The organism is Streptomyces odontomachicola (genome assembly GCF_039605595.1).
Classification (GTDB): Bacteria; Actinomycetota; Actinomycetes; order Streptomycetales; family Streptomycetaceae; genus Streptomyces.
Map to the genome: position 1 here is coordinate 1 of NZ_JBCFOK010000009.1, position 57,671 is coordinate 57,671.

Here is a 57,671-nt window from a genome sequence, read left to right on the forward strand (position 1 = left end):
TCCCCCGTATGCGCGGCGGCCCGCTGGGGGCTTCCCCCTCCGCCACCCCACCCCCGTGCTGTGGGCAAGGGTTCCGGGGGGGGGTACGGGTGGCCACCGCGGACCCCACCCCCCCCCCCCCCCCCCCCCCGCACCCGCGCCACCCCGCACCCAACGGGGCCGGCGGCCCGAGCGCACGCTGCGCTCAGACCGCCGACCGCTGCCGCTGTGGTCACCCGCCGCCGCGGCGGGAGAGGGGTTACGGCGAAGGCGTCGACGCGCCGACCATCAGCCCGTCCCACCCCTCGACGGAGTCGACGCGGACCGTGTCGCCGTCCTTGACCTCGCCTGCGAGGATCTCGCGCGCGAGCTGATCGCCGATCGCCGTCTGGACGAGGCGGCGAAGAGGACGCGCCCCGTACGCCGGGTCGTTGCCCTCCCGCGCCAGCCACTCCAGCGCCGCCGGCGTGACCTCCAACGACAGCCGCCGCTCGGCCAGCCGCCGCTGCAGGCTGTCGATCTGCAGCTGCGCGATCCGCTCCAGCTCGGGCCCGGTCAGCGCGGAGAACACCACCAGATCATCGAGCCGGTTCAGGAACTCGGGCCGGAAGGAAGCGCGCACAGCCGCCAGCACGTTCTCCTTCTTCTCCGACTCCTTCTCCAGCGGGTCCATCAGATGCTGGCTGCCCAGGTTGGAGGTGAGGATCAGGATCGTGTTGCGGAAGTCGACCGTCCGCCCCTGCCCGTCGGTGAGCCGCCCGTCGTCCAGCACCTGCAGCAGGATGTCGAAGACGTCGTGGTGCGCCTTCTCCACCTCGTCCAGCAGCACCACGCTGTACGGGCGCCGCCGCACCGCCTCGGTGAGCTGGCCGCCCTCCTCGTACCCGACGTACCCGGGAGGCGCGCCGACCAGCCGTGCCACCGAGTGCTTCTCGCCGTACTCGCTCATGTCGATGCGGACCATCGCCCGCTCGTCGTCGAAGAGGAAGTCGGCGAGGGACTTGGCGAGTTCGGTCTTGCCGACACCGGTCGGGCCGAGGAAGAGGAACGATCCCGTGGGCCGGTCCGGGTCGGCGATCCCGGCCCGCGTGCGCCGCACCGCGTCCGAGACCGCGCGCACGGCCTCCGACTGACCGATCAGCCGCTTGCCCAGCTCGTCCTCCATGCGCAGCAGCTTCTGGGTCTCGCCCTCCAGCAGCCGCCCGGCCGGGATGCCGGTCCAGGAGGCGACCACGTCGGCGATGTCGTCCGCGCCGACCTCCTCCTTGACCATGGTGTCCTTGTCCTCGCCGGACTGGGACGCGGCCTCCTCCTCGGCGGCCGACGCCTCCTCCAGCTCACGCTCCAGCGCCGGGATCTCCCCGTACAGAAGCTGCGAGGCGGCCGCGAAGTCGCCGTCGCGCTGGGAGCGTTCGGCCTGGCCGCGCAGCTCGTCGAGCTTCTCCTTGAGCTCGCCGACCCTGTTGAGCCCCTGCTTCTCCTTCTCCCAGCGCGCGGTGAGCCCGCGCAGCTCCTCCTCGCGGTCGGCCAGCTCGCGGCGCAGCCGCTCCAGGCGCTCGACGGAGCCCGGGTCGGTCTCGTTCTCCAGCGCCAGCTCCTCCATCTTCAAGCGGTCGACGGAGCGCTGGAGTTCGTCGATCTCGACCGGCGAGGAGTCGATCTCCATACGGAGGCGGGAGGCGGCCTCGTCCACCAGGTCGATGGCCTTGTCGGGGAGGAAGCGCGAGGTGATGTACCGATCCGAGAGCGCCGCGGCCGCCACCAGCGCGCCGTCCGCGATCTGCACCTTGTGGTGCGCCTCGTACCGGCTCTTCAGACCGCGAAGGATCGCGATGGAGTCCTCCACCGTGGGCTCGGCGACCAGCACCTGCTGGAAGCGGCGCTCCAGCGCGGCGTCCTTCTCGATCCGCTCGCGGTACTCGTCCAGCGTCGTCGCGCCGACCATCCGCAGCTCGCCGCGGGCCAGCATCGGCTTGAGCATGTTGCCCGCGTCCATCGCGGACTCGCCGCCCGCGCCCGCGCCGACCACCGTGTGCAGCTCGTCGATGAAGGTGATGACCTGCCCGTCGCTCTCCTTGATCTCGGAGAGGACGGTCTTGAGGCGCTCCTCGAACTCGCCGCGGTACTTCGCGCCGGCCACCATCGCGCCCAGGTCCAGCGCCACCAGCGTCTTGTCGCGCAGCGACTCGGGCACGTCGCCCTTCACGATCCGCTGCGCGAGCCCCTCCACGACGGCCGTCTTGCCGACGCCGGGCTCGCCGATCAGCACAGGGTTGTTCTTCGTACGACGCGAGAGGACCTGCACCACGCGGCGGATCTCCTGGTCACGGCCGATCACCGGGTCGAGCCCGCCCTCGCGGGCCGCGGCGGTGAGGTCGGTGCCGAACTTCTCCAGCGCCTTGTACGTGCCCTCGGGGTCGGGGTTGGTCACGCGCTTGCCGCCGCGCGACTCCTGGAAGGACGACAGCAGCTTCTTGTCGTCGGCGCCCTGGTCCGACAGCAGCTTCCCGGCCTGGCCGCCCTTCGCTGCCACGCCGATCAGCAGGTGCTCGGTGGAGACATACGCGTCGCCCAGCTCCTTGGCCCGCTGCGAGGCGTCCGCGATCACGGCCAGCAGCTCGCGGTCGGGCTGCGGCTTGCCCACGGTCGAGCCCTGCACCCGGGGCAGCCCGGCGAGCAGCTTCTCGGTGCCCGAGCGCAGCGCGGCCTGGTCGGCGCCGGCCGCGGCGATCAGATCCTGGATGTTCTCGTTGTCCTCGCCCTCCAGCAGGGCGAGCAGGAGGTGGGCCGGGGTGATGTCGGGGTGACCGTCCCCGACGGCGCGGTCGTTGGCCGCGCTGATCGCGTCCCGGCTCTTGTTGGTCAGCTCGGCGTCCACTGTCGTGCTCTCCTCCTATGTCGTTGTCCTGCTGCCTGCCACGAAAGGCGTTCTCTGCTTACCTCAGCATCCAGCAAGTTGAGTCTATTCCACTCAACCTTCGGGGAACTAGATTCGTTCCCATGACGACCACGCATTCCGCGCCCCAGCACACCGACGCCTTCCTGGAGTTCTGGCGGGAGCGCCACTACGCGACGCTCACCACGCACCGCCCCGACGGCACCCCGCACGTGGTGCCCGTGAGCGTCACGTACGAACCCGGCACCGGCACCGCGCGCGTCGTCGCCAGCCGCACCAGCAAGAAGGCCCGCAACGTCGCCGCCGCCGGAGCTGACGGCATGCGCGTGGCCCTGTGCCAGGTGGACGGCCGCCGCTGGGCCACCCTGGAGGGCACCGCCACGGTCCGCACCGCGCCCGAGGACATCGCCGACGCCGAGCGCCGCTACGAGGAGCGGTACGGCCGCCCGCCGCGGCCCAACCCGGAGCGGGTGCTCCTGCACATCGCGGTCAGCCGCACCATGAGCCGCGGCCTCAAGTGACCGGCCGCACCATGTGACAGCACCCCGGGTGAGCGGCCGCAGAGCACGAAACCCCCTCCGTACGCCGTACGGAGGGGGTCGGGGTCATGGGCACGGAAGCTCTCAGTCGCGGCGCTTCTTGGGGCGCCACACCACGAGCGCGCTGGACTGCTGCACGTCCTCGTACGGCACGAGGTCGCGCCGGTAGGAGGCGTGCACCTGCGCCTCGCGCTGCTGCATGGCGGCCGCCGCGCCCTCCACCGCCTGCTGGAGCTCGGCGACCCGGGACTGCAGGGCGGTCACCTGGTTCTCCAGCTCGATGATGCGCTTGATGCCGGCCAGGTTGATGCCCTCGTCCTGGCTCAGCCGCTGGACCTCCCGCAGGAGTTCGATGTCCCGCGCGGAGTAGCGGCGGCCCCGCCCGGCCGTGCGGTCGGGCGAGACCAGCCCGAGACGGTCGTACTGGCGCAGGGTCTGCGGGTGCAGACCCGAGAGCTGTGCGGCCACCGAGATGACGTAGACCGGCGTCTCCTCGGTCAGCTCGTAGGGATTGCGCCTGCGTCCGCTCCGGCCATCCACCGTCAGTCTCCCTTCGCGGCCTTGAACAGCGCCGCCCTCGGGTCCTCCTCGCCCGCCATCGCGTCGCGGTAGGACTCCAGGGTGTCCTTCGCCTTGTCGGTCAGATCCTTCGGCACCGACACCTCGATGGTGACCAGCAGATCACCCCGGGTGCCGTCCTTGCGGTAGGCCCCCTTGCCGCGCGCCCGCATGGTGCGGCCGCTCGGCGTGCCCGGCGGCAGCTTGAGCTTGACCGGCGGGCCGCCCAGGGTGGGGACCTTTATCTCACCGCCCAGCGCGGCCTCGGGGAAGGTCACGGGGACGGTCACCGTGAGGTTGTCGCCCTTGCGCCCGAACACCGGGTGCTCGTCCACGTGCACCACCACGTACAAGTCGCCGTTGGGACCGCCGCGTTCGCCCGGAGCCCCCTTCGCGCGCAGCCGGATGCGCTGCCCGTCGGACACCCCGGCGGGGATGCGCACCTGCATGGTGCGCGAACTGGTCGCCCTGCCCGAGCCCTTGCAGGTCTCGCAGGGGGTCTCGGCGATGAGGCCGCGGCCCTTGCAGTCGCGGCACGGATCGGTCAGCGAGAAGCCGCCGCCCGTGCCGCGCGAGACCTGTCCGGTGCCGACGCAGGTCGGGCACACGCGGGGCGTGCCGTTCTGGTCGCCGGTGCCCGAACACGCCTTGCACGCGGCCGAGGAGGACATCCGCAGCGGAACGGTCGCGCCGTCCACCGCCTCGGTGAAGCTCAGCGTCACCTCGGACTCGACGTCCTGGCCCCGCCTGGGCTGCGTACGCCCGCCCGCGCCGCCCCTGTTGAAGAGGCCGCCGAAGACGTCGCCGAGCCCGCCGAAGCCGCCCGGCGCTCCCGGGCCGCCCGCGGTGCCGCCGGGCTGGCCGCCGCCGAACAGGTCGCCGAGGTCGAAGTTGAAGCTGCCGCCGCCCGGCTGGCCGCCGGCCCCGCCGGGCCGGAAGCCGCCGTTGCCGAACAGCGAGCGCGCCTCGTCGTACTCCTTGCGCCGCTTGGGGTCGCCGAGGACGTCGTACGCCTCGGAGGCGTCCTTGAAGCGCTCCTCCGCCTTGGGGTCACCGCGGTTGGCGTCCGGGTGGTTCTCCCTGGCGAGCTTGCGGTACGCCTTCTTGATCTCGGCTTCGGTGGCGTCCTTGGGGACGCCGAGGACCTTGTAGTAGTCCTTCTCGATGAAGTCCTTGGTACTCATCCCCGACGTCCCTCCTCCCGCTGGCTGTTATTACCTGTCGTACCCGCCGAACGCCTCTCAGCCCTCGTCCGGGCCACCGTTCTCCTCGTCACCGGCCGGCTCCCCGTCTCCCGCGCCCGCGGAACCCGGCTGCGGCTCGGCCACGCCGACCCGCGCGGGGCGGATCGTACGCTCGCCGATCCGGTACCCGGGCTGAAGGATCTGCACGCACGTGGTCTCCGTGACCTCGGGCGAATACGAGTGCATCAGCGCCTCGTGCACGGTCGGGTCGAAGGGCTCGCCCTCCTTGCCGAACTGCATCAGGCCCATCTTGGCCGCGACCATCTCCAGCGACTCCGCCACCGACTTGAAGCCGCCGACGAGTTCGCCGTGGTCACGGGCCCTGCCGATGTCGTCGAGCACCGGGAGCAGGTCGGTGAGCAGATTGGCGACCGCGGTCTCCTTGACCGAGGCGCGGTCCCGCTCGACCCTGCGCCGGTAGTTCGCGAACTCCGCCTGGAGCCGCTGGACATCCTGTGTGCGCTCGTGCAGCTCGCTGCGGGCCTGGTCCAGCTGGGCCACCAGCGAGGCGTCCTGGGCGTCCTGCATGTCGTGCTCGTTTTCTGCGCTCAGGTCCCCGGCCGGGGCCGCCGGGCCGCCCGCCGCCTCGTCGGCGGGGGCGGACCCGGCGGCCTGCGCCGCAGCGTCCTCGGGCTGTGCGGCGGCGTCGGCGGGGACATCGGACTTCTTGTCGAAGCCCGGGGTCTCCTCCGTCACGCGGCACCGTCCTTCGGCTTCTGCTGGTCGTCGTCCACGATCTCGGCGTCGACGACGTCGTCGTCCTGGCCGGACTTGGCGTCACCGGCACCGGCGGCACCCGCCTGGGAAGCGCCCTCGGCACCCTCGGCGCCCTCGGCACCGCCCTGCGCGGCCTGCGCGTCGGCGTACATGGCCTGGCCCAGCTTCTGGCTGGTGGCCGCGACCTTCTCGCTGGCCTCGCGGATCGCCGCGGTGTCCTCGCCCTTGAGCTTCTCCTTGAGGTCGTTGACGGAGGTCTCGACCTCGGTCTTGACCTCGGCGTCCACCTTGTCGGCGTTGTCCTCGAGGAACTTCTCGGTCGTGTAGACCAGCTGCTCCGCCTGGTTCCGCGTCTCGGCGGCCTCGCGGCGCTTGTGGTCCTCCTCCGCGTACTGCTCGGCCTCGCGCATCATGCGCTCGATGTCTTCCTTCGGCAGGCTGGACCCGCCGGTGACCTGCATCTTCTGCTCCTTGCCCGTGCCCAGGTCCTTGGCGGACACGTGCATGATGCCGTTCGCGTCGATGTCGAAGGTGACCTCGATCTGCGGAACGTTGCGCGGAGCCGGCGGCAGGCCGGTGAGCTCGAACATGCCGAGCTTCTTGTTGTACGCCGCGATCTCGCGCTCGCCCTGGAAGACCTGGATCTGCACCGAGGGCTGGTTGTCCTCGGCCGTGGTGAAGGTCTCCGAACGCTTCGTCGGGATCGTGGTGTTGCGCTCGATGAGCTTGGTCATGATGCCGCCCTTGGTCTCGATGCCGAGGGACAGCGGGGTGACGTCCAGCAGGAGGACGTCCTTGACCTCGCCCTTGAGGACACCGGCCTGGAGCGAGGCGCCGATGGCGACGACCTCGTCCGGGTTGACGCCCTTGTTGGCCTCCTTGCCGCCGGTCAGCTCCTTGACCATGTCGGCGACGGCCGGCATGCGGGTCGAACCGCCGACGAGGACCACGTGGTCGATGCCGGAGAGCTCGATGCCCGCGTCCTTGATGACGTTGTGGAACGGCGTCTTGCACCGCTCCAGCAGGTCCTGGGTGAGCTGCTGGAACTGAGCGCGCGTCAGCTTCTCGTCCATGTGCAGCGGGCCCTCGGCGGACGCCGTGATGTAGGGCAGGTTGATCGAGGTCTCGGAGGACGAGGACAGCTCGATCTTCGCCTTCTCAGCGGCCTCGCGGAGGCGCTGGAGGGCCATCTTGTCCTTGGACAGGTCCACGCCGTTGCTGTTCTGGAACTGCTTGACCAGGTGGTCGACGATGCGCTGGTCCCAGTCGTCACCACCGAGGTGGTTGTCGCCGTTGGTGGCCTTCACCTCGACGACACCGTCGCCGATCTCCAGCAGCGAGACGTCGAAGGTGCCGCCGCCGAGGTCGAAGACCAGGATCGTCTGGTCTTCCTTCTCCAGGCCGTAGGCGAGTGCCGCGGCGGTGGGCTCGTTGACGATGCGCAGGACGTTGAGGCCCGCGATCTCGCCGGCCTCCTTGGTGGCCTGCCGCTCCGCGTCGTTGAAGTACGCCGGGACGGTCACGACGGCGTCGGTGACCTTGTCGCCCAGGTAGGCCTCGGCATCCCGCTTGAGCTTCTGCAGGATGAAGGCGCTCATCTGCTGCGGGTTGAAGTCCTTGCCGTCCAGGTCGATCTTCCAGTCGGTGCCCATGTGGCGCTTGACCGACCGGACGGTCCGGTCCACGTTGGTGACCGCCTGACGCTTGGCGACCTCACCGGTCAGGACCTCGCCGTTCTTCGCGAAGGCGACAACGGACGGCGTGGTCCTGGCACCCTCCGCGTTCGCGATGACGGTGGGCTCACCGCCTTCGAGCACACTGACGACGGAGTTCGTCGTACCCAGGTCGATGCCGACCGCACGTGCCATTTCGTGTTCCTCCAGCCAATGTCTTGAGTGAAGCTGACTCAAGAGTGCACCACGGATCGCGGTGCGTCAAAGGACCTTAGTCACCTGGACTCAACTCTCATGCGGGAGTTTTTCGTTTTCGCAGGTGAGAGGCTTAAGACTGCCGTGATGGCGGCTGCGGTACGGGCGTACGCGGGCGATCACTCAGGGTGCCCTCAGCGACGCAAATCACCGCCGGGGCGGCTACAGCGCGCGGCGAACAATGGGTAATCTCGTACGGACTGGATAAGTTACTGCTTAGTAAGAGCAGGCTCGGGCAGGCGAACGCCCGAGCACGCTGCCCCGCAGGTCCGAGGAGCCCCCATGCAACTCGCCGCGATCGTCGTCACGCTGGTGCTCACCGCGGTCGGCGTTGCGCTCTTGGCACGAGCCGTCGCGCAGATCTACCGCTTCGTGAAGCTCGGCCAGCCGATCCCCGCAGGGACGCGCACCGACAGTCCGAAGCAACGCACCGCGACCCTCATCAAGGAGTTCCTCGGCCACACCCGGATGAACCGGTGGGGCGTGGTGGGCGTCGCGCACTGGTTCGTGGCGATCGGCTTCCTCACCCTGCCGCCCACGATCATCAACGCGTACGGGCAGCTCTTCCAGGCCGACTGGACGCTGCCCATCATCGGCGGCTGGCTGCCGTACGAGCTCTACATCGAGTTCATCGGCTTCGCGACCACCGTCGGCATCGCGGTGCTGATGGTGATCCGGCTGCTGAACCTGCCCTCGCGGGCGGGCCGCAAGTCCCGGTTCGCCGGCTCGAAGGCCTGGCAGGCGTACTTCGTCGAGTACGTCATCTTCATCATCGGCCTGGCGATCCTGATGCTCCGCGGCCTCGAGGGCGCGCTGCACCACGTGGACGGCTACGACCCCGCGTACTTCATCTCGTACCCGCTGGTCGCGGCCTTCCACGGGCTGGACATGAGCACCCTTCAGACGCTCGTGTACTTCTGGGCGATGGTGAAGCTGAGCGTCACCATGATCTGGATGATCACGGTGTCCGTGAACACCAACATGGGCGTCGCGTGGCACCGCTTCCTGGCCTTCCCCAACATCTGGTTCAAGCGCGACCCCAAGGGCGGCACCGCCCTCGGTGAGCTGAAGCCGATGGTCTCGGGCGGCAAGGAGATCGACTTCGAGACCGCGCTGGACGACGACAACGAGGAAGAGGTCAGGTTCGGCGCCTCGCAGGTCGAGGACTTCTCCTGGAAGGGCATCCTCGACTTCTCCACCTGCACCGAGTGCGGCCGCTGCCAGTCGCAGTGCCCCGCCTGGAACACCGGCAAGCCGCTCTCCCCGAAGCTGCTGATCATGTCGCTGCGCGATCACGCGCACGCCAAGGCCCCGTACCTGCTGGCCGGCGGCGGCAAGACCATGGAGGGCGAGGAGAAGGCCACAGAGGAGCAGCTCAAGAACGTCCCGCAGTCCGCGCTGGACGAGGCCGAGCGCCCGCTCATCGGCACCGCCGAGGAGAACGGCGTCATCGACCCGGACGTGCTGTGGTCCTGCACGAGCTGCGGCGCCTGCGTCGAGCAGTGCCCGGTCGACATCGAGCACATCGACCACATCGTCGACATGCGCCGCTACCAGGTGATGATCGAGTCCGCGTTCCCGTCCGAGGCGGGCACGATGCTCAAGAACCTGGAGAAGAAGGGCAACCCCTGGGGCCTCGCCAAGAAGCAGCGCCTGGAGTGGACCAAGGAGGTCGACTTCGAGGTGCCGATCGTCGGCAAGACGGTCGAGGACCTGACCGAGGTCGAGTACCTCTACTGGGTCGGCTGCGCCGGCGCCCTGGAGGACCGCGCGAAGAAGACCACCAAGGCCTTCGCGGAGCTGCTCAACATCGCGGGCGTCAACTTCGCGATCATGGGCGGCGACGAGAAGTGCACCGGCGACTCGGCACGCCGCCTGGGCAACGAGTTCCTCTTCCAGCAGCTCGGCGAGGAGAACGTCTCCACCCTCAACGCCGCGTTCGGCGAGGACGACGAGGACCCGGAGACCAAGAAGCCGGCGGCCACGAAGAAGATCGTGGCGACCTGCCCGCACTGCTTCAACACCCTCGCCAACGAGTACCCGCAGCTCGGCGGCCACTACGAGGTCATCCACCACACCCAGCTGCTCCAGCACCTCATCGACGAGGGCAAGCTGGTGCCGGTCACCCCGGTCGACGGGCTGATCACCTACCACGACCCGTGCTACCTGGGCCGCCACAACAAGGTCTACACGCCCCCGCGCGAGATCATCGGCAAGGTCCCGGGCCTGCGCAACGAGGAGATGCACCGGCACAAGGAGCGCGGCTTCTGCTGCGGCGCCGGCGGCGCCCGGATGTGGATGGAAGAGCGCATCGGCAAGCGCATCAACAACGAGCGCGTGGACGAGGCCCTGTCCATCAACCCGGACATCGTCTCCACCGCCTGCCCGTTCTGCCTGGTGATGCTCACCGACTCGGTCAACGGCAAGAAGAACGACGGGAAGGCCAAGGAAGAGCTCCAGGTCGTCGACGTCGCCCAGCTCCTGCTGGACTCGGTCAAGACGCCGGCCGACCCCTCCGACGAGCCCGCCTCGGAGGAGGAGCCGGAGCCCGAACCGGCCAAGTAACCGCATAGCACGGCGGGTTGTCCGCCGCAGCGTACGAACGGAGTCTGCCGGGGAACGGCAGGCTCCGTTCGTATTCGGTCAGTTGTCGGCCCACTAGGACCAACCCGCCATGGGGGATACCGTTCGGCGCCCAACCGCTCTAGCCTCCTGATCAGCGGCAGAGGAGGCGACACCCGGTGTCGGACGGCGCGGCGGAACACGGGGAGCAGTACGGGGACCGCTCTATCCCCGTACAGCGGATACGGCCTGGCGACCATGCCTTCGCGGCATACGACACCGAGCCGGGGCAGTGGGACGTGATCAGCGCGTTCGTGCGGCAGGGCCTGATCGAGGGCGAGAAGGTCCTGGTGTTCCTGCCGCCCGAGGTGACCGGCCAGCACATGCTCGGCCGCCTGGAGGCCCGCACCCCGGCGCTCGTACGCGCCTGGGAGAACGGCCAGTTGGTGCTCAGCAGCATGCGGGCGCTGATCCACCCGGACCGGGACTTCACCGCCGAGCGGCAGTGGCAGCGGCTCATCGAGGAGGCCGACCTGGCCCTCGGCGAGGGATACCCGGCCACCCGCGCGTACATCGACATGGCCTGGGTCGCCGACCTCGGCACCGATGTGGCGGACGTGATGTGGCGCGAGTGCTCGGCCGACCACCTCTTCGAGGACCGCAGGTACAGCGAGGTGTGCGCGTACGACGAGCGCTGGTTCAGCGACGACGTGCTGGAGCGCATGCTGCGCGCCCACCCGCGCACCCTGCTGGACACGGTCGGCTCGCTGCGCAGCGTGAGCGGTACGCGGCAGGGCGCGCCCGCGCTGCGGCTGATCGGCGAGGCGGACGTCTCGACCGGCGAGGACTTCGGGCACGCGGTGCGCACCGCGCTGAAGGCCGGCGCACGGCAGTCGCTCACCGTGGACCTCACCGCGCTGCACTTCCTGGGCGTGGGCTGCGCTGCCGACCTCTTACGCATCTCCGCCGAGGCGGGGACGGGCGTGACCGTGAACTGCACGCCGTTCCAGGCCAGTACGCTCCGCAGACTGGGCTCCGACTCCATCCGCACGCTCACCCTTACCGTCGAGGAGGTCGGCGGATGCTGAGCAATGAGCGCCTGTGCAGACTTCACTTCACCTCCCGCGACCTGCCGCGGGTCCGCATCCAGGTCGAGGAGTGCGCGGCCTGGGCCGGCCTCGGCGAACCGCGCCGCGGCGAGTTCATCGTGGCCGTCGACGCGGTGGCCACGAACGCCGTGGAGCACGCCGGCGGGCACGGCAGGCTGCTGCTGCGGCAGGTCGGGCCCGAGCTGGAGTGCCGGGTGGAGGACTCGGGGCCCGGCTTCTCCGAGGACGTGATCCCCAAGCTGGCGCCCGGTGTGGACGGGGCGCCGAGCGGCCGGGGCCTGTGGCTGGCCCGGCTGGTCACCGACCGGCTCACCGTGGAGTGCGCCAACGGCCACGGCTCGGTCGTCACCCTGGCGATGTGGCTGCCGGGGTACGACGGGGCACGGCAGGTCTCACCGGTCCCCTAGTTCTCGCCGTTCCCCTAGGGGCCACCGGCCCCCTGAGGGGAGGGAAGGGGCCTGCCATCTGGGGGTTTCTCCGGGATCTCCCCTAGGGGTTGTACCGGATCGGCCACAATGCACCGACCGTTGGCCGCTGTCCCGCTGTGCACCCCCGCGAAAGAGGTACGTTCGGATACGTGGCTGGTTTCAGGATCGGACGCGGCCGGGACAACCGGAACGCGCAGCAGCAGAGGCAGTACCCCCCGCCCCCGCAGCAGGCGCCGGGGACACCGCGCGGGCAGCAGCCCGGCCGGCCCCCGCAGGCTCCGCCGCCCCCGCAGTCCGCACCCAGGGCGCAGTGGCCGCAGGCCGGCGGCGCGGGCGGCGCGCGGCACGGTGAGCCCGAGTACCTGGGCGACCCGCGCGGGCACGGCGCGCCGCAGGGCGGCTCCCACAACACGTATGCCGCCAACACCCCTGGTCACACCCAGGCGTTCAGCGTCCCCGACCCGTACGGGCCGACCCAGGGTCAGGGCCAGGGCTACCCCGACGACGGCTACGGGCAGGGCAGCACCTACGGGCCCGGCGGCCCGGGGAACCCCCCGCCGCCCTCCGGGCCGCGGCTGCACTGGAAGCAGCTGCTCAGCGGGATCGTGCTGCGGCCGCACGCGACCTTCTGGCAGATGCGGGACTACCCGGTGTGGGGCCCGGCGCTGATCGTCACCTTCGTCTACGGGCTGCTGGCCGTCTTCGGCCTCGCCGAGGCCCGCCAGGAGGTCTTCAACGCCACCCTGTCGAGCGCCATCCCGTACGTGCTGACCACCGGGATCGCGGTGGTCGTCGCCGGGTTGATCATGGGCGCGGTGACCCACACGCTGGCCCGCCAGTTCGGCGGCGACGGCGCCTGGCAGCCGACCGTCGGACTGTCCATGCTGATCATGTCGATGACGGACGCGCCGCGGCTGGTCTTCGCGTGGTTCCTGGGCGGCACGGCGCCACTGGTGCAGGTGCTGGGCTGGGTGACCTGGGTGTTCGCCGGCTTCCTCTTCACCTCGATGGTCAGCCGCTCGCACGACCTGCCGTGGCCGAAGGCGCTGGGCGCCTCCGCCGTGCAGCTCGCCGCGCTGCTCGCGCTGATCAAGCTGGGCACGCTCTGATCCCTGCCTCTTGAGGGACTGGCCTTACGTGGGCCCCGCCGGACCATCCCGGCGGGGCCCACTGCCGTCTGTCTCCCGGTCTCCCTACGTGAAGCGCTGCTTGTCGGAGCCGTCGCACTGCTCCAGCCTCAGCGGCTCCTGCGCGCCGGTCAGCGTGAGACACAGGCCGCGCGCCGCCCTGGGCCGCAGGGTGCTGCTCTCCCGCACGAAGTGCTGGTTGTCCGCGCCCGTGCAGTCCCAGAGCACCGGCCGCACACCGGCGCGGTAGTCGGCGCCCGGGACGTCCAGGCAGCGGTCCTGGGTCAGCTCGGTGTAGAGGGCTCCGCCGGACGAACCCCCGGCCTGCCACCAGCCCTGATTGCGCTGGTGGCGGCCCTGCGGCCCGGTGCCGCACGCCCAGCCGCCGACCGCGGTCCCCTTACGGGTCCCGGAGCCCCGTACATCCAGACAGCTCCCGGTCCCGACGTTTCTCAGGGGCGTGAAGGCGTCGTCCCAGGCGCCCACGCGGAACGCGGGCTTCCCTGCCCCTACGGGATCGGCGCAGGACGCCTCCCGCACCCCGTCCTTCCCCGCCAGGTACATGCTCGTGAGGCAGCTCGCGAAGGCGGCGTGCCCGCGCGCGTTGGGGTGGAAGGACTGCCGCACCGAGTTGGCATCCGGCGGGAAGGGGTTGGTCAGGTCCACATGCAGCCCGCGGGCCCAGGGGTTCTCCATGCACACCTCGTGCCCGTGGAAGAGCCGCGAAGTGTCCAGGTAGGAGGCCCCGGCCTCGCTCGCCGCCTTGCGCATCCCGGTCTCGAAGGCGGGTACGGCGGCGTTGCGGCCCCAGGCGGAGTCGCTGGTGTACCCGGTGCAGCCCCCGGGCAGCTTGCCCGGGAAGTTCGGGTTGTCCTCGATGTCCGGGCCGATCGGGCTCGGGTAGCCCATCACCACGAGCTGGTAGTCCCCGTCCGCGTACCCGGCGTTCCGCATCACCGTCCGCAGGTCGGCCACCACCTGCTCGACCTTCGGCACGAGGCCGTCCACCCGCTGCTGCCACCCCGGCTCGTACTTCGGCCGGCAGCGCCCCTGAAGCGTGAACCACCTGGTCACGCAGTCCGTCATCACGGGCCCGAACTGCAGGTCGTCGTTGGCACCGGCCATCAGCGTGATCTGCCGCAGCCTGGTGTTCCGCGCCTTGACCGCCAGATTGTCGCTCTGCACCAGCTCGTCGGCGTACTGCTTGCTGCCGCCGATCCTGATGTTCGCCGAACTCGCCCCGGAGCAGGCCACGTTGTACGTGACGTCCGCGCCGATCCCGGTGCGGTGCACCGCGGCGTCGGGGGAGCGGTGGCACCAGTTGTCAGGGCCATCGGTTCCGGGCTCGTAGGTGCCGACGCCCTCCCCCGAGATCTCGCTGTCCCCTAAGGAGATCAGGGCCGTCTTGCGCTGCTCCATGGGCCGCTCCGCCGGATCCCCGTACAGCTTCCGCGCCTCGGCGGCCCGGATCTTCTCCAGCTCGGGGGGCAGCGGGGTGCTGGGCGCCGCCGCGGGGGCGGAGGTCGTGGTGGGGGCGGACGGTGCGGCGGCCCGGGTCTGAGCTTGGGTCTGGGCCTGGGCTTGGGCCTGGGCCGTGGGCGGGAACGCGAGCGCGCCGCCGCCGAGCGCCGTCAGCAGGGCCGCGGCCGCGGCCAGTACCGGTCTTGCACGTGCCATGAGGGTCTCCCTCCAGCAGGCATTCCGCTACCGGCGGTTATTACTAGCCCGTATCGAGAAAAGGAAGACCTCTCGCGCCACTTGGGTCGACGTGCGTCGACTTCCGGCCTTGGCGGTACGGACCGGGCGGCGCGGCCCCATGGGGCGATCGGGCCGATCAGCACACAATTCACCGCTCCCGGCATCCCCCGGCAACGATTGTGTTGCGGGGCAAATCCGCGCGGGGAACCGGTCGTTGATCCGCGCGGAACGGTGCTCGGTCCCGCGGGTCAGGCGGGGCAGTAACGTTCCGCCGCTGGCCGACCGATACCGGAACTCCGCATCACAGGGGCAGACATGGAGACCTCAACGGGCGCCGGGGAGCTGTCACTTGCGACCGTGCACGCCGTACGCACACGGCCACGGGCGCGTGTCCAGCAACAGCCGCCGTACGACCCAGGCCAGGCCGACCCGGCCTCGGCCCACTGGCACGAGGCGCCGATCTACGCCGAGCTGGTCCAGCAGTGGCACCAGCACGGCCGCCAGACCCCCCGCCCGGCCCCGGCCACTCCCCTGCCGCCGGACCCGGGCGGGGCCTACCCGCAGGGGCTGTAAGGGCAGGGATGTCCCGTACGGGGGCCAGGCGCGGGGGACTTGGCCCCCTACGGGACGTCCCGTAGGCCACATCCCGTAGGGGCACAGGAGGCGCGAAGCGCGGCCAGGAGGCGCGGGATCAGTCCGCGCCGCCCCCGATCACGCGTCGGGGACGCACGCGGCGCGGGCTCGTGCGGCGCGTGCTCATGCTCGTGCGGCGAGCACTCACGCGTCGAGGATCTGGCCCTCGCGCCGCACCACCGGGGGCTCCACGCTCCACGGGAAGTTGATCCACTGGTCGGTGCGCTTCCACACGTACTCGCACTTCACCAGCGAGTGCGACTTCTCGTAGATCACCGCGCTGCGGGTGTCGGCGACGTGCTCGGCGCAGAAGTCCTGCACCAGCTTGAGGGTCTTGCCGGTGTCGGCGACGTCGTCCGCGATCAGGACCTTCTTGCGGCTCAGGTCCACCACGTTCGGCACGGGCGGGAGCATCACCGGCATGTCCAGCGTCTCGCCCACGCCGGTGTAGAACTCCACGTTCATCACGTGCAGGTTCTTCACGTCCAGCGCGTAGCCGAGGCCACCGGCGACGAAGAGGCCGCCGCGCGCGATGGACAGGATGATGTCCGGCTCGTAACCGTCGTCGGCGACGGTCTGCGCCAGCTCGCGGATGGCCTGCCCGAAGAGGGGGTACGTGAGATTCTCGCGCTCTTCCGTCACGTTGTTGCCCTTGTCGCCTTGTCGCCCGTGGTGTGTGTGCGGCCCTCTCGGACCTGCGGCCTTCTCAGACCTGCGTGCGGTGGAAGTTCTGGAACGAGCGCGACGGGGTGGGGCCGCGCTGCCCCTGATACCGGGACCCGCACTCGGCCGCCCCGTAGGGGAACTCGGCGGGAGAGGTCAGCCGGAACATGCACAGCTGGCCGATCTTCATCCCCGGCCACAGCTTCATCGGCAGCGTCGCCACGTTGGAGAGCTCCAGCGTGACGTGCCCGGAGAACCCGGGGTCGATGAAGCCCGCGGTGGAGTGGGTCAGCAGGCCGAGCCGCCCGAGCGAGCTCTTGCCCTCCAGCCGCGATGCCACGTCCTCGGGCAGCGTCACGACCTCGTACGTCGAGGCCAGGACGAACTCCCCGGGGTGCAGGATGAACGGCTCGTCGCCCTCCACCTCGATCATCCGCGTCAGGTCCGCCTGCTCGACGGCCGGATCGATGTGCGGATAGCGGTGGTTCTCGAACACCCGGAACCAGCGGTCCAGCCGGACATCGATGCTGGACGGCTGCACCATCGCCGGGTCGTACGGATCGATCCGCACCCGCCCGGTGTCGATCTCGGCGCGGATGTCCTTGTCTGAGAGAAGCACGGACCGAGACTACGCGTACGACAAGGGGCCGGCCCAATCGGACCGGCCCCGCGTCGCTCCGCGCGCCCCGGCGGCCTGTGCGGCGGGGCGCGCACGCCTCAACGCTGCTGCTCTTCTCCCACCGGCACGGCGTTCCGCAGGCGCGCGCACCGCGGACACCGCAGCAGCCGGCCCGGGCCGATCCGCTCGCGGCCGAGGTTCTGCATAGGGAACGACGAGGTGCTGAACACGTGCCCTTCGGCGCACCGGACGACGGTGGATTCCATCGCTTCCCTCTCCCCTGTTACGTGGACGACGAACGGCCACATTAGGGGATGAACCGGGCGCCGACGCCAGCGGCACTCCGCGGCCAACCGTACGCCTCAACTCCCCACCCGCGAGGCCGCTTCCCACTCCCCGGACCAGCGGCCGCAACAGCGAAAAGACCCCTCGCCCTGTGCGGCGGGGGTCGCGGATGGGGTACAGTGTCCGACGTCGAGCCGGAGCCTCATCCGGCTCCGCGCGGGCGTAGTTTAATGGTAGAACATGAGCTTCCCAAGCTCAGAGCGCGGGTTCGATTCCCGTCGCCCGCTCAGATACGAACTCCCAGGCCAGGGGTCTGGGAGTTCTTTTTGTGCGTGGGGACACCTCGACTTCCGCGCCCTCCGCGTGCCCCATCTATTGGAACGTGCCCACCTAAGGCAGCCGATGACGCACCGGGCGTACCGCTTCACGCGCACCACTCTCGAATGACGAGACACATCTGGGGCTGATGCAGCTTTGGGTGACAGGTTCGGTCACGCGGCTTGAAGTGCCGGTGCGGTCATGACGGTTTCGTATTCGATGGGGGTCAGACGTCCGAGAGCGGCCTGTCGGCGGCGTCGGTGGTAGGTGCGTTCGATCCAGGTGACGATCGCGGTCCGCAGCTCCTGTCGGCCGGTCCATGAACGGCGGTCGAGGACGTTCTTCTGCAGGAGGCTGAAGAAGGACTCCATGGCTGCGTTGTCGCCGGCCGCCCCAACGCGCCCTATCGATCCGGCTATCCGGTGCCGCTCCAGCGCCCGGCGGAATGCCCGCGAGCGGAACTGCGAACTGCGATCGGAGTGCAGAACGCACCCGGCCACATCGCCACGCCGGGCCACAGCGTTGTCCAGCGCGGTCACGGCCAGGCGGGATTTCATCCGTTCATCGATGGAGTACCCGACGATCCTCCTGCTGAAGGCGTCCTTGATCGCGCACAGATACACCTTCCCCTCTGCCGTATGGTGTTCGGTGATATCGGCCAGGAAACGGTAGCCGAACTCCGGATCCTCACCATGCGCGTCGAACAGCGCGTTCGCGCGATGTGCTGCTTCGGCCGCGGCGTCGGTGACCGGGCATGTGAGCCAGCGGCAGTAGGACTGGCGGGCGAGCTTGAGGACCCGGCACGCGACCGCGACGGGCACTCCGTCGGCGGCCAGCTCCTTCACGAGCGGGTAGATCCTTTTCCCGGCAGTTGTGCCTGCGAGAGATAGGCGGCGGCCCGGCGCAGGACCTCATTCTCCTGCTCCAGCAGCTTGATCCTGCGGCGGGCCTCGCGCAGTTCCGCATTCTCCTGGCTGGTCACACCGGGTTTCATCCCGCTGTCGATGTCCGCGCGGCGCATCCACTTCGACAGCGTCATCACATGCACGCCGAAATCGGCGGCCGCCTGCTCCAACGTCACCTCCGAATCGCGGTTTCTCGCGACCCGCACGACGTCCTGGCGGAACTCCTCCGGATACGGCTTCGGCACAACGACATCCTTCCCACCCGCCCCACAGGACAAGCCAGTTCAGATGTCACCCGATCGTGCAGCAGCCCCCCTGAAAGCGTCGCTGACTGATTTTTCTGGCGAGCAGTGGTATTCGCCACGGCGACTGCTGGGTGGCTCCAGGAAGGAGGTCCGGGGCGCCCGCAGCGCTCCCGGTGCGGTTCAGTGGCCCACCCGTCCGTCGCTGTCCGCCTGGCACGGACGGGCGGGGGCTTTCGGGACTACCGGCATGGCCGGCAGGTGAGGCCCCGCCCTCATCGGTGTGCCGTACCAGGGGGAACCGTTGTCGGCTTCGTCCATGAGGGCGGGGCGGTCCAGCAGCAGGTGCGGAACGCCTGGCCGATGACGAACCACATGAACCGGAAATGGAGACGATCATGACGGGCCCGGCGAAGGCCGTGACGGCGAACCAGAGGCGTTTGAGTGCGGACGGCTTCCTCGGACCCGCCGTAGCGGGCTTCTCTCCTCCCACCGCCAAGAACCTCCCTCGGAGTTGAGTAGGGGGCGTTGCGCTGGTGTCTCCGCTTCAGTGAGTGGCGTCATCAGGCGAGCACCCGCCGCGTCCGTGCGGGTGGCCTGCGATGACGCCGTTACAGCTCCGAACGGTCAGCCGGTGCCCCTTGACGCGGGCGCCCTCGCGGTCTGCGGCGAGGACCTGGCATACGTCGCACTCGGGGACGGGTACAGGCTCCAGCTCAGTGGTCCGAGCAACCACGCCCGGGGGGACTTGCTCTCCGATGCTCATGGCACCAACCGCCTCAGCCATGCCCTCACACCGCGCAGGATGGCGCAGTTCAAGGGCGAGTACGGACCGATGCCGCCGACGGCGTACGCGGAGCGAGCTATCGAGGCATCGGGGCGGAGACGGCGCAATTCCCACGCCAGAACCTGTTCATCTCGTGCCGTCAACTCCGGTCCAGGCGAGCGCTTTTGGGCATGGGCACCCAGGTGAAAACAGGTACGTCACGACGCGTGACCAGGCGCGTGGTCAGCTGGAGATATGAGCGCGGAGGCGGGAGACGGCAGCGTCTCTGAGGACGCGGAGGACCCGCGCCGTCGGTTCGCAGAGGAGTGCAAGAGCGCCCGCGAGCTGTACCCGGACAAGCCGCTGACACAGACCGACCTGGGTCGGATGACGCGGACTTCCAAGAGCACGATTTCCCGGGTAGAGCGGTACGAGGGTCCGATCCCTCCGGCGTTGCCCGTCCGGCTGGACCAAGTCTTCGGCACGGACGGCAAGTTCAAGCGGCTGTATGAGGAGGCCGTGGCGTCCTCGTTCCCGTCGCTCCATCGGCGGCGTATGGCGCTGGAGCGCTCGGCGGTGATCATCAGGGAGTGGTCGCCGACGATCGTCCCCGGCCTCTTCCAGACGGCGGAGTACGCCCGCTACCTGGTCGAGGGCGGTTCTCCCCTCGCAGGCGATGACGAGGTGGCCAGGTTCGTCACCAACCGGCTGGCTCGGCAGGCAATCTTCGACAACGAGACCCCACCCGACGTGCGCTTGGTCTTATGCGAGTCGGTGCTACGACGCCGCTTCTGCCCACCCGACGTCATGCGCGATCAACTTCAAGCTCTGTTGTCGCGGGGAGAACTGCCAACCGTCAGGGTCCAGATCCTCCCCCTCGACGCTCCCGCCCATCTGTTCAGCGACTGGCCGGTCACGCTCCTGACCTCACCGGCCCAGGCTGTGGCGGTCTGCGGCGAGAACTACCGCACAGCCCGCATCCTGGTTCCCAATCACTTCGTCATCGAGCTGTCCGCCGACAGCCATCGCCAACCGGCCGAACGTCACGGCACGTTGGCGGTGGAGGCGGCGGCGCAGGTGCGCCAGCACACCGCCGAGAAGCACCACCGCCTTGCCGGTCCGGTCACCGTCGAACTCCTCCAGGGAGGGCGTCGGCGCTGCCGGTGCCGAATGCGCGGAAGCCGCCACCTTGGCAGTCTCCGAACTGGGCACGAACGCCGTCTGCCACGCCCATGACTGCTGCCGACTGCGTCTGACCTTCGGGGAGTACGGAGTGACCGTGGAGATCGATGACACCAGTCGGCATCGTCTCCGCCAACACGCCCCCGACAGCGAACGCGGAGGCGGGCACGGCATGCTCTTGGACCACGCTCTCGCCCGTCGGCCGCACACCGTCTGCCGTCGACACGGCGACAAGACCGTCCGCACCATCCTCGCCATCCCCTCTCGGGCCTTTGCTCGGCGGGAAACTCACGGGGGCGCCGCAGGCCAGGCGGGACGGTGAGCGGGCGGGACCGCGCTGAGCGCGTGGCCGACGGTGGGGTAGCAGGAGAAGATCTCCTGTACCTGGACGAGCATCAGCAGGTGCAGCAGCCGGGAGCCGGGGGAGGCCAGCAGGAGCTGACCGCTGAATTGGCGGCACAGCCACTCCAGGGCCAGCAGGCAGTTCAGGCCGCGCGAGTCGCAGAACCGCAGTGCGGTGACATCCAGCACCAGGTACCGGTGCCCGCGGGTGACCATGTCTCCGGCTTGGGCGAGGAATTGGTGCTCGCTGCGTACATCCAGCTCCCCGGCCAGACGCATCACCGCACACTCGGTGCCATCGATGAGGGTGGTCAGCCGCAACGGCGGAGTGCTGCCCGGCATACCGCTGCCTTCACCTCCGCAACTCTGCTGGAGCCTCTTTATACGGAGGCTGCATACCCGTTATGCACCAGATCGCCCGTGCTGGGCGAGTGGCATGTGGCTGGCATCAACATCGGCTGGGCCGCCATGCGGGCGCCGCACCCTCGGAGCGTACGCGCCGAGGCAGGGCACTGGCCCAGCCGGTGGCGACCGATCGTGGCCGGGAGCCGTTGTGCCGGGGTCTGTTAGCGCCTCTGGCCGTTTATTGCATGGCCCTCTTGCGCGGGAGGAGGATGGAGGGTGAACCCCAGGGGAGGGGGTGCGCGGTGGTCGGTGACACCGTTCGGGGGCTTCTCGACACGCTCCGGCACAGCGACGAGGGGGACCTGGCACCGCAGTGGGCCGCCCAAGTCGCCCATGCCCTCGGACTGGACGGTGTGGCGGTCTCGGTGAGTGTGGACGGGCCGGAGCTGGTGTGCTTCAGCGACGAGGCCAGCGCCCGGCTGGAGAACCTGCAGTTCACCCTGGGGGAAGGGCCCGGAATCGAGGCGGCGCGCAGCGGCGTGATGTTCCTGCTGGCCGACGTGCGCGCGACCGCGGAGGCGCGCTGGAGCGGCTTCCTCTCCGAGGTCGGCAAGCTCCCGGTGCGTGCGGTCTTCGCCTTCCCCCTGCGATGGGGGGCGTTGCGGGTGGGGGTGTTCACCGGCTACCGGAGCGAGGCGGGCCTGCTCGGCCAAGGGCACACCGAGGAGGCGCTGGTGCTCTGCGACGCGCTGACGGAGTTCGTGCTGCGCCTGCGGCTGCCCCACCCGGACGGCTCAGGAAGCCCAGGGGATGGGCCCGGCACCATGGACCTGCACCGGGCGGAGGTGCACCAGGCCACCGGCATGCTCTCCGCCCGGCTGGAGGTTCCGCTGGCCACCGCGATGTCCCGGCTGCGCGCGGAAGCCTTCGCGCTGGGCCTGGACATCACCGAGGTCGCCCGCGCGGTCGTCCGCCGCGAGCTGACCCTGACCGCCGACGCCCCTCCGCGCGGCGGCCCCGATGACGGCTCCTCCCCACGGGGGCAGACATGACCATTCCACGCGAGCAGCGGCTGGCGGACACCTTCGTCCTGCTCTCCGACACCCTGGTCCGCGACTTCGACCTGGTCGACTTCTTCCAGACCCTCACCGACCGGTGCGTCGAACTCCTCGACATTGCCGCCGCTGGCCTCTTCCTCGCCCGCCCCGCCGACGACGGCCTGCGCCCGTGCGCCTGGACCCCGCCCACCGCGCGGACCGGCGCGCTCATGACCGTCGCCGTGGACGGCAGCCCCGCCACGGACTGCTTCCGCACCGCCACGCCCCTGACCCCGCGCGCGCTGGGCGAGGAGGACGTCCTCCACCCGGCCTTCCTTCACCAGGCCCGCGAGGACGGCTACACCTACACCGCGGCCGTCCCGCTGCGCCTGCGCACCCAACTCCTGGGCAGCATGCTGATGTTGAACACCGGCATCGGGGCGCCCGCCCCCTCCGATCTGCCGCTGGCCCAGGCCCTGACCGACCAGGCAGCCATCGGCCTGGTCCACCAGCGCGCCCTGGCCGCCGAGCAGGCCCCCAGGCTCCAGCTCCACGCCGTCCTGCACAGCCGCATCGTCATCGAACAGGCCCAGGGCTTCCTCAGCGAACGCCTGACCCTCTCCCTCGACGACGCCTACGGCGCCATGCGCCACCACGCCCGCACACACGGCCAGCGCCTGACCACCGTCGCCACCCACATCCTCGACCACGGACTACGCCCCGCCCCACCACCCCAGGCCCACATCGCGGAGTAGTGAGACGGCCATGCTCCCAGCGTCCGACCGCCCTCCGTCCCTGCCTTGTTCCGGGGCGGACACACCCGTGTGCGCGGGCCGGTTCTCGGCCGTGAACGTGCGGTACGGGCCGAATCCTTGATGACCAAGGGTGAGCAGAATGGATGAGCGGCGCCTTGCTCCGGCCTTCGTGGAGCTGGCCGACAGTCTGGTCAACGACTTCGACCTGATCGACTTCCTGACGCTGCTCACCGACCGCTGCGTGGGCACCCTCGGGGTTGCCGCCACCGGGGTGCTGCTGGCGGACCGGGAGGGGGTGCTGCGCGTACTGGCCTCCTCCAGCGACGACGTGCGGCTGATCGAGCTGCTGCAACTGCAGAACGACAGCGGCCCGTGCCTGACCTGCTATCGCACCGGGAAGCCGGTCACGGTTCCGGATCTCTCCCAGCAGTCCGAGCGCTGGCCGCGCTTCGCGGAGGACTCCCGCAAGCGGGGCTTCACCGGGGTGCAGGCCCTGCCGATGCGGCTGCGGCATCAGGTCATCGGCGCCCTCAACCTCTTCCACACCACAGCCCGGCCCCACGATCCCGAGGTGAGCGAGCTCGCGCAGGCGCTGGCGGATGTGGCCACGATCAGCGTGCTGCAGCAGCGCGCCGCGCAGGACCGGGACCTGGTCAACAGGCAGTTGGAGACCGCGCTGGGCACCCGGGTGGTGATCGAGCAGGCCAAGGGAAAGCTCGCCGAGCGCTACGGGATCGGCATGGACGAGGCGTTCGTCCTGCTGCGCGGCTACGCCCGCTCCAACAACCGGCGGCTGACCGAACTCGCCGCCGCCTTCGTCAGCGGCGCCGAAACCCTCCCGGACTTGCGGCCCAGCCAGCCCGACCACTGACCGCCACGGCGAGCGGGACATGCGCCCCCGTGCGCGTGCCGAACAATCCGGAACGCCGCCGATACTCCTGCGGGGAACTGTTCCGATCAGCCCCCGGCGCGCTCTAGCCTGACGTAAAGAGGGATGGTCCAACGTGCCCTGAGCCGTTGGTGTTTGTCTCTCTTCGTTGGCTCTCCAGACCCCGGAGTCGGCTCAACCGCAGTGCGCCAGTTCGGCGAGACCGGCTGGAGCCGCACCGCCGACGACGCGGCTCCAGCCCATCCTCCCGGCGCTCCAGCCAGGGGTGCCCTAGCGCCCCGCTGCCGTGGAGGACGTCTGCGTGAGGAGCGGGCCGCTTCTCACCCAGGCGGGACGGCTGCCGTCACCGGACCGTGGGCGGCGGCCGTCCTCACCGCCGCGCACCGGCACGAGGCCGGCGCTGCGCACGTCGCACTGTGCACTGCGGGAAGCTGCTGCCTGAGCGGCAGCCCCACTGGAATAGTGCAGCGCGGCGGGGAGGCGGACAAGTGACCGGGACCGCACAGAAGGTGCCGCCCAGGAATGAAGGCCGGGAACCACGGACCGCGCGCCGCGCGGGGGAACGCTAGGCGGCACGTAGCCGGAACCGGTACGGGCGACGGACCCTCACACAGGCGAGGGAGGCGGCGCCCCGTGGCTGAATTGCCGAGTGCCGTCGGCAATGCGTCTGGAAACCGACCGGCCGCACACCGGCTACTGCTGTACGAGAGCGACGAACAGTTCCTGGCTGCTGCGCTGCCCTTCGTCCAGGACGGGGTGGAGGCGGACCAGCCCGTGTTCGTGGCCACGGCACCGCAGAGCACCGCCCTGCTGCGCCGCCACCTGAGCGGCCCCGCCGCACGCGCCGTCGAGATCGCCCCCGCCCGGTGGCACCACACCCCCACCCAGGCGCTGACCGTCTACCACGACAAGGCCCACGCCACCCAGGGACCTTCTCGCGTGCTCAGTGAGATCCCCTGGCACGGGCTCGACCAGGACCAAGCGCGCGAGTGGACCCGCTTCGAAGCCCTTCTCAACCTCGTCCTCCACTCCACGAGGGCGGAGCACCTCTGCGCCTACGACACCCGCTGCCTGCCGGAAAACCTCATCCACACCGCCTACCTCACCCATCCCCTGATCGCCCGGGAAAGCCGGACCGTTCCCAACCCCGCCCACATCGCCCCGCGCGAATTCAGCGCGGCATGCGACTCCGCACCGCCCGCCCACGCGCTGCGAGGAGTGCCGGATCTGCGACCCGCGGCAACTGGCGCGGCTGCGGCGCTTCGTGGCCGAGCATGCACGTACCGCTCGCCTCGACCGCAACCGCCGCGACGACCTTCTGGTCTGCGTGGACGAAGCCGTGGCCAACGCCATCGAGCACGCGGGAGCCGAGGCCGTCTGCCGCATCTGGACCGCGAGGGACGAACTGCGCTGCGAAGTGACAGCCCCCAAGGGCACCCTGGACACCGCGCTGGCCGGATACCTTCCACCCAGCACCTCCCACCTCAACGGCCGCGGCCTGTGGATCATCCGGCAACTCAGCGACGCCGCCGACATGCGCACCGGCACCCACGGCACCACCATCCTCATCCGCATGCGCCTGCCCGCCGCATGATGCGTGAGCGGAAGGGCCGTCAACCGCCCGAACTATGAGGTAACGACCGCAGACCCTTATGAGGCCCCGCTGCGGCAGGGTTCGTCGGAGGAGAACGGGTGGACGTACCGGCCTTCGTTGAAGGGGCGGAACCACGAGGCGAACCCCAGCGGGGTGATGCCAAAGCGGTCGAGCGCTTCGTCCTCGTCGATGCCGTCCTTCGAGTCGTCGTAGAGCCACTCGAAGTCCATGTCCTCATAGATCTCCTCGGCGAAGCAGTCGAGCGCCTGCGAGGGTCCGGCGCTGAGGAGACCGAAGGTTTCCAGCGTGGAGGTTGTCTGGTCCAGGAGGAGCTTGAGCGCCAGCTCCTCTGCGAGGCAGCCGAGCTGCTGGAAGCTCCCGTCGGTGAAGCGGGTGGTCATCGCGAGGACGGTGGTCAGGAAACGGCGCGCGAACTTCGCGTCGTACTGCAGGGCGTAGCGGCTGGGCAGCTCGTCGAGCACCCACATCGGGTGCTCGGTCTCCGCGACGTTCGTCTCCTCCCGCATGAGGACATGCAGGTCCTGGAACAGCTCGTCCACCATCACGACCGTGCTGTGGACCAACGCCCCGGCCGCGACCTTGGCGTCCTCCGGAGCAACACCGACTTCGTAGTCCTCTTCACCGTCGTCGGCCTCGTCGTCCGCGACACCGAAGGCAGACAGGGGGAAGGCTGCGAGATCAGCCGCCAGCGCAGTGAACCTGACCCGCATGTCCTCACGCTCTGCGGCCAGTTCAGCCTCACTCGGGCCCGTCACCTCGGCAGCGCCGGCAAGCGCAGCACGACGGTCCGCGGGATCCGCAGGCGGTGCGTCCGGTCCCTCAGCAGCGTCGAGGCTCTCCTGCGCCAGCTCCTCGTGGAGCTCGACCTCAGACTTCTCGACCGTCCAGTCCGACAGCAGCTCGGAGCGCTCCAGCAGCTCTTCGATGACCGAGCCGACAGCCTCCTCGGCGATCTCCAGCGTCGGTGCGTCGACGAATAGCTTGAGGAGCGCACCGCCGGGATAGACCGCCACGAGGGAGTCGAAGATGTCGACCTCGACACCGTCCGGCCCCTCGATCGCTTCGATCGACTCGATTCCTTCGTCCAACAGCGCCCTGGCACCAACACAGTGCAGCGCATCCATCTCCGGCGCGCCGTCGGAGATGCGGACATCCGCGGTCACGACATACGTCACGGCGTCAGAGTGTCAGGCAGGCGTTGACGACCGCAGGCAAACCGAACACAAACTGCGACCTTGCACCCGCAACGTCTGCTTCGGTCCACCTCCACGTCGGCGCCGGTAGCAGGCTCCCGAGCCCGCCTCCTCGGGCCCGTGCCCCATCCGTGCCCTTCGGGAGGGCACAACGTGTCCCACAGCGGTGCTTCCAGACCCCTTACGAGCACCGCGAGTGACGGATTTCCGCAGGTCAGTACGGTTAGCGGGCATGGAAGCGTCGTTGATTCCCAAGCTCAGAGCGCGGGTTCGATTCCCGTCGCCCGCTCAGAGATGAAGCCCCAGGTCAGCGGCCTGGGGCTTTTTGATTGTCCACACCCCTCCAGAGCCCTCGTGCCCGTTGCGTGCCCGATCTGCCTTGATGAGCCTGCGCGTTGACCTCTATGCGTACCGACGACGGCTTGGCAGGTCGGCCGGGCCCCTGCACCGGCTGAGCCGAGGCTCCGATCTCGCGACATCGAGACGTTCGAGCGTGCGGCACCGCCCAGGTGAAGATCAGCGCATCCAGGAGCGCAGTGTCCTCACCCTCGTATGACTCCAGCTCGCTGGTCTCCGCAGCGCTCTGCTTCGTACACAGCTCCCGAATGGTGGGCGACGAGACGCACCAGGCGACGAGGAGCGTTCAACGACTCCAAGCGCCGGGCTCCATCGAGAGGTGCTACCCGATCGAGAACACAGAGTCATCTAATACGAATAGCTGCAGGTTGCTCTTGCTGGTTAGGAGCCATTGGCTTCCGTGTAGCAGCAGGTGCATAGGCCACCCTACCGGTGAACACGTTTTGCATACAGATCACTACGTGCAGCTACAACCTGCCGCACTCCCTCCCCACCCACGCGAAAGCTGCTGCGCGTTCAATCGATGCCCGGCAAGATATGCATGTGGCGCACTCAGACTCTCAACTACTGCGAATCCGGACTGACAACGGAGACGACGAACTGCGGTCGCTGCTGGCTTGGTTGCAATGGGACGATGCCCTACGGAGTCAGGTCCAGTTGGAACATGCCCCGGTCAAATCGGACGAGATGGGCGGACTAGTCGATGCACTCGCGGTAGCCCTTGGCTCCGGGGGCGTTGCCGCGGCGCTTGCCGGCTCGCTGACCGCTTGGATCTCGCAACGTCGCTCGGACGTGAAGCTCACCGTAAATGCACCAAACGGGCGAAGCGTTGAAGTCGATGCCAAGCGCGTCGATGCCCAAGCGCTAGCGAAGGACATAGAGCGCATTTTGAGCGAAGAGGGAGCGTCGTGACCCGCTTCCCCGATGGCGAACAGTCGCGAGCAGTACTTATTGGCTCCAGCAGTTTCCCTGAGGCGACCGGACTTCCCTCAATCCCATCCGTTAAAGCCAACCTTGAGGGCCTTCAGGCCGTACTCACCGACTCATCAACCGGGATAATCCCTCCTCAACACTCCACACTTCTCGAAAATCCTGTAGCACCGTCAGACGTGGGCCAGGCTCTGGCACAAAGCTCGGAAGCTACAGACATGTTGTTCGTGTACTACAGTGGACACGGCTTGGTTGATGAACGCGGCAGACTCTACCTGGCGCTGTCTTCTACGAAACCCGAGCAAATGCGATGGACAGCTCTCTCCTTCGACACGCTTCGGGACGAAATTGTCGCCAGCCCTGCTAAAATTCGCATTCTCGTATTGGACTGCTGCTTCTCAGGTCGGGCGATTCAAGCCATGTCCGATGACCACAGCGTAATTAGCGGGCAAATCGACATCGCCGGCACCTACACAATGACGTCGACGCCAGCGAACTCAACATCTTATGCGCCAGCAGGCGAAAAATACACAGCTTTCACCGATGCTCTACTAGTTGCCCTCCAGGACGAAGAATCACTCTCGTTGGATGAGGTATTCCGCAAGGTGGAGCTTAAACTCCTCTCACTCGGATTTCCTCGACCTAAACGCCGCGCAATCAACGCAGCAGGGGATATTCTTCTCACCAAAAGCCGCCGAACTACGCCACTCCGGCCCATGGGCGAAGTTCAGCCTGGTCACCAATTCAAGACTCGTCGTCAAGCGCACGAGGCAGGAGTGCATCGCCCTCTTCAAGCGGGTATCTGCGGGACCAGAAAGACCGGAGCAGAGTCCATCGTTGTCTCGGGTGGCTACAAGGACGACGAGGACTACGGCGACGTCATTATCTACACCGGCCACGGAGGTCAAGACACTTCAAGGAACCAAGTCAGCGATCAATCCTTGGACGACCCCGGTAACGCAGCCCTGGTTACCAGCTACCTGGAAGGACTCCCGGTCAGGGTTCTCCGTGGTTGGCAAAGCGCTTCACCTTACGCCCCCATCGAGGGATACCGATACGACGGCCTATACCGAGTAACTACCTACGGCAGCAAGTCCAGCATCGATGGCTTCAAAATCTGGCAGTTTCGACTCGAAGCATGCGAGGGAACTCCCATGCCAAATGAGCGACAACTCACTCTAGGCGATCTCACAGGGTCCGAAATCCAACGAACGGAATCATCGGAGCCGAAGGGAAGCGCCAAGCCCGAACAAGTGGCTACTACCGTACAGCGAATCGTGTGGAGCGGGCCAGCTAATCGCCAGGTTAAGGAGTGGTACGACAATCAGTGCCAGATTTGCAGGGTGCGCATCGAGGTACCTGGCGGCAGCTACTGCGAAGGGGCGCATATTCAGGAACTTGGAAGCCCTCACAATGGCGCGGACAAGACTAGCAACATCCTCTGCCTTTGCCCAAACTGTCATGTATTGTTTGATTCTGGCGCCATTGTCCTTACCGACGACCTCACCGTCATCCGGGGAGGCGAGGAGATAGGTCCTCTAAATACTCATCCTCAGCACGCCATCGATCTAAATTGCGTGAAGCAGCATCGCAACCGATGGCGAGGGTGACGCCCCCTACAACACCACGAGAGCAGACACCAGCACACCGTGGCGAGCTCGGGCGCACGCGACGATGCCAGGAAGTTGACTGCGCATACGCACGTCCGTTTCCCCTCGCCCCAAATCTCCTAAAGTGGTGTCCACAGACGTGCCCGATCCGTGACCGTAGCGTCGGTAAACCACGGTCAACAGCGGGGCGTTGAGGGTGCCGGCCGAGGGGCACGCAAGGCGGCGCGCAGGCCAGCGCTCCAACTGCCTGCCGCCACTGTGATTCCCAAGCTCAGAGCGCGGGTTCGATTCCCGTCGCCCGCTCAGTGATGAAGCCCCAGGTCAGCGGCCTGGGGCTCTTTGGTTGTCCGGACCGGTGGTGGGGTATGGCCGCTCCGCGCGTCAACGGCCCGCAGGCTAGGGGAGGTTGAGGGCCTAGCGTCACCGGTCGGCGAAGGCCGGGTCTCACTCGCAGTCCTCGTCTTCGTGGAACGCCCCCTCCTCGTATGCCTGCTGGCGGGCGTAGTGGTGCCGGTACCGCCACCGGTAGAAGGGGACACCGACTCCTACTGCTCCGACGCCGATGCAGGAGAGCCAGAGGATGTGCAGCCAGGACTGGAGGAGACCGAAGACTCCGCTGGCGGCCAGGAAGGCGACGATGAGGTAGGTGAAGAAGGTGGTGACCTTTCCGACCTTCTGCGGCTTGCCGCTGCCGCCCGCTCCGAAACCCTGGGCGACACCTATATGGCCGCCGGGGCTGCCTCCATGCATCTACTCGTCCCCGGCCTTGAGCATCTGCCGGAGCGTGTACCGGCGCCCGGCGAACAGAGCGGCGGAGATGGCTGCGCACAGGCCCAGCACGGCCAGGCCGCCCCTCCAGTTGCCCGTGGCGAAGCCGTAGACGGCCCAGGCGATCATGAAGCCGGCCCACGGGAACGTGCTCGCCTTCATGGCTGCTGACCCTCCCTTGCCTGCCGATCCGTATGTGCCGCGTTCATCGCTCATCTGCCGTTCTTGTACCAGGCCATGCCGAAGCAGACTGCGGCGATGATGAGCCCGACCCACCAGGGGAGGACGGAGAAGATCCCGTGACCGTGGCCGTGCATGCTGGCTCCTTCTTCTCCTCGTGGGCGCCGGAGTGCGTGCCGTTCACGGGGCGTTTCCGTGACGGCGGGGGGGTTCGGTGGTGCTCATGCGCTTACCGTGCCAGCTGTGGGCGGTGCGTATGCACCGCCCACGCGCCTCTCCGGGGCCGCGCACGCTGCGAACCCTTCCGTGCGCAGGAGAAAAGGGGTGGGTGTCGTGTTGCCCACACCTCCGCACCCGGCATGATTTTCCCGTCAATTAGTTCGCTGGGCGGCTTTGTTGGAGCGGTGCTAGCGTTGATTTTGTTGTTGCTGGGTCTCGTCTCAGGGAGAAGGTGACGACATGATTCAGTATGTTCCGCCGGTCGTTCTGTGTATGGGCCGGGTCGAGGAGTTGACCGGGCAGCTCCGGCACGGGGTGCCCGATCTGCTGGGGCACGGAAACATCCTCTGACGTCGTGTACTGGGCCGGATGCTCGGGGCGGGCCGGGGGCGGAGGGCGACTCGCCTGCCAGGTGAGGGAGTTCGGGGAGCGGCGGCCCGGGGGCGGGGATCACGCGGTGCAGTGGGTTCTCCCGGGGCCGGGTGAAGGAATTCCGCAACCGGCCGCGGGAGCCGCCTTGTTGTTGTGCGGGGGAACGGGGTTCCGGGGCTCGGCTGAATTCGTGGGCCGGGTCGTACGGGAAATCGGGAACGCGCGGTACGGAATTCTGCGGGAGCTTCCCGGGGACGCGTGCGGATGTGTCGTGACGCCGGAACGGGTCGTGGTGTTCCGCGGATTGAGCAGTCCCGAGCAGGTTTTCTTCCGGAGGGTGCCGGACGGGGCCGTCGAGTGGTCCAGTGATCCGCGTGATCTGCTGGGCGGGCGCCTTCCGGAATTCTCCCGGGAGGCGCTGTGGCGCAGTTGCCGCGGCGAGGACGTCTTCGTCTATCCGGGAATGGGGACGCTGCGCGCCGGGGAACTCGCCGCGCTGAAGCTCGGGGGCGCGGGGCGGATCGGGCCCGAGTGGTTCGGGCGACGCGAACGATTCGACCGCCCCGTGCCCCCGGACCTGCCACGCCGGGCGACTCTGCGGACGTACGCGGGGCTGCTGCGGGAGCTGCTGGAGCAGGAGGTCCGGCCGTACGCGGCGGACCGCGGCCCCACCGGCGTGCTGCTCTCCGGCGGCGTCGACTCGGCGCTCGTGCTGGACGCGCTGGTCAGGCAGGGCGCCGAGGTCGTGGCGTACCACATGGGCACGGACGATCCGGCGGCCGACGAGTCGGCGTACGCGCGGGCCGTCTGCGCGCGGCTGGGCGTGCCGCTGGTGACCGTCCCCCGGGCGACAGCGGAGGAGGACTACTTCGCGGGGGAAGGCGGCGCGTGGGACTTCCCGCATCCGTACAACCACGTCTGGCTGCGGTCGCTGGAGCGGGTCGCCGACCGGGTCGCGGCGGACGGCGTACGGGTGCTGCTGTCGGGGCTCGAGGGGGACATGCTCTTCGGGCCGCTGCGGTACGGGCTGTACGACGTGCTGGCCGGGGACGTGCGGCGGCGGGAGAAGTACCGGATGCTCCAGGGCCTGCTGGCCACGCGCTGGGAGCTGCGGCGCATTCTGCGCAGCGCACGCCCCTCGTACTCGCTCTACGCCGACCCCGAGGCGTACGCGGAGGTCGAGCTCGGCAGCGACTTCCTGGTGCCGGTGCCGGGGGCCGCGCCCGAGGAGTACGCGGTGGACTTCGCGCCGCAGGAGCAGACGCTCGGGCTGACGCTCTGGCGGCCGCGCGGCATCGTGTTCGGCAAGCCGCTGGGCTGCCGCGCGCTGCGCGGGCTCGCGGCCCGGCTGCCCGACGCGTACAGGGTGATCCCCTACGGGGGCCGCACCGTGGACAAGCCGGTGCTGCGGCTGGCCGCCGCTGACCGGCTGCCGCCCGAGGTGTGGCGGCACTACGGGCGCACCTGGCTGGCCTCGCCGGACGAGAGCTGGTGCCTCCGGCACCCCGGCGTGCTGGAGCGCATACTCGGCGACCCGCGCTCGCGGCTGGCGGCGGCCGGCGTGGTGGATCAGGAGCGGCTGGCCGGGGTACTCGGCAACCCCGCGGCGCTCCGGCGCAACGCGGAGAGTCTGCTGTGCTCCGCGATGGTCGAACTGTTCCTGCGGGATCTGGAACGGAAGACGGCCGTCAGCCAGTAAGGGGCCTGCCCTCGGGACCCTCAAGGGAGTTGATCCGTATGCCGCTGCTGCGTCTCACCGACGGGACCGTCTTCGACCCGGCGGACGGCGCCGGGGTGCTGCTGGACGGCGCCCAGGGCGTGTACTTCGAGCTCAACCAGGTCGCCACGCTGATGCTGGAGGCCGCGCTGCGCTACGACACCGCCGAGGAGGCGGCCCGGCACCTCGCCGAGCGCATCGACGCGGGCGAGGACACCCTGCGCGAGGGCATCGGCACGCTGGCCGCACAGCTCTCCGAGAAGCGGCTGGTGGAGGAGCGCCCGGAGGTGCGTCCGGGGGAGCGCCCGGAGGAACGCCCCGCATGACCCCCAGGAGACCCGTACGGGAACCCGTACGGGAACCCGCAAGGGAACGGGCCGTCGATCTGTGGGAGTTCCTGCTCAGGGAGCCGGGCCCGGAGCCGCCGCCGGTGCCGCGCCGCGACCGCCTGCGCGCCGCCTCGTACACCGTCCGGGGGCAGCGGGTGCTGCGCCGCGAGGGATGGCCGGGGGCGCAGCGGTATCTGCGCGGGATGCGGGCCGCTGAGCAGGCGGACGGCACGCGTGCGGCGGCGCAGCTGAGCCTCGCGCGCCGCGAGGTCATCCCGTGCCTCACCGTGCTGCGGCTGGTGACGCCGGACGCGCTGTGCCTGCCGCGCTCGTATGCGCTGGTCACGTACCTCTCCGCGCTCGGGCTCCCGGCGCAGGTCGTGGTGGCGCGGCAGCGGACCTCGATCGGCGGGCGGTTCGCCTTCCACGCCTGGGCCGAGCTGTACGGAGAGGTGCTGGCGGACATCCCGGGCGTGCAGAGCGGGTTCACGGTGCTGCAACGGGTGGGTGCGGAGGGCCTGTCGGAGCACGCGCCGGATCCCGTACGGGGCCCCGTACGGGATCCCGTAAGGGACCACCCAGGGGCCGCGCGATGAGCACGCGGGCCGCGGCCGCCGCCCAGCGCAGCGGCACCCGCGAAGTCCTGCGGGTCCTGCGCGGGCAGCGGCGCGGGGTCACGCTGGCGGCGGTGCTGGCGCTGGCCGGTTCCGCGCTGGCGCTGGCGCAGCCGCTGGTGGTCAAGCGGGTGCTGGAGGCGGCGGGCGCGGGCCGGGGCACCGGCGGGCTGATCTGGCTGCTGGTCGCGCTGTTCCTGGCGCAGGCCGCGGTGCAGGGCGTGGCCAGGTACGCGCTCGCGCGGACCGGCGAGGGCGTGGTGCTGGGGCTGCGCCTGGACCTGATCGCGCACATGCTGCGGCTGCCGCTGCGCACCTATGAGCGGTACAGAACCGGGGACCTCATCTCGCGGGCCGGCGCCGATGGTTCGACGCTGCGGGTGCTCATCGCGGAGGGCTTCACGGACGCGGTGACCGGCAGCGTCGGTCTTGTCGGCGTGGTCGTGCTGATGGTGTGGCTGGACTGGGTGCTGTTCCTGGTGGCGCTCGCGGTCATCGCCGTGGGGGCGCTGGTGGTGGTCTCGGTGCTGCGCGGCATCGAGCGGACCTCGCTGCGCGCCCAGCAGGCCACCGGCGCGATGGCCGCCGAGCTCGAACGCGCGCTGGGCGCCATCCGCACCGTGCGGGCCAGCCGCGCCGAGCGCCGCGAGGCCCGGCGGATCGGGGAGCGGGCGCGTGCCGCGTACGCGCAGAGCGTGCGGATGGGCGCGCTGGACGCGGTGGTGTCCCCGGCGGTGATGCTGACCGTGAACGGTTCGTTCCTGCTCGTCCTGCTCATCGGCGGGCTGCGGGTCGCGGGCGGTCAGGGCTCCTTCGCCGACCTCGCCGCGTTCCTGCTCTACATGCTCTATCTGATGAGCCCGGTCGGGGCGGTCTTCCAGGCGCTGAGCAGCATGCGGCAGGGGCTGGGGGCACTGCGGCGGATCAGCGCGATCCTGAATCTGCCGGCGGAGCCGAGCGGGCCGAGCGGGTCGAGGGGCCCGCAGGAAGGGCGTGCGTACGTACGCGAGCGCGGCCCGCACCCCGACGAGCACCCCGCACAACCCCCCGCCCCCGTCCTGGAGTTCCGCGACGTGTGGTTCGGCTACACCCCGCACAGCCCCGTGCTGCGCGGCGTCTCCTTCGCGGTGCCGCGGCGCGGGCACATCGCGCTGACCGGCAGTTCGGGCGCGGGCAAGTCCACGGTGTTCGCGCTGGCCGAGCGCTTCTACGACCCGGACGCGGGGCTGCTGCTCTTCGGCGGGCGGGATGTGCGCGAGTCGCCGCGCGACGCGCACAGGGCGCGGATCGGGCTCGTGGAACAGCACGCACCGGTGCTGTACGGGACGCTGCGCGAGAACCTGCTGTACGCCGCCCCGGACGCCCCTCCCGAGGAACTCGACCGCGTGCTGGAGCTCACCCAGCTCACCGGGCTGGTCTCCCGGCTGCCGCGCGGCCTGGACACCGAGGCGGGCGAGCGCGGCGCCGCGCTGTCCGGCGGGGAGCGGCAGCGGATCGCGCTGGCCCGCGCCCTGCTGGCCCGCCCCGGGCTGCTGCTCCTGGACGAGCCGACCGCGCACCTGGACGCCGCGAACGAGGCGGCGCTGCGCGGGGCGATGGCCCGGATCCCGTACGAGTGCGCGCTGTTGGTGATCGCGCACCGGGGCTCGACCATCCGCACAGCCGACCGGGTCGTGGTGCTGGACGGCGGCCGGGTCGTGGCCACGGGCGCGCACGAGGAACTGCTGGACAGCAGCGCGCACTACCGGGAGCTGACCCGCGCGCGTACGGGATGACGCACGTACGGGACAGCGGGCGTACGGGACAGCGGGCGTACGGGGCGGCGTGCCCGGAAGAAGGCGTCATGGCCGCGCCCATGACAGATGTCAGACCCGATGCACGACCGACGGCACTGCCGCGCGCGGGGGCTCCGGGCGGACGCTGGGGGACATGACCACACAAGGGATCACCGCACAGGGCGGCGCGGCGCGGGGGCGCGCCGCCCGGGAGGGGAACGCGCCGCCCGCCGTCGTCTTCGACGGCGTGAGCAAGAGCTACGGCTCCGTACGCGCGCTCGCGGACCTCTCCGTGACGCTGCACCCCGGCGAGACCGTCGCCCTGCTCGGGCCGAACGGCGCGGGCAAGTCCACCGCGCTCGACCTGCTGCTGGGCCTGCGCAATCCGGACCCGGGCGGAGCCCAGGGCAGCAGCTCCGCCGGCCGGGTGCGGCTGTTCGGCCGGGAGCCGCGGCAGGCCGTGCAGGACGGGCGGGTGGGCGCCATGCTCCAGTCGGGCGGCCTGATGGAGGGCGTGCGCGTACGCGAACTGGTGCGGCTCGCCTGCGACTTGCACCCGCGCGCCTACCCCGTGCGGCAGGTGCTGGAGACGGCCGGCATCACGGAGATCGCCGACCGGATGGCCGACAAGCTGTCCGGCGGTCAGGAGCAGCGGGTGAGGTTCGCGCTGGCCACCGCGGGCGCCAACGACCTGATCGTGCTGGACGAGCCGACGACCGGCATGGACGTCGCCGTACGGCAGGCGTTCTGGGCGGCGATGCGGGCGCAGGCGGCCGACGGGCGCACGGTGCTCTTCGCCACCCACTATCTGGAGGAGGCCGACGAGGTCGCCGACCGGGTGCTCGTGCTCCACCGCGGCCGGCTGCTCGCGGACGGCACGGCGGCCGAGATCAAGGCGCGCGCGGGCATCCGGCGCGTCAGCTTCGCGCTGGACGGCGCCCGGGCCGACGAGCAGGCGCTGCGCGCGCTGCCGGGCGTGACCAGGCTCGATGTGCGGGGCGGCGGCGCAGACGGTGCCCCGCGCGGCACCGTGCGCATGCACTCCTCCGACGCGGACGCGACGGTGCACGCGCTGTACGGGCTGGGGGTCTACCCCCGCGATCTGGAGGTGACCGGGCTGGGGTTGGAGCAGGCGTTCCTCACCCTCACCAGCCAGGCGGACGAGGACGGGGCCGGGGACCACCCCGCGGACGCGGCCGACGTACAGGCCCCCGCGCAGGCCGCCGCGCAGAAGGAGCAGGCCGCATGAAGACCCTGATCAAGCTGGAGATCCTGCGCACCCTGCGCAACCGGAAGTTCATGTTCTTCTCGGTGATCTACCCGTCGATCCTCTATCTGCTGATCGCGGGCAAGGCCCGGGCCCCGGTCCACGGGACGGGGGTGGACATGGCGCTCTACTACATGGCCGCGATGGCCGCCTTCGGCGCGATGACCGCCGTGCTGCTGGGCAGCAGCGAGCGGATCGCCAAGGAGCGTTCCGAGGGCTGGGTACGGCAGTTGCGGCTGACCGCGCTGCCGGGGCGCGGCTACGTGACCGCGAAGATCGCGGCGGCCGCGACCGTGAGCCTGCCCTCCATCGCACTGGTGCTGATCACCGCGGCGGTGGTGAAGGGCGTGCGCCTGGACGCCTGGCAGTGGGCCGCGATCCTGCTGTGCACCTGGGCGGGCAGCTTCGTGTTCGCGGCGCTGGGCGTGGCCATCGGCTATGTCGCGACGGGCGACACGGTGCGCCCGATCACGATGCTCGCCTACCTGGGCCTCGCCCTCACGGGCGGGCTGTGGGTGCCGCTGACCCTGCTCCCGGAGTGGGTGCAGCACGTCGGCGAGTGGCTGCCCGTCCACGCGTACGCGGCCCTCGGCCAGGCCGTCGAGGTGGGCGACCCGCCGCACCTGAAGGATGTGGGCATCCTGGTGGTCTACCTCGTCCTCTTCGCGGGCGCGGCCGCCCGCCTCTACCGCAGGGACACCCGTACGGCATGAAACTCAGGCAGCGCACGAGCCCCGCCGGGGGCGCCGCAGGGAGCCCGCCGGTCCCCTCCGGCGCGGACGGCATGCCCGCGGTCGGCTCCCCGCCGGAGAACCGCAAGCAGACCCTCATCAAGCTGATGTGGATCTGCATCTGGATGCTCTATCTCGGCGCCCCTGTCACCGACCTGCTGCACGGCGGGCACACCGCGCTGGGCATCTGCGTGGCCGGTCTTGGCCTGGCGCTGTTCATCGCGGTGTATCTGAGCCTGGTGTTCCGGCTGCCCTCCCGGTACCCCTCGCGCTGGGCCGTGGGCGCGCTCGGGGCCCTGTTCGGGCTCTCGGTCGTGCTCTCCGTGCTGTTCGGCGAGGAGTGGCTGGTGCTCTTCGTGTACGTGGCGGTGGCCTCGGGCGCGGCGCTGCCCGGCAAGCACGCCTCGGCGGCGATCCCCGTGTGCACCGCGGCCATCCCGCTGATCGGGCTGCTCACCGGGGCCTCGACCAGGCTGTGGCCGAGCCTGGTGATCCCGGCGCTGCTGGGCGGGTTCGCGATGACCGGGGTGCGGCAGATGGTGCACACCACGCGGGAGCTGCGCGCGGCGCGGGCGGCGGTGGCACGGCTCGCCGCGAGCGAGGAGCGGCTGCGGCTGGCCCGCGACGTGCACGACCTGCTGGGGCACTCGCTCTCGCTGATCGCGGTGAAGAGCGAGCTGGCGGGCCGGATGCTGCCTGGACGCCCCGAGCAGGCGGCCGAACAGGTCGCGGACATCGAACGGGTCAGCCGCCAGGCCCTGGTGGACGTGCGGGAGGCCGTCAGCGGCTACCGCCGCCCCACCCTGGAGGTCGAACTCGCGGGTGCGCGCACCGCGTTGGCCGCTGCCGGCGTCTCGGCGCAGCTGCCCGAGGGCGAGGAGCACGCCGAGGAGGAGTACGGGCTCTCGCCGGACTCCGAGGGCGCGCTGGCCTGGGCGCTGCGCGAGGCGGTCACCAACGTGGTGCGGCACAGCGGCGCGACCCGCTGCACGGTGACCCTCGCGGGGCAGGCCGACGGCACGGTCTGCCTGACGGTCACCGACAACGGCCGCGGCCCCGACGGCACGGCCGGGGGCAACGGGCTGACCGGACTCGCCGAGCGGCTGGCCCTCGCGGACGGCGCGCTGGAGACCGGTGCCGGTGTGCGGGGCGGCTTCACGCTGCGCGCGACGGTGCCCTCGACGGCGCCCGCCGCGGGGGAGCGGGCGCACGTACGGTGAACGACGTGATCCGACTGCTGCTTGCCGAGGACCAGGTCATGATCCGCGAGGCGCTGGCCGCGCTGCTCGACCTGGAGGAGGACATCGAGGTGGCCGCCCAGGTGGGCCGCGGCGACGAGGTGCTCGCCGCGGTCCGCGAGCACCGGCCCGATGTCGCGCTGCTGGACATCGAGATGCCCGGCGCCTCGGGCCTGGACACGGCGGCCGAGCTGCGCGCCACAGGACAGAACCTCAAGATCGTCATCCTCACCACCTTCGGGCGGCCCGGCTATCTGCGCCGGGCCATGGAGTCGGGCGCCGACGCCTTCCTGGTCAAGGACGCGCCGGCCGAGCAACTCGCGGACGCGGTACGCCGGGTGCTGCGCGGTGAGCGGGTGATCGACCCCTCGCTGGCCGCCGCCGCGCTGTCCGAGGGGGCGAGCCCGCTCACCGACCGGGAGAGCGACGTGCTGCGCGCCGCGGCCGAGGGCGCGGCCAACGCGGAGATCGCCGAGACCCTGCACCTCTCGCACGGCACGGTGCGCAACTACCTGTCCACGGCGATCCAGAAGACCGGCGCACGCAACCGCACGGAGGCGGCACGCGTGGCCCGCGACAAGGGCTGGCTGTAGCGGCCGGCTCCTGCCGCGGGCTGTGAACGCGGGCGCCGAAAGCGGGCGCCAGCGCGGCTTAGGCGTGACCCCCGTGGCCCCCGCCGTGCCCCGCGCCGTGGTCGAACTTCAGCGCCTCGGGCGGCATCACCACGAAGGGCCGCATCATGCCCATGTCCTCGTGCTCCAGCAGATGGCAGTGGTACATGAAGCGCCCGTACGCGTTGTCGAAGCGCCCCAGCACGCGCAGCATCTGGCCGCCCGGCACGCGGAACACGTCCTTGTAGCCGCGCTCGTTGGGCGCCAGCGGGATCTTCGTACCCGGGTCGAAGCCGATCGGCGTGCGCGTGCCGGCCAGCTCAGGATCGAAGCCGGACACGTCGTACGCGTCCCGTCCCAGCAGTTGGAAGTCCACCAGGTGGATGTGCATCGGGTGCACGATCGGCGCCAGGTTGAGGAAGGACCACTGCTCGTACGTGCCCTCGCCGACGGTGAAGCCGAGGCCGTCGTTGAAGGTGCGCGCGATGCGGCGGTACGTGGTCACCTTGCCGTCCTCGCCGCGGAGTTGGATCACTCCCTCGGCGGGGGCCTCCGCGTGCTCGTCCTCGACCATCTCCCAGATCTCGGGGTGGCCGCCGGCGCCCTTGGTGGGCGGCGGGGTGAGGACGACGAGCCGGTGGCCGTGCGGGATGTCGTGGGTGAACCGGCGGAAGGACCCGGACAGCGCCGCGGGCAGCTCGAACGGGTCCTCCTCCCCCGTCTCGCCCACCCGGAACTCCATGACCTGCGGATACCGCACGTCGTTCGCCGGGTCCGGCACGCCGGGCGCCTCGCCCCTGCCCTTGTCGACCAGCCGCACGCGCTTGCCGGCCAGCACCCTGAAGTCCAGGAGCAGGTCCATGCGTTCGGCCGGGGCGATGGTCAGGGTCGGCAGCTCCCCGTCGAAGTCCACCGGCACCGGGCGCGGCAGCAGCCCGCCGTCGCTGCCGATCTGCTTGATCACGCCCGGCACGGGCTCGCCGTCCTCGTCGATGAGCACGAGGTCGTAGATCCGCGCGTTGGACGCGTTGACCATCCGGAAGCGGTACCAGGCGTCGTCCACGTCCAGGTAGGGCCAGATCGTCCCGTTGACCGTGGTGTAGGGCCCGGTGAACGGGAGCGACACCGGCTTCCCCGTCTCCGGGTTCTTCTCCTGCACGATCACGGTCTTGTGCAGCAGCCGCCCGGTGAGCCGCCCCTCCTCGTCGGTGTCGAGGTTGCGGTCCGCCAGCATCAGCGGGATCTCCCGCTCGCCGCCGGGCAGCCGGAGCGCGTCCTCCTCGTCGTCCCGTACGAGGTAGGTGCCGTAGAGCCCGGTGTGCACGTTCCAGCGCGTGATGTTCATGGCGTGGTCGTGGTACCACCAGTGCACCGCGGCGTGGTCGTTCGGATACTCGGAGAGCTGTGCGTCCCCGAACCCCACGGCGTTGTCGGCCCAGCCGTCGTTGCCGCCGCCGGTCTGCGCCCCGTGCAGGTGCGTGACCAGCCACGCGGGCAGTGCGGCGACGTCCTTGTCCGGCTCGACCCCGCCGCGCCCCGGCTCGGTGCTGGGCGGCGCCTCGCCCTGCTTGGGCAGCACCTCCACCGAGGTGACGGGGTATTCGCTCTCCTTCGGTACGTGGTTGGTCCACGCGATCCTGACGCGCTGCCCGCGCCGCACCTCGATGGTGGGCCCCGGAACGCTGCCGCCGTAGCCCCACATCAGCGTGGGAGGGAGCTGCGGGTGCATGCGGATCCAGGTGGGGCGCACCGCGATCTCGGTCTCGCGGAGCACGTCGCCGCCGCCGGGACGGAGCACCGGCGGAACGGTCAACGGCGCGGCGTACGGCTGGAGTTCCCCCTCCGCCGGCCGGCCGTCGCGGCCCATGAGCTTCTCGGTCTGTTCGGCGATCCTCTCGATGATCTCGGTCACGCTGTTTCCCCGATTTCTGTTGCGTCGCCGCCGCGCGGACGCGGCGGCCCCCCATGGACGGCCTCACGACCGCCCTCGCCCCAGAGGACCGCACCCTCCCCAGAGAAGTTGCCTGAACCAGTCATTCCGGACAGAACTCGACAAGACTCCCCCGAGCCCGCCCCGGAACGGGCACGACCGGAGGCGTAAGGCTCCGGAAAACCGGAAGAGGCGGCGGCCCCGCTACAGCCAGCCGTTGCGGCGGAACCCCCGGTACAGCGCTCCGCAGATCACCGCGATCACCAGGAGGGCCAGGGGATAGCCGTAGCGCCAGTGGAGTTCCGGCATGTGATCGAAGTTCATGCCGTACACGCCGCAGACCATCGTCGGGACGGCGATGATCGCGGCCCAGGAGGTGATCTTGCGCATGGACTCGTTCTGCGCCACGGACATCTGCGCCAGGTTGGCCTGGAGTATCGAGTTGAGCAGCTCGTCGAACGAGGCGATCTGCTCGCTCACCCGCGCCAGGTGGTCGGCCACATCGCGGAAGTAGCGCTGTATCTCGGAGTCCACGAGGCTCAGCGTCCGGCCCGCGAGCGTGTGCAGCGGGCGGTCCAGCGGCGCCACGGCCCGCTTGAGCTCCAGGAGCTCCCGCTTGAGCTGGTAGATCCGCCCGGGGTCGCCGCCGGAGACGGACTCCCGCGCGAACACCTCGCTCTCCACCCTGTCCAGGTCGTCCTGGAAGCTGTCGGCCACCACCACGTAGTCGTCGACGATCTGGTCAGCGATGGCGTGCAGCACGGCGGCGGGCCCCTTCGCGAGCTGCTCGGGCCGCGACTCCAGCTCCTCGCGCAGCGGGCCCAGCGAACCGTGCCCGCCGTGCCGCACGGTGATCACGTAGTCGGGCCCGAGGAACACCGCGACCTCCCCGGTGTCCACCACCTCGCTGCTCGCGGTGAGCTCGGTGTGCTCGCAGTAGCGCACCGTCTTGAACACGGCGAGCAGCATGTCGTCGTAGTGCTCCAGCTTCGGCCGCTGATGGCCGTGCAGCGCGTGCTCGACCGCCAGCGGGTGCAGCCCCAGCAGCTCGGCGATCTCCGCGAACTCCTGCTCCCCCGGGTCGTGCAGGCCGATCCACACGAAGCCCTCGCCGCACTCGCGCATCCGCTTCACCGCGTCGCCCGGCGAGGCGTCGGCGTCCGGCGCCTCCTGCCGCACCCCGTCCACGTACGCCACGGAGTTGACCACCGAGGAGCCCAGCGGCGAGCGCACGGGGTGGCTGAGGTCGACGCGCCTCCTGGGGCGGGGGATGCGCGCCGCCTTCCGCAGGTGACGTGCCATGGACATCCGGGCTCCTTCCGCTGTGCCGCGCCAGTCTGCCAGCACATGCCCGGACGGCATCCGGAGAATCCCCGGTTCCCGCGGGCGGAGGAGCGGAAGTGGAACGGCGGAGGAGCCCCGGGGCGTCAGGCGCTCGCGGCCCGCGCCCCGTCGGAACCGACGGCCTCGGCGACCTGATCCGCCGAGAGGTAGCCGTCGGTGCGCTCGAAGTCGGACAGCGTGATCGCCCGCTTCCCCACGAAGCCCGTCCGTACGAAGTCGTCACCCAACGCCGCGTTCAGCGTCCACAGCGCGGCGGTGCGCAGCCGCGCGGTGGCCGTGCGCAGCGCCCCCAGGTGGTAGCCGCGGCTCACGAACTGGGCCGGGAGCCCGGAGAGTTCGACGCCCAGCGGCCTGGCCACCGCGTCGAAGCCGCCCAGGTCGACGACGAGCCCGAGGTCCTTGTGCCGGTACGGCTCGGCGGGCGCGCCGCGCAGCATCGCGGTGAGGTTGTTCGCCAGCTTCCAGCCCTGCCGCATGGCGTGCTGCGCGGTGGGCGGGCAGATCGCGTCGGGCTCGCCCTTGGCCAGGTCGGGCACGGCCGCCGCGTCGCCGAGCGCGAAGACGCCGTCCGTACCGGGGACGCTCAGATCGGCGTTCACCACGAGCCTGCCCTTGACGGTCTCCCTGTCCAAAGTGCCGATCAGCGGGCTCGCCGCGACGCCCGCGGTCCAGATCAGGGTGCGGCAGGGCAGTACGCGGCCGTCGGTGAAGGTGACGGTGTCCTCGGTGACCTCCTTGACCGAGACGCCCAGCGAGACCTCGGTACCGCGCTGCTCCACGATCTCCATGGCCTTCTTGCCCAGCCGGTCGCCGAGCTCCGGCATGAGCTTGGGCGCGATGTCGATCAGGTGCCACTTGATCAGCCGGGGGTCGAGCCGCGGGTAGCGGCTGAGCGCGGAGTTGGTGAGCCGCTGGAGGCAGGCCACGGTCTCGGTGCCCGCGTAACCCCCGCCGACCACCACGAACCGCAGCCGCGACTCGCGCTCCGCCTCGTCCTGCGTCGCGTCCGCCAGGTCGAGCTGGGCGATCACGTGGTCGCGCACCCCCGCGGCCTCCGCGAGGGTCTTCATGCCGCGCGCGTGCTCGGTCAGCCCAGGGATGTCGAAGGTGCGGGTGACGCTGCCGGGGGTGAGGACCAGGTAGTCGTAGCGCTGGTTCACCAGCTCGCCGGTGATCAGCCGCACCACGCAGACCTTGGCCTCGGTGTCCACGCCGACCACGCCACCCGGGGTGATCGCGGTACGGCGGAGCTGGCGGCGCAGCGAGGGGGCGACGGCCTGCGGGGTGAGCACGCCGGAGGCGACCTGGGGGAGCAGCGGGAGGTAGAGCTCGAAGCTGTTCGGCGTGACCAGGGAGATCCGGGCCTCGTGCGGGGCGAGCTTGCGCTCCAGGCGCCGCGCGCACTCCACTCCGGCGAAACCGCCGCCCACGATCAGGATGCTGGGTCGTTCCATCGCTGCACTCGCCTCGTTCGCCTCGTCGGTCGGCACGATCGGTCGACTCGGCGCCGCAGGTCACAGACGGCATTCCGGCCGTAACGGAAATACCGGGCGACACCGTAAAGGCAGGCTCGCATGGGCCGCTCGGTGCGGCATCTCCGGACCGCTCATCCGACGCGGCTCGGCCCAGCGCTCACCGCGACCGCTCAGTGCAGCATCTTCAGCCCGACCACGCCGCCGACGATCAGCAGCAGGCACAGGATCCGCGCCGCGGTGGCCGGGTCGCCGAGCACCGCCATCCCGTACAGCGCGGTCCCCACGGCGCCGATGCCGACCCACACCGCGTAGGCGGTGCCGAGCGGGATCTGCGAGACGGCGTACGAGAGCCCGGCCATGCTCGCGGCGAGCGCGACGATGAAGAGCAGCGAGGGCCAGAGCCGGGAGAAGTTCTTGGAGGCCTCCAGCGCTGTCGCCCACACGGTCTCCAGGACTCCGGAGACGATCAGAATTCCCCAGGCGACACCCATCTCGGCTTCCTCTCCGCACCGGCTGCACAGTCCCCACAAGTCGATCACCCCTCGCCGCGACCGTCGCGGCGAGGGGTGATCACGTACGGAGAAGCCCAGGTCAGACGCCGATTCCGCGGCCGTCCTCGCGCCAGACCGACACCACCGAGGGGCGTACGTAGGAGCCCTTGCCGTCGGGCCACGCCGAGGCCGGCTTCTCCACGCTCGCACCGTCCACCTCGCCCGGGTGCTGCACGGAGACCAGCACGCGGTCCTCCTGCACCACGGGCCCGCAGGTCTCGGCGCCGGTCGGCATGGTCAGGAACTGCCGCACCTGGCCCCGCCTGTCACCCCGGGTGGCGACGCCGAAGAGGCCGTCGTGCGAGCCCAGCTCGTTGCCGTCGGTGGAGATCCACAGGTTCCCGTACGCGTCGAAGGTGACGTTGTCCGGGCAGGAGATCGGGCTGACCTGGTCCTTCGGGAAGCCGCCGAAGTAGGTGTCGGGCTTCTCGGGGTCCCCACACACCAGGAACAGCCGCCAGGAGAAGCGCTCGGCCGCCGCATTGCCGCCGCGCTCCTCGAACTCCAGCACCGCGCCGTGCTTGTTCTCGTTGCGCGGGTTGGCCTCGTCGGCGGCCGCCTTGCCGGAGGTGCCGCGCGCTGAGTTGTTGGTGAGCGCCGCGTACACCCGGCCCGTACGGGGGCTGGCCTCGACGTCCTCGGGGCGGTCCATCTTGGTCGCGCCGACCTTGTCGCCGGCGATGCGCGCGAAGATGTAGACCTCCTCGGCCGACATCCCCGGAACGTGCGACTCGTCGCCGGTGGCCAGCGGAATCCACTGCCCCTTGCCGTCGAACTCGCCGTCCTCCGGCAGCTTCCCGCTGCCGTCGATCTGGCCCCCCGGACTGTCGCCGGTCAGCTTCGCGACGTACAGCGTGCCCTCGTCCAGCAGGGTCATGTTGTGCCGGCGGGCGAAGCGCGAGGTGCCGCGCATCATGCGCTTCGAGGAGACGAACTTGTAGAGGTACTCGAACTTCTCGTCGTCGCCCATGTAGACCACGGGCCGCCCGTCGGCGGTCAGCCGGACCGTGGCGCCCTCGTGCTTGAAGCGGCCGAGCGCGGTCCGCTTGTGCGGCGTCGCGTCGGGGTCGTACGGATCGAGCTCGACCACCCAGTTGAAGCGGTGCGGCTCGTAGGGCTCCTCGGTCACGTCGAAGCGCTTGTCGAAGCGCTCCCACTTGCGCTCGCTGGCGGCGCCCTTGAGCGCGTAGCGCTCCAGCCGCTTCCTGTGCTCCGCGTCCTTCACCTTCTCGGTGTTGGCGAAGTACATGTCCACGTTCTCTTCGCCGTGCAGCGTGGTGCCCCACGGGGTCGTGCCGCCCGAGCAGTTGTTGAGGGTGCCGAGCACGGTGCGGCCCTCGCGGTCGGCCGACGTACGCATGAGCTCGTGGCCCGCGGCCGGGCCCGTGATGCGGAACGGAGTGGTGGCGGTCACGCGGCGGTTCAGCCGGTGCCGGGGCACGGCGCGGACGGCGCCGGTCTTCCGGTCCTCCTCCACCACGACGACGGAGAGGCCGTGCGCGGCCCAGGCGGTCTCCACCTGGTTCCTGGTCGGCTTCTCGGCGTCGTAGCCGGCGAACATCAGCTCCTCGTCGGTGTACTCGTGGTTCGCCACGAGGATCTGCCGGTTCTCCTCGCCGTCCAGCGGCAGCAGCGACAGGAAGTCGTTGTTGTAGCCGAACTGGCCCTCCTGGGCCTTCCCCGACTGCTTCTCGGGGTCGAAGGCGGGGGCGCCGCGCAGGATCGGGTCGCCCCACTTGATCACGATGTTCTGCGCGTAGCCCTCGGGCACGGTCACCTTGTCCGCGGTGTTCGGCGCGACCGGCGTGAAGCGGAGGCCCCTGGCGGCCTTCGCGTCCCGGGCCGACTCCGCCGCTGCCGCGCCGCCCGCTGCGGGGGCCGCGGACGCCCGGCCGGGGGAGCCCAGCCCCGTGCCGGCCACGGCCGCGGCGCCGACCACCGCGCCGGCCTGGAGCATCGAGCGGCGGGAGAGCGCGCGGTCGATGACATCGCCGACGTACTCGTTCCCGCTGGTGTTGGGCGCCTCGTGGAAGCAGGCGTCGCCGCAGCGGTAACGGCACGTCATGGCCGCTCTTCCGCCGTGCGGGGACCCGAGCATCGGCAGCAGCTTGCGCATGTTTCCTCCGGAAGTCCGTCTCTACGCGGCGCGACGCTATGGGCGTAGATCCGCCGCGGCTCAACCTACGGATGAACTGCCGGTGAACAGGTCAGCCGCGCCGCGGCGAAGGAACGGGTCCGTCCGCCCGCCGGTCACCCAGGGTTAAGGGGAGGAAACCGGCTCCCCGGGGCCGATAGGATTTCGACCATGGCGGCCACTGGATCAGAGCAGAAGGGGAAGCAGACGTACTACGTCTCCACCCCCATTTATTACGTGAACGACGCTCCCCACCTGGGCCACGCCTACACGACCGTCGCAGGCGACGTGCTCTCCCGCTGGCACCGTCAGCGCGGCGAGAAGGTGTGGTACCTCACCGGCACGGACGAGCACGGTCAGAAGATCATGCGCACCGCCGAGGCGAACGGGGTCTCCCCGCAGGAGTGGTGCGACAAGCTCGTCGAGGAGGCGTGGAAGCCCCTCTGGGAGCACCTGGACATCAAGAACGACGACTTCATCCGCACCACGGAGCAGCGGCACACCGACCGCGTGCAGGAGTTCGTCCAGGACCTCTACGACAAGGGCGAGATCTACCAGGGCGGGTACGAGGGCCCGTACTGCGTAGGCTGCGAGGAGTTCAAGACCTACGGTGAACTCCTCGACGGCGAGGGCGAGTTCGAGGGCCAGAAGCTCTGCCCGATCCACAAGAAGCCGGTGGAGATGCTCCAGGAGGAGAACTACTTCTTCAAGCTCTCCGAGTACACCCAGAAGCTCCTCGACCACTACGAGGCCAACCCCGGCTTCATCCAGCCCGAGTCCGCGCGCAACGAGGTCGTGAACTTCGTGCGGCAGGGCCTGGAGGACCTCTCGATCTCCCGGTCGACCTTCGACTGGGGCGTGAAGGTCCCCTGGGACGACAAGCACGTGATCTACGTGTGGATCGACGCGCTGCTCAACTACGCGACGGCCGTGGGGTACGGCACGGACCAGGAGCGCTTCGAGGACGTCTTCCCCGCCGACGTGCACCTGGTCGGCAAGGACATCCTCCGCTTCCACGCGGTGATCTGGCCGGCGATGCTGATGGCCAACGGCCTCCCGCTGCCGGGCAGGATCGCGGCCAACGGCTGGCTCATGGTCGGCGGCGAGAAGATGTCCAAGTCCAACCTGACGGGGATCAAGCCGCAGGACCTGACCGAGCACTTCGGGGTGGACGCGTACCGCTGGTACTTCCTGCGCGCGATCGCCTTCGGCCAGGACGGCTCCTTCTCGTGGGAGGACTTCTCCGCGCGCTACACCTCGGAGCTGGCCAACGACTACGGCAACCTGGCGTCCCGGGTGGCCGCGATGGTCAACAAGTACTTCGGCGGCGAGCTGCCTGCGGCTCCCGCGTACGGGGACGCGGAGCAGGCGGTCATCGACGGTCTCTCCAAGGCGGTCACGGAATCCGACCAGCGCATCGGCGAGGAGCTGGACTTCGCGGGCGGCATCCAGTCCGTCTTCGACTTCATCAAGCTGGTGAACGGCTACCTCACGGAGCAGGAGCCGTGGAAGGTCGCGAAGGACAAGACCGATGAGGGCCAGGCCCGCCTGGCGACGATCCTCTACACCGCGGCCGAGTCCCTCCGCGCCTGCGCGGTCCTCCTCAACCCCGTGATGCCGGAGTCCTCCCAGAAGCTGTGGGACTCCCTGGGCGCGGAGCCCCACCTGGGCGCCCTGGCCGACCAGCGCGTCGCGGAGACGGCGACGTGGGGCCAGCTCCCGGCGGGAGCGACGGTGACCAAGGGCAAGGTGCTGTTCCCGCGGCTGGAAGAGCCGAAGTAGCCGGAAGAGCTACGTCATGCGTGCGGGGCGGGAGTCGTGAACTCCCGCCCCGCACGCATGACACCGCTACCGCCCCTCGGGCTCCCCGTAGAGGGGAAGGCACCCGGTTTCCACGGGTTGCGTGAACGGGGCGGGAAGCGGCAGTTCCTCGCCGTATGTGCCTCGCAAGGTGCCCTGGTAGCTGCCCTCCTTGGGGTGGGTGAACAGCGCCCAGGTGCCGTGCCGGGGGTCCACGACCAGCAGCGTGCGCACTCCCGCCAGGGCGTACCAGTCGTTCTTGGCGGTGATCTCCTTCGCCTTCTCCGACTTGGAGATCACTTCGACGGCCAGCTCGACGTCGCCGGGGTCGGCCAGCCAGTTGTCGTGCGTCTCCCAGTCGGTCGGCAGGACGACGAGGTCCGGCGTGCAGTAGTCGTCAGGGTCGTCCGGCAAGGCGATCGACGACACCTCGTACGCGTCGAGACCCTCCGGGAGCTGGGGGGTGAGCTGGTGGCGCAGGCGCCTGACAGTCCCCGCGTGCTTGCCACACCGGGTCAGGGACATCGTCAGCTTCCCGCCCACGATCTCCACGCGCAGGCCGGTCGCCGTCTCGATCTCCTCCGCGACCCCGCGCAGATTACCGGGGCGGGGGTGCAGGACAGGCAGGGTCACGGGAGTTCGCCTTCGCTCGGCGGCGGGCTGGCCACCGAAGAATCTCATGCGCGGGGCCCGGAACCGCCAGGTTCCGGGCCCCTCATGTCACGCGGCGAACGCTCAGCGCAGCGTCACAGCTTCGGCTTTCGCACCTGCAAGTGGAGTTCCTTCAGGCGCTTCTCGTCGACCTCGCTCGGGGCGCCCATCATCAGGTCGAGGGCGTTGCCGTTGAGCGGGAAGGCGATCGTCTCGCGGATGTTGGGCTCGTCCGCGAGGAGCATGACGATGCGGTCGATGCCCGGCGCGATGCCGCCGTGCGGCGGGGCGCCGAACTGGAACGCGCGCAACATGCCGCCGAACTCGCGCTCCACGTCCTCCTTGCCGTACCCGGCGATCCCGAAGGCCTCGAACATGATCTCCGGGTCGTGGTTCCGGATCGCGCCCGAGGACAGCTCGACGCCGTTGCAGACGATGTCGTACTGGAAGGCCAGCACGTCCAGCGGGTCCTGCTCCTTGAGCGCGTCCATGCCGCCCTGCGGCATCGAGAACGGGTTGTGCGAGAAGGCGATCTCGCCGGTCTCCTCGTCCTTCTCGAACATCGGGAAGTCGACGATCCAGCAGAACCGGAAGCCGCCCTCCTCGAAGTGCCCGGTGCGCTTGGCGACCTCGACCCGCACCGCGCCCATGATCTTCGAGACGTCCTCGAAGTCACCGGCGCCGAAGAAGATCGCGGTGCCCGGCTTCGCGTTCAGCGCGGTCAGCAGGGCCGAAGTGTCCTCGTCCGTGAGGAACTTGGCGATCGGCCCGGTCAGCGCGTTGTCGTCGCCGACCCGCACCCAGGCGAGCCCCTTCGCGCCCTGCTCGGCCGCGAAGTCGCCCATCTGGTCGAAGAACTTGCGCGGCTGGTCGGCGGTGTCCGGCACGGCCAGCGCCCGCACGTGCTTGCCGGCGAAGGCCTTGAAGCCGGACTCGGCAAAGACGTCGGAGACGTCGACGAGCTCCAGCGTGGCGCGCAGATCCGGCTTGTCCGAGCCGTACTTGAGCATCGCCTCGCGGTACGGGATGCGCGGGAACGGCGAGGTGACCTCGCGGCCCTCGCCCAGCTCGTTGAAGAGCTCGGTCATCACGGCCTCGATGACCTGGAAGACGTCCTCCTGCTCGACGAAGCTCATCTCCATGTCGAGCTGGTAGAACTCGCCGGGCGAGCGGTCCGCGCGGGCGTCCTCGTCGCGGAAGCAGGGCGCGATCTGGAAGTACCGGTCGAAGCCGGCGATCATCAGTAGCTGCTTGAACTGCTGGGGGGCCTGCGGCAGCGCGTAGAACTTCCCGGCGTGCAGCCGCGAGGGAACGAGGAAGTCGCGGGCGCCCTCGGGCGAGGTGGCCGAGAGGATCGGCGTCGCCATCTCGTTGAAGCCCTGGGCCACCATCTTCTCGCGGATCTTCGCGATGACCTGCGAGCGCAGCATGATGTTCCGGTGCATGCGCTCGCGGCGCAGGTCGAGGAAGCGGTACTCGAGCCGCTTCTCCTCGTTCACCCCGTCCTCGGCGTTGATCGTGAACGGGATCTGCTCGGCCGCGCCCAGCACCTCGACCGCGGTGACCTCGACCTCGATCTCGCCGGTGGGCAGCTCGGGGTTGACGTTCTCCGCGCCGCGCTCGCGGACCTTCCCGTCGATGCGGAGCGTGGACTCCTTGGCCAGCGAGCTCAGCAGCTCGTTGACCTCGGTCTGCTCGGGGCGCACGACGAGCTGCGTGATGCCGTGGTGGTCGCGGAGGTCGAGGAAGTTGATGCCGCCCAGGTTCCGACGGTTGTGCAGCCAGCCGCTGAGGCGGACGTCGGCACCGACGTCCGTGGCCCGAAGCTCGCCGCAGGTGTGGGAACGGTACCGATGCATCATCTATCCAGTCGCCTAAGCTCAGCCGTCACAAGGGTTTGCCCCTCAGACTACCGCCCTGGACCTCCCCCACTCGCCCCGGTTTCCGCAACCTACATAAAGTGGGGCAATGCGCACCGAGGACGTCTTGGCGGCCGTGCGGACGGGCCTGTGGCGATGGGAGAACGCCACGCACACGGTGACGCTCGACGGCCGCGCCGCACGCCTGCTCGGCCTGCCGGGCACCGGCGGCCCGCACCACAGCACGGCCGCGCTGACCGTCGCGCAGTCCACGGTCCGCGCGCACGTCCACGTCGTCGACTTCGTCGAGCTGCAGGGCATCATCACGCTGGCCGTCGCCGAGGGCACCGTCGCCGAGGCCCTGCTGCGCGTCGTGGACGGCGACGGCGAGGTCGTACGGACGGTCCGGGCGCGGCTCTGCCCGTACGAGGAGGGCTCGGGGTACGGGGGCGGGTACGGGACCGCGTACGGAGGCCGGCAGGGCGGCGGCGGTGCGGGCCGGACCGCCGGGACGGCGGACCCCGCGGCCGAGGCGTACCTGATCGGCACCCTCTCCGAGGTGCCCGAGCCCTCCCCCGCGCAGTCCCCGGTCACCGGCGACTGGCGGCGCAACCGCGAGGCGTTCCTGCTGGACGCGGGGCGGGCGCTGGCCGAGGCGTACACGACGGCCGAGGTGCTGCGGGTGGCCGCCTCGCTGGCGATGCCGGGGTTCTCGCCGGACGGGCTCGCGGTGTTCGGGGTGGAGGGCGACCGGCTGACGCTGATCGGGCAGCACGGGCACGACCCGGGCCAGGTGCAGGCGGCGTTCACGGACATGCCGCTGAGCACCGACTATCCGGCCGCCGAGGTGGTGCGCACGGGGCGGGCGATCTACCTGTCCTCGCCGGAGGAGTACCGCCGCCGCTACCCCACGACCTGGCCCATCGCCGAGCCCTTCGGCCGCCAGTCCTGGGCCTTCCTCCCTCTCGTCGTCGCAGGTCAGACGCTGGGTGCGTGGATGGCAGCGTTCGCATACCCGGTGTCCTTCACGCCGGACGAGCGCGCCGTGCTGACCACCGTCGCGCGGATGCTCGCGCAGGCGCTGTCGCGCACCTCGCAGCACGAGACCGAGCGGGAGCTGTCGGCCGGGCTGCAGGAGACCATGCGCCCGGCCCGCAAGCCGCGGATCGACGGGATGTCGGTCGCCGCCCGCTACATCCCGACCGGGGGCGGGCTGCAGATCGGCGGCGACTGGTACGACGTGATCCCGCTGCCCTCGGGGCGTACGGCGCTGGTCATCGGCGACGTGCAGGGGCACGACGTACGGGCCGCGGGGATCATGGGCCAGCTCCGCATCGCGCTGCGCGCGTACGCCTCCGAGGGGCACCATCCGGACGCGGTCCTCGCGCGGGCCTCCCGTTTCCTCGCCGGGATGGACGCGGCGGAGACCGAGGGGGCGCCGGAGGCGGAGGGCGCGCCGGACGCGACCGGCGGGCTGCTGGACGGCGACCCGCGCTTCGCCACCTGCCTCTACATGGAGGTGGACCCGGTCTCGGGGACGCTGGACATCGCGCGTGCGGGGCACCCCGATCCGGCGATCCGGCTCGCGGACGGCACGGTCTTCGTACGGCCGACGGCGGGCGGTCTGCCGCTGGGGCTCGAATCGGACACCGCGTACCCCACCACCCGGCTCGTCCTCGAACCCGGCGAGACCCTGCTGCTCTGCACGGACGGCCTGATCGAGACCGGCGGGCACGACCTGGAGACCGGCTGGGCGCGGATCGGCTCGGTCTTCGACACGCACTACGCGCGGGCGGCGGGCGAGGCGGACGGGGAGCGCGACCCGGCCGCCGAGGAGGACCTGGAGCGGCTGGCCGACGCGCTGGTGCAGGCCGTGCACGGGCCGCCCTCGCACCACACCACGGGGCCGCTCGCGGACCGGCGGGACGACGACATCGCGCTGCTGCTGCTCTCGCTGCACGGGCCGGCGGAGCGTACGGGCGGGGTCGGGTCGGGGCGGCGCACGGTGCTGACCGTCGCGCAGGCGCAGGCCGACATGATCGCGGACGCCCGGCACCAGCTCCAGTGGATGCTCTACGACTGGTCGAACGAGGACCAGGTGGACGGCGCGGTCCTGATGCTCTCCGAGATGCTCACCAACGTGCTGGTGCACACCGACGGGGACGCGCTGATGGTCGCCGAGATCAGCGGAGTGCGCGGCGGCCGCCTCCTGCGCGTCGAGGTGGCCGACAACAGCGACGAACTCCCCCACCGCCGCCGCCCCGGCGAACTCGCGTCCTCGGGCCGCGGCCTGGTCCTCCTGGAGATGCTCGCGGGCCGCTGGGGGGTGGATCCGCGGGGGGAGGGCAAGAACATCTGGTTCGAGCTGCGCGAGGACGAGGCGCCGCCCGAATGGGGCTGAACGCGCCGTCGGCGCTCAGCCCTGACCCGCCGCTGCGGAACGCGAGTTCAGCGGGAGCCGTCGGCGGTGGGGTGCGCGGCTCGCGCCACGCACCCCAGCGGACCGCAGGTCACCAGCGGGGCCGCGCCTGCAACGCGAAGTGCTCGGCCCGCGGCGTCAGCCGTGGGTCGCGGGGACGCGGCCCAGGCGGCCCGCCTTGAAGTCCTCGAAGGCTTCCACCAGTTCGGCGTGGCTGTTCATCACGAACGGGCCGTAGTGGGCGATCGGCTCGCGCAGGGGCCGGCCCCCGAGCAGGACGACCTCCAGCTCCGGGGTGTGCGCGTCCTGCTGCTCGTCGGCCCGCACGGTGATCGTCTCGCCCGCGCCGTAGACGGCCGCCTGGCCGGTGTGTACGGGGCGGCGGTCGGTGCCCACGGAGCCCTTGCCGGCCATGACGTACGCCAGCGCGTTGAAGTCGGGCCGCCAGGGCAGCGTGATCTCGGCGCCCGGCGACACGGTGGCGTGCACCATCGTGATCGGCGTGTGCGTGATGCCGGGGCCCTGGTGCCCGTCCAGCTCACCGGCGATGACGCGGAGCAGCGCGCCGCCGTCCGCGGTGCTGAGCAGCTTGACCTCGCCGCCGCCGATGTCCTGGTAGCGGGGGTTGGTCATCTTGTCCTTGGCGGGGAGGTTCACCCAGAGCTGGAGGCCATGGAAGAGGCCGCCGGAGACGACGAGCTCCTCGGGCGGCGCCTCGATGTGCAGCAGCCCGGAGCCCGCGGTCATCCACTGGGTGTCGCCGCCGTTGATCGTTCCGCCGCCGCCCTCGGAGTCCTGGTGCTCGAAGGTGCCGTCGATGAGGTAGGTGACGGTCTCGAAGCCGCGGTGGGGGTGCCACGGGGTTCCCTTGGGCTCGCCGGGCGCGTACTCCACCTCGCCCATCTGGTCCATCATGATGAACGGGTCCAGGTGGCGGCGGTGGATGCCGGCGAAGGCGCGGCGGACCGGGAAGCCCTCGCCCTCGTAGCCGGTGGGGGCGGTGCTGACGGCCAGTACGGGGCGGTGCTCGGCCTCCGGCCCGGGGGTGGTGACGCGGGGCAGCGCGAGCGGGTTCTCGACGGTGATGGCGGGCATGAGGGCCTCCCTGGGGTTCGCCGTCCAGTGTAGTTGAACGGTGAACGACCCCGCGCGGCGAGACATTCCCGGGGCCGGCCCCGGACCCCCGCTGGGTGCGTGGTGGCGCGGGCGGGGGGGCTTACGTCCGCTGTGCCCACCCGTTCCGCCCCTGCGGAACGACTGCCCACAGCTCGTGGGGGGGGGCGCAGCACCCCACAGCGGACCGCAGGTCAGAAGCGGATCGGCACCCGCAGCGCGAAGGACTCGCCGCCGTAGGCGGCGCGGTCACCCATACATCCGCCGCATGGCGAAATCCACCATCTCCTCCACCGCCTGCGCATCGAAGACGATGCGGTGGTCGCCCTCCATGTCGAGGACGAAGCCGTAACCCGACGGCAGAAGGTCCAGCACCTCGGCGCCGGTGATCACGAAGTACTTGGACTCCTTGCCCGCGTAGTCCCGCAGCTCCTTGAGCGTGGTGAACATCGGGATCACCGGCTGCTGGGTGTTGTGCAGGGCCAGGAAGCCCGGGGTGTCGCCGCGCGGGCAGTAGACCTTGGAAGCGGAGAAGATCCCCTGGAAGTCCTCCGAGGACATCGAGCCGGTGGTGAAGGCGCGCACCGCGTCCTGGAGGGAGGGCGGAGTGGGCTCCGGGTAGGCCGGCTGACCGTCGCCGGGCCCGGGCGCTCCGTACGGGGGCGGCGCGGTCTGCTGCCCCGCGTACTGCTGCTGGCCATGCTGCCCGTACTGCTGGCCGCCGTGCGGATAGCCCTGCCCCGCGGACGCGGTCTGCTCGTAGCCGTACATGCCGAAAAGAGTAACCAGTCACAGAAGGGCGGTTGGGGGTTGCTTCTTATTACCGACGGGTAGCATCATCAGTGACTGGCTACCACGCCTGAGCGAGCCACCACCAGCCTTACGAGTCACAACGGAGCCGTCGCCATGGGGCACTACAAGTCGAATCTCCGCGACATCGAGTTCAACCTCTTCGAGGTGCTCGGACGCGACACGGTGTACGGCACCGGACCGTTCGCCGAGATGGACGTGGAGACCGCCAAGAGCGTGCTGTCGGAGATCGCGCGCCTGTCGGAGAACGAGCTGGCCGCCTCCTACGAGGAGGGTGACCGCAACCCGCCGGTCTTCGACCCGGAGACCAACACCGCGCCCGTACCCGCCGCCTTCAAGAAGAGCTACCAGGCGTACATGGACGCCGAGTGGTGGCGCCTGGGCATCCCGGAGGAGATCGGCGGCACCACCGCGCCGCGCTCCCTCCTCTGGGGCTTTGCCGAAACGATCCTGGGCTCCAACCCGGCGATCTGGATGTACGCGTCCGGGCCGGCCTTCGCCGGTGTGCTCCACGACGAGGGCACCGAGGAGCAGCACAAGATCGCCAAGCTCATGGCGGACCGGCAGTGGGGCTCCACCATGGTGCTGACCGAGCCGGACGCCGGCTCGGACGTCGGCGCGGGCCGCGCCAAGGCCACCCAGCAGGACGACGGCTCGTGGCACATCGAGGGCGTGAAGCGCTTCATCACCTCCGGTGAGCACGACATGTCGGAGAACATCGTCCACTTCGTGCTGGCCCGCCCCGAGGGCCACGGCCCGGGCACCAAGGGCCTGAGCCTCTTCATCGTGCCGAAGTACGACTTCGACTGGGAGACCGGCGAGCTCGGCGAGCGCAACGGCGTCTACGCCACCAACGTCGAGCACAAGATGGGCCTCAAGGTCTCCAACACCTGCGAGATGACCTTCGGCGCCAACCAGCCGGCCAAGGGCTGGCTGCTGGGCGAGAAGCACGACGGCATCCGCCAGATGTTCAAGATCATCGAGTTCGCGCGGATGATGGTCGGCACGAAGGCCATCGCCACCCTGTCGACCGGTTACCTGAACGCGCTGGAGTACGCCAAGGAGCGCGTGCAGGGCGCCGACCTGGCGCAGTTCACCGACAAGACCGCGCCCCGCGTCACCATCACCCACCACCCCGACGTGCGCCGCTCGCTGATGACGCAGAAGGCGTACGCGGAGGGCATGCGGGCCCTGGTGCTCTACACCGCCTCCGTACAGGACGAGATCCTGCTCAAGGAGCACGACGGCGAGGACGCCTCGGCCGCGCACCGCCTCAACGACCTGCTGCTGCCGATCGTGAAGGGCTACGGCTCGGAGAAGTCCTACGAGCAGCTCGCGCAGTCGCTCCAGACGCTCGGCGGCTCCGGGTACCTCCAGGAGTACCCGATCGAGCAGTACATCCGGGACGCCAAGATCGACACCCTCTACGAGGGCACCACCGCGATCCAGGGCCAGGACTTCTTCTTCCGCAAGGTCGTCCGCGACCAGGGCCAGGCCATGACCGCCCTGTCCGAGGAGATCAAGAAGTTCCTGTCCGAGGCGCAGGGCGGCGAGGACCTGGCGCAGGCCCGCGAGCAGCTCTCCAAGGCGGCCGTGGACCTGGAGGCCATCGTCGGCGCGATGCTGACCGACCTGGCCGCCACCGAGAAGGACGTGAAGTCGATCTACAAGGTCGGCCTCAACACCACCCGCTTCCTGCTCGCCTCCGGCGACGTCGTCATCGGCTACCTGCTGCTGCGCGGCGCCGCCGTGGCGCAGGAGAAGCTGGCGACCGCCTCCGCGAAGGACAAGTCCTTCTACGAGGGCAAGATCGCCGCGGCGAAGTTCTTCGCCGCGAACGTGCTGCCGCAGCTCACCGTGCAGCGCGAACTGGCCGAGTCCATCGACCAGTCGGTGATGGAGCTCGACGAGGCGGCGTTCTGATCCGCAGGGTCTGAACGCGGCGCCGCCGTCCTCCCCGGCGGCCACCCCTCATCCGGAACGTCCCGCTCCGCCCCATCCGGCGGGAGCGGGACGTTTCGCTTCGTATGGCTTCGTATGCTGAGGCATATGAGTTCGAGCCCCCAGCGTCCGGCGCTTCCGCAGCAGCCCTTCGACCGCGCGCACACCGACGGCCTGATCGACTTCCTCGCCGCCTCGCCCACGCCGTACCACGCGGTCGCGAACGCGGGGGAGCTGCTGGAGAAGGCGGGCTTCCGGCAGGTCGAGGAGACCGAGCCCTGGGACTCCTCGGCCGGCGGCAAGTACGTGCTGCGCGGCGGCGCGATCATCGCCTGGTACGTGCCGGAGGGCG

General features: G+C 70.0%; 47 protein-coding genes, 1 tRNA gene and 2 pseudogenes (1 of these 50 running past the window's edge). 28 read left to right on the forward strand and 22 right to left on the reverse strand.

From position 1 onward, the window contains the following. Positions 1-238: 238 nt before the first annotated feature. The gene (gene clpB / locus ABEE00_RS17770) at positions 239-2,857 is read right to left on the reverse strand and encodes an ATP-dependent chaperone ClpB (RefSeq protein ID WP_345746509.1); all 2,619 of its coding nucleotides are present in this window, start codon (positions 2,855-2,857) and stop codon (positions 239-241) included. 122 nt (positions 2,858-2,979) lie between these two features. On the opposite strand from clpB, the gene ABEE00_RS17775 reads away from it, so the two are divergent. Beyond that, positions 2,980-3,396: a pyridoxamine 5'-phosphate oxidase family protein gene (locus tag ABEE00_RS17775; protein WP_345746510.1), complete on the forward strand. Its 417-nt coding sequence runs from the start codon at positions 2,980-2,982 to the stop codon at positions 3,394-3,396. Between the two features lie 102 nt (positions 3,397-3,498). Here the strand turns inward: ABEE00_RS17775 and ABEE00_RS17780 are convergent, their stop codons facing one another. The 4 genes from ABEE00_RS17780 to dnaK are packed head-to-tail and all read right to left on the reverse strand — an operon-like array spanning position 3,499 to position 7,801. After that, positions 3,499-3,954: a heat shock protein transcriptional repressor HspR gene (locus tag ABEE00_RS17780; protein WP_345746511.1), complete on the reverse strand. Its 456-nt coding sequence runs from the start codon at positions 3,952-3,954 to the stop codon at positions 3,499-3,501. 2 nt (positions 3,955-3,956) lie between these two features. After that, on the reverse strand, positions 3,957-5,156 hold the full coding sequence (dnaJ, locus tag ABEE00_RS17785; RefSeq protein WP_345746512.1) for a molecular chaperone DnaJ: 1,200 nt from the start codon (positions 5,154-5,156) through the stop codon (positions 3,957-3,959). Positions 5,157-5,213: 57 nt separating this feature from the next. After that, a complete protein-coding gene (gene grpE, locus ABEE00_RS17790) occupies positions 5,214-5,912 on the reverse strand; it encodes a nucleotide exchange factor GrpE (RefSeq protein ID WP_345746513.1) in 699 nt (232 codons plus the stop codon). Continuing rightward, the gene (gene dnaK, locus ABEE00_RS17795; protein ID WP_345746514.1) at positions 5,909-7,801 is read right to left on the reverse strand and encodes a molecular chaperone DnaK; all 1,893 of its coding nucleotides are present in this window, start codon (positions 7,799-7,801) and stop codon (positions 5,909-5,911) included. The genes grpE and dnaK overlap by 4 nt, the downstream gene beginning before the upstream one ends. 342 nt (positions 7,802-8,143) lie before the next feature. Between dnaK and ABEE00_RS17800 the strand changes: the two genes are divergently transcribed. From ABEE00_RS17800 to ABEE00_RS17815, 4 genes are all read left to right on the forward strand, one after another. Further along, positions 8,144-10,426: a (Fe-S)-binding protein gene (locus ABEE00_RS17800; protein ID WP_345746515.1), complete on the forward strand. Its 2,283-nt coding sequence runs from the start codon at positions 8,144-8,146 to the stop codon at positions 10,424-10,426. Positions 10,427-10,602: 176 nt separating this feature from the next. After that, the gene (locus tag ABEE00_RS17805; protein ID WP_345746516.1) at positions 10,603-11,511 is read left to right on the forward strand and encodes an MEDS domain-containing protein; all 909 of its coding nucleotides are present in this window, start codon (positions 10,603-10,605) and stop codon (positions 11,509-11,511) included. Continuing rightward, the gene (locus ABEE00_RS17810) at positions 11,505-11,939 is read left to right on the forward strand and encodes an ATP-binding protein (protein ID WP_345746517.1); all 435 of its coding nucleotides are present in this window, start codon (positions 11,505-11,507) and stop codon (positions 11,937-11,939) included. The genes ABEE00_RS17805 and ABEE00_RS17810 overlap by 7 nt, the downstream gene beginning before the upstream one ends. A gap of 170 nt (positions 11,940-12,109) precedes the next feature. Continuing rightward, positions 12,110-13,069: a Yip1 family protein gene (locus ABEE00_RS17815; protein ID WP_345746518.1), complete on the forward strand. Its 960-nt coding sequence runs from the start codon at positions 12,110-12,112 to the stop codon at positions 13,067-13,069. A gap of 84 nt (positions 13,070-13,153) precedes the next feature. Here ABEE00_RS17815 and ABEE00_RS17820 read toward each other — a convergent pair whose 3' ends face one another. Further along, complete coding sequence (locus ABEE00_RS17820; protein WP_345746519.1) at positions 13,154-14,764, reverse strand: ricin-type beta-trefoil lectin domain protein; 1,611 nt, start codon at positions 14,762-14,764, stop codon at positions 13,154-13,156. Positions 14,765-15,100: 336 nt separating this feature from the next. On the opposite strand from ABEE00_RS17820, the gene ABEE00_RS17825 reads away from it, so the two are divergent. Continuing rightward, a complete protein-coding gene (locus ABEE00_RS17825) occupies positions 15,101-15,358 on the forward strand; it encodes a hypothetical protein (RefSeq protein ID WP_345746520.1) in 258 nt (85 codons plus the stop codon). A gap of 204 nt (positions 15,359-15,562) precedes the next feature. On the opposite strand, the gene ABEE00_RS17830 is transcribed toward ABEE00_RS17825, so the two are convergent. Continuing rightward, positions 15,563-16,060 carry a phosphoribosyltransferase gene (locus ABEE00_RS17830; protein WP_345746521.1) on the reverse strand — a complete coding sequence of 166 codons (498 nt, stop codon included), beginning with the start codon at positions 16,058-16,060 and terminating at the stop codon, positions 15,563-15,565. A gap of 64 nt (positions 16,061-16,124) precedes the next feature. Beyond that, positions 16,125-16,700, reverse strand: coding sequence for a dCTP deaminase (gene dcd, locus ABEE00_RS17835; protein WP_345746522.1), 576 nt, complete (start codon positions 16,698-16,700; stop codon positions 16,125-16,127). Positions 16,701-17,201: 501 nt separating this feature from the next. Here dcd and ABEE00_RS17840 point away from each other — a divergent pair. Beyond that, positions 17,202-17,272: transfer RNA gene (locus tag ABEE00_RS17840), tRNA-Gly, on the forward strand. A 204-nt stretch (positions 17,273-17,476) separates the two neighbouring features. On the opposite strand, the pseudogene ABEE00_RS17845 reads toward ABEE00_RS17840, so the two are convergent. After that, positions 17,477-18,453, reverse strand: a pseudogene (locus tag ABEE00_RS17845) (IS3 family transposase). Between the two features lie 1,018 nt (positions 18,454-19,471). Between ABEE00_RS17845 and ABEE00_RS17850 the strand changes: the two are divergent. Then, complete coding sequence (locus ABEE00_RS17850; protein WP_345746523.1) at positions 19,472-20,452, forward strand: Scr1 family TA system antitoxin-like transcriptional regulator; 981 nt, start codon at positions 19,472-19,474, stop codon at positions 20,450-20,452. Then, the gene (locus tag ABEE00_RS35830) at positions 20,406-20,720 is read left to right on the forward strand and encodes an ATP-binding protein (RefSeq protein ID WP_451918607.1); all 315 of its coding nucleotides are present in this window, start codon (positions 20,406-20,408) and stop codon (positions 20,718-20,720) included. The genes ABEE00_RS17850 and ABEE00_RS35830 overlap by 47 nt, the downstream gene beginning before the upstream one ends. On the opposite strand, the gene ABEE00_RS17855 is transcribed toward ABEE00_RS35830, so the two are convergent. Then, positions 20,687-21,082 carry an STAS domain-containing protein gene (locus ABEE00_RS17855; protein WP_345746524.1) on the reverse strand — a complete coding sequence of 132 codons (396 nt, stop codon included), beginning with the start codon at positions 21,080-21,082 and terminating at the stop codon, positions 20,687-20,689. The two genes, ABEE00_RS35830 and ABEE00_RS17855, sit on opposite strands and share 34 nt — an antisense overlap. Before the next feature lie 305 nt (positions 21,083-21,387). Here ABEE00_RS17855 and ABEE00_RS17860 point away from each other — a divergent pair, with 305 nt between their 5' ends. The 5 genes and pseudogenes from ABEE00_RS17860 (at position 21,388) to ABEE00_RS17880 (ending at position 25,360) form a co-directional block, all read left to right on the forward strand. Beyond that, entirely contained in the window at positions 21,388-22,137 is a 750-nt protein-coding gene (locus ABEE00_RS17860; protein ID WP_345746525.1) for an ANTAR domain-containing protein, read from the forward strand. Beyond that, the gene (locus tag ABEE00_RS17865; RefSeq protein ID WP_345746526.1) at positions 22,134-22,877 is read left to right on the forward strand and encodes a GAF and ANTAR domain-containing protein; all 744 of its coding nucleotides are present in this window, start codon (positions 22,134-22,136) and stop codon (positions 22,875-22,877) included. Before ABEE00_RS17860 ends, ABEE00_RS17865 begins: the two co-directional genes overlap by 4 nt. Positions 22,878-23,016: 139 nt before the next feature. Next, the gene (locus ABEE00_RS17870) at positions 23,017-23,748 is read left to right on the forward strand and encodes a GAF and ANTAR domain-containing protein (RefSeq protein ID WP_345746527.1); all 732 of its coding nucleotides are present in this window, start codon (positions 23,017-23,019) and stop codon (positions 23,746-23,748) included. A 540-nt stretch (positions 23,749-24,288) separates the two neighbouring features. Then, positions 24,289-24,819 (forward strand): annotated as a pseudogene (locus ABEE00_RS35835) (MEDS domain-containing protein); the annotation flags it as partial. A 190-nt stretch (positions 24,820-25,009) separates the two neighbouring features. After that, positions 25,010-25,360 carry an ATP-binding protein gene (locus tag ABEE00_RS17880; RefSeq protein WP_345746749.1) on the forward strand — a complete coding sequence of 117 codons (351 nt, stop codon included), beginning with the start codon at positions 25,010-25,012 and terminating at the stop codon, positions 25,358-25,360. Between the two features lie 56 nt (positions 25,361-25,416). Here the strand turns inward: ABEE00_RS17880 and ABEE00_RS17885 are convergent, their stop codons facing one another. Continuing rightward, complete coding sequence (locus ABEE00_RS17885; protein WP_345746529.1) at positions 25,417-26,556, reverse strand: hypothetical protein; 1,140 nt, start codon at positions 26,554-26,556, stop codon at positions 25,417-25,419. Positions 26,557-27,474: 918 nt separating this feature from the next. Here ABEE00_RS17885 and ABEE00_RS17890 point away from each other — a divergent pair. Then, complete coding sequence (locus tag ABEE00_RS17890) at positions 27,475-27,843, forward strand: effector-associated constant component EACC1 (protein ID WP_345746530.1); 369 nt, start codon at positions 27,475-27,477, stop codon at positions 27,841-27,843. Next, on the forward strand, positions 27,840-29,471 hold the full coding sequence (locus tag ABEE00_RS17895; protein WP_451918608.1) for a caspase, EACC1-associated type: 1,632 nt from the start codon (positions 27,840-27,842) through the stop codon (positions 29,469-29,471). The genes ABEE00_RS17890 and ABEE00_RS17895 overlap by 4 nt, the downstream gene beginning before the upstream one ends. A 444-nt stretch (positions 29,472-29,915) precedes the next feature. Here the strand turns inward: ABEE00_RS17895 and ABEE00_RS17900 are convergent, their stop codons facing one another. Beyond that, on the reverse strand, positions 29,916-30,221 hold the full coding sequence (locus ABEE00_RS17900; protein WP_345746532.1) for a hypothetical protein: 306 nt from the start codon (positions 30,219-30,221) through the stop codon (positions 29,916-29,918). After that, the gene (locus ABEE00_RS17905) at positions 30,222-30,401 is read right to left on the reverse strand and encodes a hypothetical protein (RefSeq protein ID WP_345746533.1); all 180 of its coding nucleotides are present in this window, start codon (positions 30,399-30,401) and stop codon (positions 30,222-30,224) included. An 880-nt stretch (positions 30,402-31,281) separates the two neighbouring features. Between ABEE00_RS17905 and ABEE00_RS17910 the strand changes: the two genes are divergently transcribed. The 8 genes from ABEE00_RS17910 to ABEE00_RS17945 all read left to right on the forward strand — a co-directional run bounded on the left by ABEE00_RS17910 (position 31,282) and on the right by ABEE00_RS17945 (position 39,274). Then, a complete protein-coding gene (locus ABEE00_RS17910) occupies positions 31,282-32,709 on the forward strand; it encodes an asparagine synthase C-terminal domain-containing protein (protein ID WP_345746534.1) in 1,428 nt (475 codons plus the stop codon). A gap of 38 nt (positions 32,710-32,747) precedes the next feature. Further along, positions 32,748-33,053, forward strand: a complete 306-nt coding sequence (locus ABEE00_RS17915) for a PqqD family protein (protein ID WP_345746535.1) — start codon at positions 32,748-32,750, stop codon at positions 33,051-33,053. Further along, positions 33,050-33,652, forward strand: a complete 603-nt coding sequence (locus ABEE00_RS17920; RefSeq protein WP_345746536.1) for a lasso peptide biosynthesis B2 protein — start codon at positions 33,050-33,052, stop codon at positions 33,650-33,652. Before ABEE00_RS17915 ends, ABEE00_RS17920 begins: the two co-directional genes overlap by 4 nt. Continuing rightward, positions 33,649-35,445, forward strand: a complete 1,797-nt coding sequence (locus tag ABEE00_RS17925) for an ABC transporter ATP-binding protein (RefSeq protein WP_345746537.1) — start codon at positions 33,649-33,651, stop codon at positions 35,443-35,445. Before ABEE00_RS17920 ends, ABEE00_RS17925 begins: the two co-directional genes overlap by 4 nt. A gap of 154 nt (positions 35,446-35,599) precedes the next feature. Further along, entirely contained in the window at positions 35,600-36,694 is a 1,095-nt protein-coding gene (locus tag ABEE00_RS17930) for an ABC transporter ATP-binding protein (RefSeq protein WP_345746538.1), read from the forward strand. After that, positions 36,691-37,425: an ABC transporter permease gene (locus ABEE00_RS17935; RefSeq protein WP_345746539.1), complete on the forward strand. Its 735-nt coding sequence runs from the start codon at positions 36,691-36,693 to the stop codon at positions 37,423-37,425. The genes ABEE00_RS17930 and ABEE00_RS17935 overlap by 4 nt, the downstream gene beginning before the upstream one ends. Positions 37,426-37,496: 71 nt before the next feature. Next, positions 37,497-38,663 carry a sensor histidine kinase gene (locus tag ABEE00_RS17940; protein WP_345746750.1) on the forward strand — a complete coding sequence of 389 codons (1,167 nt, stop codon included), beginning with the start codon at positions 37,497-37,499 and terminating at the stop codon, positions 38,661-38,663. A gap of 38 nt (positions 38,664-38,701) precedes the next feature. Next, positions 38,702-39,274, forward strand: coding sequence for a response regulator (locus tag ABEE00_RS17945; RefSeq protein WP_451918619.1), 573 nt, complete (start codon positions 38,702-38,704; stop codon positions 39,272-39,274). A gap of 58 nt (positions 39,275-39,332) precedes the next feature. Here the strand turns inward: ABEE00_RS17945 and phsA are convergent, their stop codons facing one another. The 5 genes from phsA to ABEE00_RS17970 all read right to left on the reverse strand — a co-directional run bounded on the left by phsA (position 39,333) and on the right by ABEE00_RS17970 (position 46,708). Next, positions 39,333-41,159 (reverse strand): O-aminophenol oxidase PhsA, encoded by a 1,827-nt coding sequence (gene phsA / locus ABEE00_RS17950; protein WP_345746751.1) that lies wholly within the window; start codon positions 41,157-41,159, stop codon positions 39,333-39,335. Positions 41,160-41,426: 267 nt separating this feature from the next. Then, a complete protein-coding gene (gene corA / locus ABEE00_RS17955) occupies positions 41,427-42,524 on the reverse strand; it encodes a magnesium/cobalt transporter CorA (RefSeq protein ID WP_345746752.1) in 1,098 nt (365 codons plus the stop codon). Positions 42,525-42,649: 125 nt separating this feature from the next. After that, positions 42,650-44,020, reverse strand: a complete 1,371-nt coding sequence (locus ABEE00_RS17960; RefSeq protein WP_345746541.1) for an NAD(P)/FAD-dependent oxidoreductase — start codon at positions 44,018-44,020, stop codon at positions 42,650-42,652. A gap of 191 nt (positions 44,021-44,211) precedes the next feature. Continuing rightward, the gene (locus ABEE00_RS17965) at positions 44,212-44,532 is read right to left on the reverse strand and encodes a DMT family transporter (RefSeq protein WP_345746542.1); all 321 of its coding nucleotides are present in this window, start codon (positions 44,530-44,532) and stop codon (positions 44,212-44,214) included. 100 nt (positions 44,533-44,632) lie between these two features. Then, on the reverse strand, positions 44,633-46,708 hold the full coding sequence (locus tag ABEE00_RS17970; protein ID WP_345746543.1) for a PhoX family protein: 2,076 nt from the start codon (positions 46,706-46,708) through the stop codon (positions 44,633-44,635). A 189-nt stretch (positions 46,709-46,897) separates the two neighbouring features. Here ABEE00_RS17970 and metG point away from each other — a divergent pair, with 189 nt between their 5' ends. Further along, complete coding sequence (gene metG, locus ABEE00_RS17975) at positions 46,898-48,508, forward strand: methionine--tRNA ligase (RefSeq protein WP_345746544.1); 1,611 nt, start codon at positions 46,898-46,900, stop codon at positions 48,506-48,508. 66 nt (positions 48,509-48,574) lie between these two features. Here metG and ABEE00_RS17980 read toward each other — a convergent pair whose 3' ends face one another. Next, the gene (locus tag ABEE00_RS17980; protein ID WP_345746545.1) at positions 48,575-49,159 is read right to left on the reverse strand and encodes a Uma2 family endonuclease; all 585 of its coding nucleotides are present in this window, start codon (positions 49,157-49,159) and stop codon (positions 48,575-48,577) included. A 113-nt stretch (positions 49,160-49,272) separates the two neighbouring features. Beyond that, the gene (aspS, locus tag ABEE00_RS17985) at positions 49,273-51,036 is read right to left on the reverse strand and encodes an aspartate--tRNA ligase (RefSeq protein WP_345746753.1); all 1,764 of its coding nucleotides are present in this window, start codon (positions 51,034-51,036) and stop codon (positions 49,273-49,275) included. Positions 51,037-51,145: 109 nt separating this feature from the next. Between aspS and ABEE00_RS17990 the strand changes: the two genes are divergently transcribed. Continuing rightward, entirely contained in the window at positions 51,146-53,437 is a 2,292-nt protein-coding gene (locus ABEE00_RS17990; RefSeq protein ID WP_345746546.1) for a SpoIIE family protein phosphatase, read from the forward strand. Between the two features lie 156 nt (positions 53,438-53,593). Here the strand turns inward: ABEE00_RS17990 and ABEE00_RS17995 are convergent, their stop codons facing one another. Then, a complete protein-coding gene (locus ABEE00_RS17995; RefSeq protein ID WP_345746547.1) occupies positions 53,594-54,550 on the reverse strand; it encodes a pirin family protein in 957 nt (318 codons plus the stop codon). Between the two features lie 267 nt (positions 54,551-54,817). Continuing rightward, positions 54,818-55,339, reverse strand: a complete 522-nt coding sequence (locus tag ABEE00_RS18000) for an SseB family protein (RefSeq protein ID WP_345746548.1) — start codon at positions 55,337-55,339, stop codon at positions 54,818-54,820. A gap of 135 nt (positions 55,340-55,474) precedes the next feature. Between ABEE00_RS18000 and ABEE00_RS18005 the strand changes: the two genes are divergently transcribed. Further along, a complete protein-coding gene (locus tag ABEE00_RS18005; RefSeq protein WP_345746549.1) occupies positions 55,475-57,301 on the forward strand; it encodes an acyl-CoA dehydrogenase in 1,827 nt (608 codons plus the stop codon). 126 nt (positions 57,302-57,427) lie between these two features. Beyond that, positions 57,428-57,671, forward strand: partial view of a M18 family aminopeptidase gene (locus ABEE00_RS18010; protein WP_345746550.1) — the 5' portion only. It continues 1,070 nt past the right edge of the window; the window shows 244 of its 1,314 coding nt (coding positions 1-244); it begins with the start codon at positions 57,428-57,430; the stop codon falls past the right edge of the window.

Bases quoted from the DNA above. Each gene is read 5' to 3' on its own strand.
- ABEE00_RS17930 (WP_345746538.1), top strand. From the start codon at position 35,600: ATGACCACACAAGGGATCACCGCACAGGGCGGCGCGGCGCGGGGGCGC.
- ABEE00_RS17800 (WP_345746515.1), top strand. From the start codon at position 8,144: ATGCAACTCGCCGCGATCGTCGTCACGCTGGTGCTCACCGCGGTCGGC.
- ABEE00_RS17900 (WP_345746532.1), bottom strand. From the start codon at position 30,221: ATGCATGGAGGCAGCCCCGGCGGCCATATAGGTGTCGCCCAGGGTTTC.
- aspS (WP_345746753.1), bottom strand. From the start codon at position 51,036: ATGCATCGGTACCGTTCCCACACCTGCGGCGAGCTTCGGGCCACGGAC.
- ABEE00_RS17940 (WP_345746750.1), top strand. From the start codon at position 37,497: ATGCCCGCGGTCGGCTCCCCGCCGGAGAACCGCAAGCAGACCCTCATC.
- ABEE00_RS17905 (WP_345746533.1), bottom strand. From the start codon at position 30,401: ATGAAGGCGAGCACGTTCCCGTGGGCCGGCTTCATGATCGCCTGGGCC.
- ABEE00_RS17925 (WP_345746537.1), top strand. From the start codon at position 33,649: ATGAGCACGCGGGCCGCGGCCGCCGCCCAGCGCAGCGGCACCCGCGAA.
- ABEE00_RS18000 (WP_345746548.1), bottom strand. From the start codon at position 55,339: ATGTACGGCTACGAGCAGACCGCGTCCGCGGGGCAGGGCTATCCGCAC.
- ABEE00_RS17855 (WP_345746524.1), bottom strand. From the start codon at position 21,082: ATGCCGGGCAGCACTCCGCCGTTGCGGCTGACCACCCTCATCGATGGC.
- corA (WP_345746752.1), bottom strand. From the start codon at position 42,524: ATGGCACGTCACCTGCGGAAGGCGGCGCGCATCCCCCGCCCCAGGAGG.
- ABEE00_RS17915 (WP_345746535.1), top strand. From the start codon at position 32,748: ATGCCGCTGCTGCGTCTCACCGACGGGACCGTCTTCGACCCGGCGGAC.
- ABEE00_RS17960 (WP_345746541.1), bottom strand. From the start codon at position 44,020: ATGGAACGACCCAGCATCCTGATCGTGGGCGGCGGTTTCGCCGGAGTG.
- ABEE00_RS17825 (WP_345746520.1), top strand. From the start codon at position 15,101: ATGGAGACCTCAACGGGCGCCGGGGAGCTGTCACTTGCGACCGTGCAC.
- ABEE00_RS17850 (WP_345746523.1), top strand. From the start codon at position 19,472: ATGAGCGCGGAGGCGGGAGACGGCAGCGTCTCTGAGGACGCGGAGGAC.
- ABEE00_RS17965 (WP_345746542.1), bottom strand. From the start codon at position 44,532: ATGGGTGTCGCCTGGGGAATTCTGATCGTCTCCGGAGTCCTGGAGACC.
- ABEE00_RS17970 (WP_345746543.1), bottom strand. From the start codon at position 46,708: ATGCGCAAGCTGCTGCCGATGCTCGGGTCCCCGCACGGCGGAAGAGCG.
- ABEE00_RS17820 (WP_345746519.1), bottom strand. From the start codon at position 14,764: ATGGCACGTGCAAGACCGGTACTGGCCGCGGCCGCGGCCCTGCTGACG.
- ABEE00_RS17870 (WP_345746527.1), top strand. From the start codon at position 23,017: ATGGATGAGCGGCGCCTTGCTCCGGCCTTCGTGGAGCTGGCCGACAGT.
- ABEE00_RS17775 (WP_345746510.1), top strand. From the start codon at position 2,980: ATGACGACCACGCATTCCGCGCCCCAGCACACCGACGCCTTCCTGGAG.
- metG (WP_345746544.1), top strand. From the start codon at position 46,898: ATGGCGGCCACTGGATCAGAGCAGAAGGGGAAGCAGACGTACTACGTC.
- dnaK (WP_345746514.1), bottom strand. From the start codon at position 7,801: ATGGCACGTGCGGTCGGCATCGACCTGGGTACGACGAACTCCGTCGTC.
- ABEE00_RS17990 (WP_345746546.1), top strand. From the start codon at position 51,146: ATGCGCACCGAGGACGTCTTGGCGGCCGTGCGGACGGGCCTGTGGCGA.
- ABEE00_RS18005 (WP_345746549.1), top strand. From the start codon at position 55,475: ATGGGGCACTACAAGTCGAATCTCCGCGACATCGAGTTCAACCTCTTC.
- ABEE00_RS17995 (WP_345746547.1), bottom strand. From the start codon at position 54,550: ATGCCCGCCATCACCGTCGAGAACCCGCTCGCGCTGCCCCGCGTCACC.
- ABEE00_RS17810 (WP_345746517.1), top strand. From the start codon at position 11,505: ATGCTGAGCAATGAGCGCCTGTGCAGACTTCACTTCACCTCCCGCGAC.
- ABEE00_RS17865 (WP_345746526.1), top strand. From the start codon at position 22,134: ATGACCATTCCACGCGAGCAGCGGCTGGCGGACACCTTCGTCCTGCTC.
- phsA (WP_345746751.1), bottom strand. From the start codon at position 41,159: ATGGGCCGCGACGGCCGGCCGGCGGAGGGGGAACTCCAGCCGTACGCC.
- ABEE00_RS17920 (WP_345746536.1), top strand. From the start codon at position 33,050: ATGACCCCCAGGAGACCCGTACGGGAACCCGTACGGGAACCCGCAAGG.
- ABEE00_RS17945 (WP_451918619.1), top strand. From the start codon at position 38,702: ATGATCCGCGAGGCGCTGGCCGCGCTGCTCGACCTGGAGGAGGACATC.
- ABEE00_RS17935 (WP_345746539.1), top strand. From the start codon at position 36,691: ATGAAGACCCTGATCAAGCTGGAGATCCTGCGCACCCTGCGCAACCGG.
- dnaJ (WP_345746512.1), bottom strand. From the start codon at position 5,156: ATGAGTACCAAGGACTTCATCGAGAAGGACTACTACAAGGTCCTCGGC.